General features: G+C 68.8%; 57 protein-coding genes (1 of these 57 cut by a window edge). 18 read left to right on the plus strand and 39 right to left on the minus strand.

Translation table 11 applies throughout. The annotated features are described in order from the left end of the window. Positions 1-142 carry the 3' portion of a phytoene desaturase family protein gene (locus U0R18_RS06790; protein WP_526367171.1) on the plus strand. It extends 1292 nt beyond the left edge of the window, so the window shows 142 of its 1434 coding nt (coding positions 1293-1434); its start codon lies off the left edge, out of view; its stop codon occupies positions 140-142. 31 nt (positions 143-173) lie between these two features. On the opposite strand, the gene ilvC is transcribed toward U0R18_RS06790, so the two are convergent. From ilvC to U0R18_RS06805, 3 genes are all read right to left on the minus strand, one after another. After that, on the minus strand, positions 174-1202 hold the full coding sequence (ilvC, locus tag U0R18_RS06795) for a ketol-acid reductoisomerase (RefSeq protein ID WP_526367493.1): 1029 nt from the start codon (positions 1200-1202) through the stop codon (positions 174-176). 87 nt (positions 1203-1289) lie between these two features. Then, a complete protein-coding gene (gene ilvN, locus U0R18_RS06800; RefSeq protein WP_526367173.1) occupies positions 1290-1796 on the minus strand; it encodes an acetolactate synthase small subunit in 507 nt (168 codons plus the stop codon). A 2-nt stretch (positions 1797-1798) separates the two neighbouring features. Continuing rightward, positions 1799-3637 carry an acetolactate synthase large subunit gene (locus U0R18_RS06805; RefSeq protein ID WP_526367175.1) on the minus strand — a complete coding sequence of 613 codons (1839 nt, stop codon included), beginning with the start codon at positions 3635-3637 and terminating at the stop codon, positions 1799-1801. Positions 3638-3858: 221 nt separating this feature from the next. On the opposite strand from U0R18_RS06805, the gene U0R18_RS06810 reads away from it, so the two are divergent. Continuing rightward, entirely contained in the window at positions 3859-4257 is a 399-nt protein-coding gene (locus tag U0R18_RS06810; protein ID WP_526367177.1) for a PH domain-containing protein, read from the plus strand. Positions 4258-4334: 77 nt separating this feature from the next. Here the strand turns inward: U0R18_RS06810 and U0R18_RS06815 are convergent, their stop codons facing one another. Continuing rightward, on the minus strand, positions 4335-5195 hold the full coding sequence (locus U0R18_RS06815) for a DoxX family protein (protein WP_526367179.1): 861 nt from the start codon (positions 5193-5195) through the stop codon (positions 4335-4337). Positions 5196-5283: 88 nt separating this feature from the next. Between U0R18_RS06815 and U0R18_RS06820 the strand changes: the two genes are divergently transcribed. Beyond that, positions 5284-6417 (plus strand): PQQ-dependent sugar dehydrogenase, encoded by a 1134-nt coding sequence (locus tag U0R18_RS06820; protein WP_526367181.1) that lies wholly within the window; start codon positions 5284-5286, stop codon positions 6415-6417. On the opposite strand, the gene gatB is transcribed toward U0R18_RS06820, so the two are convergent. From gatB to gatC, 4 genes are read right to left on the minus strand one after another with little or no spacing between them, the layout of a single operon-like run. Beyond that, a complete protein-coding gene (gene gatB / locus U0R18_RS06825) occupies positions 6414-7919 on the minus strand; it encodes an Asp-tRNA(Asn)/Glu-tRNA(Gln) amidotransferase subunit GatB (RefSeq protein WP_526367183.1) in 1506 nt (501 codons plus the stop codon). The two genes, U0R18_RS06820 and gatB, sit on opposite strands and share 4 nt — an antisense overlap. Before the next feature lie 25 nt (positions 7920-7944). Beyond that, a complete protein-coding gene (locus U0R18_RS06830) occupies positions 7945-8976 on the minus strand; it encodes a 6-phosphofructokinase (RefSeq protein WP_526367185.1) in 1032 nt (343 codons plus the stop codon). A gap of 17 nt (positions 8977-8993) precedes the next feature. Then, on the minus strand, positions 8994-10487 hold the full coding sequence (gatA, locus tag U0R18_RS06835; RefSeq protein WP_526367187.1) for an Asp-tRNA(Asn)/Glu-tRNA(Gln) amidotransferase subunit GatA: 1494 nt from the start codon (positions 10485-10487) through the stop codon (positions 8994-8996). Beyond that, entirely contained in the window at positions 10484-10783 is a 300-nt protein-coding gene (gene gatC / locus U0R18_RS06840; protein WP_526367189.1) for an Asp-tRNA(Asn)/Glu-tRNA(Gln) amidotransferase subunit GatC, read from the minus strand. Before gatC ends, gatA begins: the two co-directional genes overlap by 4 nt. 156 nt (positions 10784-10939) lie before the next feature. Here gatC and U0R18_RS06845 point away from each other — a divergent pair, with 156 nt between their 5' ends. Further along, positions 10940-11599, plus strand: coding sequence for an ACT domain-containing protein (locus U0R18_RS06845; protein ID WP_526367191.1), 660 nt, complete (start codon positions 10940-10942; stop codon positions 11597-11599). Between the two features lie 213 nt (positions 11600-11812). Here U0R18_RS06845 and ligA read toward each other — a convergent pair whose 3' ends face one another. Continuing rightward, a complete protein-coding gene (gene ligA / locus U0R18_RS06850) occupies positions 11813-13894 on the minus strand; it encodes an NAD-dependent DNA ligase LigA (RefSeq protein ID WP_526367495.1) in 2082 nt (693 codons plus the stop codon). Between the two features lie 51 nt (positions 13895-13945). Between ligA and U0R18_RS06855 the strand changes: the two genes are divergently transcribed. After that, a complete protein-coding gene (locus U0R18_RS06855) occupies positions 13946-14350 on the plus strand; it encodes an MmcQ/YjbR family DNA-binding protein (protein ID WP_526367193.1) in 405 nt (134 codons plus the stop codon). On the opposite strand, the gene U0R18_RS06860 is transcribed toward U0R18_RS06855, so the two are convergent. After that, positions 14347-15351 (minus strand): uroporphyrinogen decarboxylase/cobalamine-independent methonine synthase family protein, encoded by a 1005-nt coding sequence (locus U0R18_RS06860; protein WP_526367195.1) that lies wholly within the window; start codon positions 15349-15351, stop codon positions 14347-14349. The genes U0R18_RS06855 and U0R18_RS06860 overlap by 4 nt on opposite strands. A gap of 76 nt (positions 15352-15427) precedes the next feature. On the opposite strand from U0R18_RS06860, the gene U0R18_RS06865 reads away from it, so the two are divergent. Next, positions 15428-15838 carry a DUF6632 domain-containing protein gene (locus tag U0R18_RS06865; protein ID WP_526367197.1) on the plus strand — a complete coding sequence of 137 codons (411 nt, stop codon included), beginning with the start codon at positions 15428-15430 and terminating at the stop codon, positions 15836-15838. Here U0R18_RS06865 and U0R18_RS06870 read toward each other — a convergent pair. Continuing rightward, complete coding sequence (locus tag U0R18_RS06870; RefSeq protein ID WP_526367199.1) at positions 15819-16577, minus strand: DeoR/GlpR family DNA-binding transcription regulator; 759 nt, start codon at positions 16575-16577, stop codon at positions 15819-15821. The two genes, U0R18_RS06865 and U0R18_RS06870, sit on opposite strands and share 20 nt — an antisense overlap. Before the next feature lie 20 nt (positions 16578-16597). Then, positions 16598-18544 (minus strand): PTS mannitol transporter subunit IICBA, encoded by a 1947-nt coding sequence (locus tag U0R18_RS06875; protein ID WP_526367201.1) that lies wholly within the window; start codon positions 18542-18544, stop codon positions 16598-16600. Positions 18545-18759: 215 nt separating this feature from the next. Between U0R18_RS06875 and U0R18_RS06880 the strand changes: the two genes are divergently transcribed. Next, a complete protein-coding gene (locus U0R18_RS06880) occupies positions 18760-19818 on the plus strand; it encodes a zinc-dependent dehydrogenase (RefSeq protein WP_526367203.1) in 1059 nt (352 codons plus the stop codon). Positions 19819-19903: 85 nt separating this feature from the next. Here U0R18_RS06880 and mnmA read toward each other — a convergent pair whose 3' ends face one another. The 6 genes from mnmA to U0R18_RS06910 form a co-directional block, all read right to left on the minus strand. Beyond that, on the minus strand, positions 19904-20971 hold the full coding sequence (gene mnmA, locus U0R18_RS06885) for a tRNA 2-thiouridine(34) synthase MnmA (RefSeq protein WP_526367205.1): 1068 nt from the start codon (positions 20969-20971) through the stop codon (positions 19904-19906). Continuing rightward, positions 20971-22164, minus strand: a complete 1194-nt coding sequence (locus U0R18_RS06890) for a cysteine desulfurase family protein (RefSeq protein WP_526367207.1) — start codon at positions 22162-22164, stop codon at positions 20971-20973. The genes mnmA and U0R18_RS06890 overlap by 1 nt, the downstream gene beginning before the upstream one ends. A gap of 46 nt (positions 22165-22210) precedes the next feature. Then, the gene (locus tag U0R18_RS06895; protein ID WP_526367209.1) at positions 22211-23044 is read right to left on the minus strand and encodes a lysophospholipid acyltransferase family protein; all 834 of its coding nucleotides are present in this window, start codon (positions 23042-23044) and stop codon (positions 22211-22213) included. Continuing rightward, entirely contained in the window at positions 23041-23877 is an 837-nt protein-coding gene (locus U0R18_RS06900; RefSeq protein ID WP_526367211.1) for a GNAT family N-acyltransferase, read from the minus strand. The genes U0R18_RS06895 and U0R18_RS06900 overlap by 4 nt, the downstream gene beginning before the upstream one ends. Positions 23878-24035: 158 nt before the next feature. Next, positions 24036-24992, minus strand: coding sequence for an electron transfer flavoprotein subunit alpha/FixB family protein (locus U0R18_RS06905; protein WP_526367213.1), 957 nt, complete (start codon positions 24990-24992; stop codon positions 24036-24038). 38 nt (positions 24993-25030) lie between these two features. Further along, on the minus strand, positions 25031-25825 hold the full coding sequence (locus tag U0R18_RS06910; protein WP_526367215.1) for an electron transfer flavoprotein subunit beta/FixA family protein: 795 nt from the start codon (positions 25823-25825) through the stop codon (positions 25031-25033). Positions 25826-26008: 183 nt separating this feature from the next. On the opposite strand from U0R18_RS06910, the gene U0R18_RS06915 reads away from it, so the two are divergent. From U0R18_RS06915 to U0R18_RS06925, 3 genes are all read left to right on the plus strand, one after another. Beyond that, entirely contained in the window at positions 26009-26830 is an 822-nt protein-coding gene (locus U0R18_RS06915) for a class I SAM-dependent methyltransferase (RefSeq protein WP_526367217.1), read from the plus strand. Then, complete coding sequence (locus tag U0R18_RS06920; RefSeq protein WP_526367219.1) at positions 26827-28347, plus strand: 1,4-alpha-glucan branching protein domain-containing protein; 1521 nt, start codon at positions 26827-26829, stop codon at positions 28345-28347. Before U0R18_RS06915 ends, U0R18_RS06920 begins: the two co-directional genes overlap by 4 nt. A gap of 97 nt (positions 28348-28444) precedes the next feature. Further along, entirely contained in the window at positions 28445-29692 is a 1248-nt protein-coding gene (locus tag U0R18_RS06925) for a glycosyltransferase family 4 protein (protein ID WP_526367221.1), read from the plus strand. Here the strand turns inward: U0R18_RS06925 and U0R18_RS06930 are convergent. Further along, on the minus strand, positions 29689-30426 hold the full coding sequence (locus U0R18_RS06930; protein ID WP_526367223.1) for an acyltransferase: 738 nt from the start codon (positions 30424-30426) through the stop codon (positions 29689-29691). The genes U0R18_RS06925 and U0R18_RS06930 overlap by 4 nt on opposite strands. Before the next feature lie 120 nt (positions 30427-30546). Between U0R18_RS06930 and U0R18_RS06935 the strand changes: the two genes are divergently transcribed. Beyond that, complete coding sequence (locus tag U0R18_RS06935) at positions 30547-31824, plus strand: BamB-related PQQ repeat family beta-propellar protein (RefSeq protein ID WP_526367497.1); 1278 nt, start codon at positions 30547-30549, stop codon at positions 31822-31824. A gap of 1 nt (position 31825) precedes the next feature. Here the strand turns inward: U0R18_RS06935 and U0R18_RS06940 are convergent, their stop codons facing one another. The 8 genes from U0R18_RS06940 to U0R18_RS06975 form a co-directional block, all read right to left on the minus strand. Next, positions 31826-32953 (minus strand): GGDEF domain-containing protein, encoded by a 1128-nt coding sequence (locus U0R18_RS06940; RefSeq protein ID WP_526367225.1) that lies wholly within the window; start codon positions 32951-32953, stop codon positions 31826-31828. 146 nt (positions 32954-33099) lie between these two features. Next, a complete protein-coding gene (locus U0R18_RS06945) occupies positions 33100-34299 on the minus strand; it encodes a THUMP-like domain-containing protein (protein WP_526367499.1) in 1200 nt (399 codons plus the stop codon). Beyond that, entirely contained in the window at positions 34289-35260 is a 972-nt protein-coding gene (locus tag U0R18_RS06950) for a class I SAM-dependent methyltransferase (protein ID WP_526367227.1), read from the minus strand. Before U0R18_RS06950 ends, U0R18_RS06945 begins: the two co-directional genes overlap by 11 nt. Positions 35261-35271: 11 nt before the next feature. Then, positions 35272-36027 (minus strand): enoyl-CoA hydratase, encoded by a 756-nt coding sequence (locus U0R18_RS06955; protein ID WP_526367229.1) that lies wholly within the window; start codon positions 36025-36027, stop codon positions 35272-35274. Next, positions 36024-36839: an NUDIX hydrolase gene (locus U0R18_RS06960; protein ID WP_526367231.1), complete on the minus strand. Its 816-nt coding sequence runs from the start codon at positions 36837-36839 to the stop codon at positions 36024-36026. The genes U0R18_RS06955 and U0R18_RS06960 overlap by 4 nt, the downstream gene beginning before the upstream one ends. Beyond that, positions 36836-37669 carry an ABC transporter ATP-binding protein gene (locus U0R18_RS06965; protein WP_526367233.1) on the minus strand — a complete coding sequence of 278 codons (834 nt, stop codon included), beginning with the start codon at positions 37667-37669 and terminating at the stop codon, positions 36836-36838. Before U0R18_RS06965 ends, U0R18_RS06960 begins: the two co-directional genes overlap by 4 nt. Beyond that, positions 37636-38313 (minus strand): membrane protein YczE, encoded by a 678-nt coding sequence (yczE, locus tag U0R18_RS06970; RefSeq protein ID WP_526367235.1) that lies wholly within the window; start codon positions 38311-38313, stop codon positions 37636-37638. Before yczE ends, U0R18_RS06965 begins: the two co-directional genes overlap by 34 nt. Further along, positions 38310-38465: a hypothetical protein gene (locus U0R18_RS06975; RefSeq protein ID WP_526367237.1), complete on the minus strand. Its 156-nt coding sequence runs from the start codon at positions 38463-38465 to the stop codon at positions 38310-38312. Before U0R18_RS06975 ends, yczE begins: the two co-directional genes overlap by 4 nt. A 63-nt stretch (positions 38466-38528) precedes the next feature. On the opposite strand from U0R18_RS06975, the gene yczR reads away from it, so the two are divergent. Beyond that, positions 38529-40061 carry a MocR-like transcription factor YczR gene (gene yczR / locus U0R18_RS06980; RefSeq protein WP_526367239.1) on the plus strand — a complete coding sequence of 511 codons (1533 nt, stop codon included), beginning with the start codon at positions 38529-38531 and terminating at the stop codon, positions 40059-40061. Here the strand turns inward: yczR and serB are convergent, their stop codons facing one another. Together serB and ctaD are read right to left on the minus strand one after the other, a co-directional pair. Then, positions 40062-41303, minus strand: a complete 1242-nt coding sequence (gene serB, locus U0R18_RS06985) for a phosphoserine phosphatase SerB (protein WP_526367241.1) — start codon at positions 41301-41303, stop codon at positions 40062-40064. A 2-nt stretch (positions 41304-41305) separates the two neighbouring features. Further along, positions 41306-43021: an aa3-type cytochrome oxidase subunit I gene (gene ctaD, locus U0R18_RS06990; RefSeq protein ID WP_526367243.1), complete on the minus strand. Its 1716-nt coding sequence runs from the start codon at positions 43019-43021 to the stop codon at positions 41306-41308. A gap of 155 nt (positions 43022-43176) precedes the next feature. Here ctaD and U0R18_RS06995 point away from each other — a divergent pair, with 155 nt between their 5' ends. After that, the gene (locus tag U0R18_RS06995; RefSeq protein WP_526367245.1) at positions 43177-44247 is read left to right on the plus strand and encodes an ABC transporter substrate-binding protein; all 1071 of its coding nucleotides are present in this window, start codon (positions 43177-43179) and stop codon (positions 44245-44247) included. Positions 44248-44372: 125 nt separating this feature from the next. Further along, positions 44373-45419 carry an NAD(P)-dependent alcohol dehydrogenase gene (locus U0R18_RS07000; protein ID WP_526367247.1) on the plus strand — a complete coding sequence of 349 codons (1047 nt, stop codon included), beginning with the start codon at positions 44373-44375 and terminating at the stop codon, positions 45417-45419. A 70-nt stretch (positions 45420-45489) separates the two neighbouring features. On the opposite strand, the gene U0R18_RS07005 is transcribed toward U0R18_RS07000, so the two are convergent. The 3 genes from U0R18_RS07005 to U0R18_RS07015 all read right to left on the minus strand — a co-directional run bounded on the left by U0R18_RS07005 (position 45490) and on the right by U0R18_RS07015 (position 47815). Further along, complete coding sequence (locus U0R18_RS07005) at positions 45490-45822, minus strand: DUF3349 domain-containing protein (RefSeq protein ID WP_526367249.1); 333 nt, start codon at positions 45820-45822, stop codon at positions 45490-45492. A gap of 145 nt (positions 45823-45967) precedes the next feature. Next, positions 45968-46942 (minus strand): class 1b ribonucleoside-diphosphate reductase subunit beta, encoded by a 975-nt coding sequence (nrdF, locus tag U0R18_RS07010; protein WP_526367251.1) that lies wholly within the window; start codon positions 46940-46942, stop codon positions 45968-45970. A gap of 111 nt (positions 46943-47053) precedes the next feature. Beyond that, positions 47054-47815: a TetR/AcrR family transcriptional regulator gene (locus tag U0R18_RS07015; RefSeq protein ID WP_526367501.1), complete on the minus strand. Its 762-nt coding sequence runs from the start codon at positions 47813-47815 to the stop codon at positions 47054-47056. A gap of 126 nt (positions 47816-47941) precedes the next feature. On the opposite strand from U0R18_RS07015, the gene U0R18_RS07020 reads away from it, so the two are divergent. The 3 genes from U0R18_RS07020 to U0R18_RS07030 are packed head-to-tail and all read left to right on the plus strand — an operon-like array spanning position 47942 to position 52084. Then, positions 47942-49120, plus strand: a complete 1179-nt coding sequence (locus tag U0R18_RS07020; protein WP_526367253.1) for an NAD(P)/FAD-dependent oxidoreductase — start codon at positions 47942-47944, stop codon at positions 49118-49120. Between the two features lie 13 nt (positions 49121-49133). Continuing rightward, positions 49134-49691, plus strand: coding sequence for a hypothetical protein (locus tag U0R18_RS07025; protein ID WP_526367255.1), 558 nt, complete (start codon positions 49134-49136; stop codon positions 49689-49691). 26 nt (positions 49692-49717) lie between these two features. Further along, the gene (locus U0R18_RS07030; RefSeq protein ID WP_526367257.1) at positions 49718-52084 is read left to right on the plus strand and encodes a hypothetical protein; all 2367 of its coding nucleotides are present in this window, start codon (positions 49718-49720) and stop codon (positions 52082-52084) included. A gap of 62 nt (positions 52085-52146) precedes the next feature. Here U0R18_RS07030 and U0R18_RS07035 read toward each other — a convergent pair whose 3' ends face one another. Then, positions 52147-53301, minus strand: a complete 1155-nt coding sequence (locus U0R18_RS07035) for a patatin-like phospholipase family protein (protein ID WP_526367259.1) — start codon at positions 53299-53301, stop codon at positions 52147-52149. Positions 53302-53405: 104 nt separating this feature from the next. Between U0R18_RS07035 and U0R18_RS07040 the strand changes: the two genes are divergently transcribed. Continuing rightward, positions 53406-53822 (plus strand): VOC family protein, encoded by a 417-nt coding sequence (locus U0R18_RS07040; protein WP_526367261.1) that lies wholly within the window; start codon positions 53406-53408, stop codon positions 53820-53822. Here the strand turns inward: U0R18_RS07040 and U0R18_RS07045 are convergent, their stop codons facing one another. The 6 genes from U0R18_RS07045 to U0R18_RS07070 are packed head-to-tail and all read right to left on the minus strand — an operon-like array spanning position 53823 to position 57587. Beyond that, the gene (locus tag U0R18_RS07045) at positions 53823-54152 is read right to left on the minus strand and encodes a cupin domain-containing protein (RefSeq protein WP_526367263.1); all 330 of its coding nucleotides are present in this window, start codon (positions 54150-54152) and stop codon (positions 53823-53825) included. Positions 54153-54165: 13 nt separating this feature from the next. Further along, positions 54166-54846 (minus strand): helix-turn-helix transcriptional regulator, encoded by a 681-nt coding sequence (locus U0R18_RS07050; RefSeq protein ID WP_526367503.1) that lies wholly within the window; start codon positions 54844-54846, stop codon positions 54166-54168. A gap of 18 nt (positions 54847-54864) precedes the next feature. Further along, complete coding sequence (locus U0R18_RS07055) at positions 54865-55638, minus strand: methyltransferase domain-containing protein (RefSeq protein ID WP_526367505.1); 774 nt, start codon at positions 55636-55638, stop codon at positions 54865-54867. Positions 55639-55654: 16 nt separating this feature from the next. Beyond that, complete coding sequence (locus U0R18_RS07060; RefSeq protein WP_526367265.1) at positions 55655-56485, minus strand: ABC transporter permease; 831 nt, start codon at positions 56483-56485, stop codon at positions 55655-55657. Beyond that, complete coding sequence (locus U0R18_RS07065; protein ID WP_526367267.1) at positions 56452-57120, minus strand: ABC transporter ATP-binding protein; 669 nt, start codon at positions 57118-57120, stop codon at positions 56452-56454. Before U0R18_RS07065 ends, U0R18_RS07060 begins: the two co-directional genes overlap by 34 nt. After that, positions 57117-57587, minus strand: coding sequence for an MTB12 C-terminal domain-containing protein (locus U0R18_RS07070; RefSeq protein WP_526367269.1), 471 nt, complete (start codon positions 57585-57587; stop codon positions 57117-57119). Before U0R18_RS07070 ends, U0R18_RS07065 begins: the two co-directional genes overlap by 4 nt. Positions 57588-57671 lie beyond the last annotated feature (84 nt).

The raw sequence follows: 57671 nt of genomic DNA on the forward strand, positions 1-57671 counted from the left end.
CACGCCGATCCCGCAGGCGTACCTGTGCTCGTCGGCGACCCCACCCGGCACCGGTGTGCACGGCATGGCCGGCTACTACGCCGCGCGCACGGTCCTGAAGCGCGAATTCGGGATCAAGACGCTGCCGCGGCTGGCCCCCTGAGGGAACCAGCCGCGGCCAGAACGGTTGCAAGCTAGGCGGTTTCGGTGATCGGCCGGTCCACCCAGCTCATCAGGTCGCGCAGCTTCTTGCCGGTGACCTCGATCGGGTGCTCGGCGTTCTGCTTGCGCAGCCCTTCGAGTTCCTTGTTGCCGCCCTCGACGTTGGCCACCAGGCGCTTGACGAATGTGCCGTCCTGGATGTCCTTGAGGATGGCGCGCATCCGCTCCTTGGTGTCGGCGTCGATGACGCGGGGGCCGCTGAGATAGCCACCGAACTCCGCGGTGTCGGACACCGAGTAGTTCATCCGCGCGATGCCGCCCTCGTACATCAGGTCGACGATCAGCTTGAGCTCGTGCAGCACCTCGAAGTAGGCCATCTCCGGCGCGTAGCCCGCCTCGACCATGACCTCGAAGCCGGTCTTGACCAATTCCTCGGTGCCACCGCACAACACGGCCTGCTCACCGAACAGGTCGGTCTCGGTCTCTTCCTTGAAGTCGGTCTTGATGACGCCCGCGCGCGTGCCGCCGATGCCCTTGGCGTACGACAGCGCCAGCGCCTGCCCCTCACCCTTGGGGTCCTGGTCCACGGCGATCAGACAGGGCACACCCTTACCGTCGACGAACTGGCGGCGGACCAGATGGCCGGGGCCTTTCGGGGCGACCATGCCGACGGTGACATTGGCCGGCGGCTTGATCAGGCCGAAGTGGATGTTCAGGCCGTGGCCGAAGAACAGCGCATTGCCGTCCTCGAGGTGCGGCTCGATGTCGTTCTTGAAGATCTCGGCCTGGGCGGTGTCCGGCGCCAGCAGCATGATCACGTCGGCCCACTTGGCAACTTCTTCGGGGGTGTCGACGGTCAGGCCCTGCTCCTCGACCTTCTCGCGGGACTTGGAGCCTTCGCGCAGACCGACTTTCACGTCGACGCCGGAGTCGCGCAGCGACAGCGCGTGCGCGTGCCCCTGGCTGCCGTAGCCGATGACCCCGACCTTGCGACCGGCGATGATCGACAGGTCTGCGTCGTCGTCGTAGAACATCTCAACTGCCACTTGCCTTTTCCTTATCTCTTTCGATTGGCGCCGACCGTGGGGGTCTTGGACGGAAATCGCCGTCACAGATGCGTAGCCCACACAGTCGGCATCTTGGTGTCGTTATCTTGTGGTCCCGATGCCCCGCGGCCCGCGTGCCAGCGACACGACCCCCGACTGCACGATCTCACGAATACCGTAGGGCTCGAGGACGCGCAGCAGCGCCCCGATCTTCTCCTGGGTCCCGGTCGCCTCGATGGTCAGCGACTCGGTGGAGACGTCGACGACCTTGGCGCGGAACAGGTTCACCGCCTCGATCACCTGACTGCGGGTGCCCGCATCAGCGCGCACCTTGATCAGTGCGAGCTCGCGGGAGACCGAGTTCTCCTCGTCCTGCTCGACGATCTTGATCACATTGATCAGCTTGTTCAGCTGCTTGGTGATCTGTTCGAGCGGGAAGTCCTCGACCGACACGACGATCGTCATGCGCGACATGTTCTTGGCCTCGGTGGCACCGACCGCGAGCGACTCGATGTTGAACCCGCGCCGCGAGAACAGCGCCGCGACGCGCGCCAGGACGCCCGGCTTGTCCTCGACCAGAACCGACAGGGTGTGTGTGGTGACCGTCATCTCTAGACCTGATCTTCGTTGTCGAACAGCGGGCGGATGTCGCGCGCCGCCATGATCTCGTCGTTGCTGGTGCCCGCCGCGACCATCGGCCACACCTGGGCGTCGGCACCGACGATGAAGTCGATGACCACCGGGCGGTCATTGATCTCCCGCGCCTGCCGGATGACGTCCTCGACGTCCTCCTCACGCTCGCACCGCAGCCCGGCGCAACCCATGGCCTCGGCCAGCATGACGAAATCCGGGATGCGCTGGCTGTGGGTGGCCAGATCGGTTTGGCTGTACCGCTTTTCGTAGAACAGCGTCTGCCACTGCCGAACCATGCCCAGGTTTCCGTTGTTGATCAGCGCCACCTTGATCGGCACACCCTCGATGGCACAGGTGGCCAGCTCCTGGTTGGTCATCTGGAAGCAGCCGTCGCCGTCGATGGCCCACACCTCGGCCTCCGGGCGGGCCATCTTGGCGCCCATGGCCGCCGGGATGGCGTAGCCCATCGTGCCCAGCCCACCGGAGTTCAGCCACGTACGCGGCTTCTCGTACTTGATGAACTGCGCGGCCCACATCTGGTGCTGCCCAACCCCGGCGACGTAGATCGCGTCGGGGCCGGCGATCTCGCCGAGCTTCTCGATGACCAGTTCCGGGGACAGGCTGCCGTCGCTCTGCGGCCCATAGCTCAGCGGATAGGTCGCACGGACGCTCGACAGGTACTCCCACCAGCTGTCCAGCTTCAGGTTGCCGGGCACGTCGTCGCGACGCAGCGCCGCGATCAGATCGACGATCACGGCCTTGACGTCACCGACGATCGGAACGTCGGCGTTGCGGTTCTTGCCGATCTCCGCGGGGTCGATGTCGGCGTGAATCACCTTGGCATCCGGTGCGAATGAGGACAGCTGGCCCGTGACGCGGTCGTCGAACCGGGTGCCCAGCGCGATCAGCAGATCACTGCGCTGCAGCGCGGCCACGGCCGCGACGGTGCCGTGCATACCGGGCATGCCCAGGTGCTGCGGATGGCTGTCGGGGAAGGCTCCGCGCGCCATCAGCGTCGTGACCACCGGGATGCCGGTCAGCTCGGCCAGGTCCAGCAGCTCCTCGGTCGCCTCGCCGCGGATCACGCCGCCGCCGACATAGAGCACCGGTTTGCGGGCAGCCTTGATCAGTTTCGCGGCTTCCTTGATCTGGCGGCTGTGCGGCTTGGTGTTCGGCTTGTAGCCGGGCAGATCCATCTCCGGCGGCCAGCTGAACGTGCACGTGCCCTGCAGCACGTCCTTGGGAATGTCCACGAGGACCGCGCCGGGCCGACCCGAGGCGGCGATGTGGAATGCCTCGGCGATCACCTGCGGGATCTCGTCACCGTTGCGAACCAGGAAGTTGTGCTTGGTGATCGGCATGGTGATGCCCGAGATGTCGGCCTCCTGGAAGGCGTCCGTGCCGATCAGGCTGCGGCCCACCTGGCCGGTGATGGCGACGACGGGGATCGAGTCCATCTGCGCATCGGCCAGCGGGGTCACCAGGTTGGTGGCGCCCGGCCCGGAGGTGGCCATCATGACGCCGACGCGGCCGGTGGCGTGCGCGTAGCCGCTGGCGGCGTGGCCGGCGCCCTGCTCGTGGCGCACCAGGACGTGGCGCAGTTTGGTCGAGTCGAACAGGGGATCGTAGACGGGCAGGACGGCGCCGCCGGGGATGCCGAAGATGGTGTCGACGCCCATCTCCTCGAGGGAGCGGACCACCGACTGGGCCCCGGTCATCTGCTGCGGGGGCACCCGGTTGGAGGCCTGGCGGGGAACACCGTTGGTCGGTTTGGGTGCGGTGGTCGGTTCCGGTGGCCGCGTGGTCGGTGCGCTCACGGTCTGTTCCTTCGGGTTCTTGGTCTGGGATTCATCGCTGTGGGCAACAAAAAACCCCCGTCAGCTTGGGCTGCACGAGGGTTGCGCGTCGGGGTGCTGGTAGCTGGAAGCTCGCCAGGTCACGCACCAACGCGCCGGCAAAGTACTACGAGCATGCTCCGCATGACCGTCGACGGTAGTCTCCGCACAGGTCAAAGGTCAAATTGCGGGTGGCTCCTATGATGCAGGGCGTGTCCGCCGATATCGAAACCGACCGAGTGGTGATCAGCATTTCGCCGATGGCGCACTTCGCCGTCGGGTTCTTCGCGTTGAGTCTGCTGGTGTTCCTGGTGATCTCACCGTGGGCCGCGCTGCTGCTGTTGATCCCGTTGGCGATGTCGGTCTTCATCTTCCGTTCGCGTACGGTCGCCGACCGCGACTCCGTCACCGCCCGAACCCTGCTGGGCAGTACGACGATGCGCTGGGAGGACATCGAAGGTCTGCGATTCGACAAGTCGTCGTGGGCACGGGCGCATCTGAAGAGCGGCGGCGGCGACGTGCCGCTGCCCGCGGTGACGTTCTCGACGCTGCCGCTGCTGACCGAGGCCAGCGGCGGACGGGTGCCCAACCCGTACGGCTGAGCCCAAACCTGGTTCTGTTCTGCGGTGGCTGCGACGAACACCGAGTAGCGCTCGCAGTGGACGCTGGACAGATCGAATTAGCTCAGCGGATTTCCACCGTTGAGCAGCACCCACACCGCGATACCGCCGCCGATGCCCAGCAGCAGCGCCAGGAATGAGCCGATGAACGGCCGGCGCGCCCAGCCCCGGCCGGCGTCGAATCCGTAGCGGCCCGGACCGACCAGGATGATCGCGATCGCAACGACGATCAGCGTCAGCTCGAACTCATGGCCGTTCGGTAGGAAGAACGCGAACTCGTGCGGGTTCGACTGCGTCGCGATCCCGGCGATCAGCCCGTTGATCAGGTACGCCAGCGCCGCTGCGGCCGCCAGCGGGGTGAACAGCCCCAGCACCAGCAGCACACCCGCGGCGATCTCCGTGCCGGCCGCCACGTAGGTCAGGATGTTCGCGTGCTGGTAGCCCAGGTCGGCCAGCCCGTCGCCGAAGCCGCCCAGCCCGGCGCCACCCCACCAGCCGAACACCTTCTGCAGGCCGTGCACGATCAGCAGCGCGCCGAAACCCACCCGCAACAGCAGCAGGCCCAGATCCTGGGTGCCCCGGCGGTCGGTGGTCCGGGACCGGCCGTCGTCGGGTTCGATCTCCTCCGGCCCGACGGACGGCGACCGCGCGGACTGCGGCTGCACGTACGGCAGCGGCTCGGGATCGTTCAGCACGCCCAGGCCCGAGGCACTGTCGGATGCGTAGGGGTTGGCCGCGTAGGGGTTGACGGGCTCCGGCGTGCTCGCGCTGTACGCGTCTCCCGGCGGCGTGGCGTAGTTGGGAATCTTCGTGGTCTCGAAGTCGCCACCGTACGTGGCCGACGGCAGATCGTCCTCCGGGTCGACCAGGCTGGCCGAGGCCGGCCGCTGCCAGCTGGGATCATTCGAAGCGCTCGTCACGACAGCCAGGGTAGGACGAAAATCCTGGGAATCGGGGATTTGAGCGGCCCTTTTGCCGGGCAATAATCGCAATCCGTAACCTGGCTGCATGCTGATGTCCCCGCCCGTCCGCGGCGTGCTGGCCGCGCTGACCGCCGGGCTGGTTGTCACGCTGTCCGGATCGCTGACGGGTTGCGCCCGGTTCGACGACGCACAGTCCCAACCGTTCACCACCGAACCGGAGCGCGGCGCCCCGGCGACCTCCACTCCGCCGCCACCCCCACCGTTGCCCGCGAACCCGTTCCCCAAGGCGTGCCCGGCGCCCGGCGTCATGCAGGGCTGCCTGGAGAGCACCAGCGGACTGATCATGGGCGAGGACGGCAAGACCGCCCTGGTCGCCGAGCGCACCACCGGAGCCGTCAAGGAGGTGTCGGTCAACGCCGAGCCGAAGACCCGGCTGGTCATCCCCGTCGACGGGTCCGGCGACGGCGGGCTGCTGGACATCGTGAAGTCACCGACCTACCAGCAGGACCGGTTGATGTACGCCTACATCAGCACACCCACCGACAACCGGGTGGTCCGCATCGCCGACGACGACGTGCCCAAGGAAATCCTGACCGGCATCCCGAAGGGCGCCTCGGGCAACGCCGGCTCGCTGATCTTCACCAGCCCGACCACCCTGATGGTCCAGACCGGCGACGCCGGCAATCCGGGTGCGGCCGCCGACCCGGGGTCACTGGCGGGCAAACTGCTGCGGATCGAGCAGCCCACCACCGTCGGCCAGGCGCCGTTGACCACCGCGCTGACCGGTCTGGGCGGGGGCGGTTCGATGTGCATCGATCCGGGCGACGGCTCGCTGTACGTCACCGACCGCAGCCCGACCGGCGACCGCCTGCAGCGGATCACCAAGGACTCCAAGACGTCGACGGTGTGGACGTGGCCGGACAAGCCCGGTGTGGCGGGGTGCGCAGCCGTCGAGGGCAGCGTGCTGGTGAATCTGGTCAACACCAAGCAGACCGTCGCGGTGAAACTGGCGCCGGACACCGGCGCGGTCACCGGTGAGCCGGAGGTGGTCCGCCAGGACCAGCACGGCCACGCGTGGGCGCTGGCGCTGTCCCCCGACGGAAACGTCTGGGGCGGAACGGTCAACCGCACCGCCGGCGATCCCGACAAGCTCGACGACGTGGTGTTCCCGTTGTTCCCGCAGGGCGGATTCCCGCGCAGCGATGCCGATCTGAGCTAGGCGCCGCAGGCCGCCAGTACCAGCTCACGGACGCGTGCCGCGTCGGCCTGACCGTTGGTGGCCTTCATCACCGCGCCGACGATGGCGCCGGCAGCCTGCACCTTGCCGCCCCGGATCTTCTCGGCCACATCGGGATTGGCGGCCAGCGCCTCGTCCACCGCTGACTGGATCAGCGAGTCGTCGCGCACGACGACCAGCCCGCGGGCGTTCATCACAGCCTCCGGCTCACCCTCACCGGCCAGCACGCCCTCGATCACCTGGCGGGCCAGCTTGTTCGAAAGTTTGCCGTCGTCAACGAGTTTCACCACGGCGGCCACCTGGGCGGGAGTGATGGGCAATTCGGAAACCGGACGCCCAATTTCATTGGCCTTCTGCACCAGGAAGTTCCCCCACCAGGCACGGGCGGCCTCACTCGAGGCGCCCTCGGCCACGGTGGCGGCCACCAGCTCCACCGCCCCGGCATTCACCAGGTCGCGCATCACCTCGTCCGACACTCCCCAGTCGGCCTGAATTCGCTCGAGCGCCAGCCACGGTAGCTCCGGGATGGTGCCGCGCAGCTGCTCGACGAGCTCCCGTGACGGCGCCACCGGTTCCAGATCGGGCTCCGGGAAGTACCGGTAGTCCTCGGCGGTCTCCTTGGCGCGGCCGGGTGAGGTGTATCCGTCCTCGTGGAAATGCCGGGTCTCCTGGGTGATGGACCCCCCGGCCTGCAGCAGCGCCGCCTGGCGGCGCATCTCGTAGCGCACCGCCACCTCGACGCTCTTGAGCGAGTTGACGTTCTTGGTCTCGGTCCTGGTGCCGAATTCCGTTGCGCCCTTGGGCATCAGGGACACATTGGAGTCACAGCGCATCGAGCCCTGATCCATCCGGACATCGGAGACATCCAGGCCGCGCAACACTTCCCGCAACGCGGTGACGTAGGCGCGCGCGATCTGCGGCGCGTTCTCGCCGGTCCCGACGATCGGCTTGGTGACGATCTCGATCAGGGGCACACCGGCCCGGTTGTAGTCCAACAGCGACTCGGTGGCGCCGGCGATCCGGCCGGTGTCGCTGCCGATGTGCAGCGACTTGCCGGTGTCCTCCTCCATGTGGGCGCGCTCGATCTCCACCCGCCAGGTGCTGCCGTCCTCGAGCGGGACGTCGAGGTAACCGTTGATCGCGATCGGCTCGTCATACTGGCTGATCTGGTAGTTCTTCGGCATATCCGGGTAGAAGTAGTTCTTCCGGGCGAACCGGCACCAGTCGACGATCTCGCAGTTCAGCGCCAGGCCGATCCGGATCGCCGACTCCACCGCGGCGGCGTTGACCACCGGCAGCGCGCCCGGCATGCCGAGACAGACGGGGCACACCTGGGTGTTGGGTTCGGCGCCGAAGGTGGTGGCGCAGCCGCAGAACATCTTGGTGGCGGTGGACAACTCGACGTGCACCTCGAGCCCGAGGACGGGGTCGTAGGCGGCGATGACGTCGTCGTAGTCGAGCAGATCGGCCGTTGCAGCGGTCATGCCGCTCATCCTAGTGGGGGCGATTTCAGCCGAAGAACTCTGCGGCGTCGTCGTAACGCCACTGCGGAACCAGTTTGAGGTGCGCGACCGCATCGGCCAGCGGGACCCGCCCGATGGTCTCGCCGCGCAGGCTGACCATCATGCCGAACTCACCGGCGTGCGCGGCGTCGGCGGCGTTGACGCCGAACCGAGTGGCCAGCACCCGGTCGTAGGCCGTCGGGGTGCCGCCGCGCTGAACATGCCCCAGGACGGTCACCCGGACGTCCTTCTTGGTCCGCTGCTCCACCTCGAGGGCCAGCTGCTGCGCGACGCCGGTGAACCGTTCGTGACCGAATTCGTCGGTGCCGCCCTCACGTAGCTGCATGGAGCCCTCGGCGGGTTTGGCACCCTCGGCCACGACACAGATGAAACTCGAATTGCCATGCTGGAAGCGCCTTTTCACCAGCCGGCACACCTCTTCGACGTCGAAGGGCTGCTCGGGGATCAGGGTCATGTGCGCTCCGGCGGCCAGCCCGGAGTTCAGCGCGATCCAGCCCGCGTGCCGGCCCATGACCTCGACGAGCATCACCCGCTCGTGCGATTCGGCGGTGCTGTGCAGGCGGTCGATGGCCTCGGTGGCGATCATCACCGCGGTGTCGTGGCCGAACGTGACGTCGGTCTGGTCGATGTCGTTGTCGATCGTCTTGGGCACCCCGACGACCGGGACGCCCTCGTCGGAGAGCCACTTGCCCGCGGTCAGCGTGCCTTCCCCGCCGATCGGGATCAGGCAGTCGATGCCGTTGTCGTCCAGGTTCTGTTTGATCCGTTCGAGGCCGGCACGCAACGTGTCCGGGTTGACCCGCGCGGTGCCCAGCATCGTGCCGCCCTTGGCCAGCAACCGGTCGTTGCGGTCGTCGTTGACCAACTGCACGCGGCGGTTCTCCAGCAGTCCGCGCCAGCCGTCCTCGAACCCGACCACGGTCGAGCCGTACCGCATATCGCAGGTCCGAACCACGGCCCGGATGACGGCGTTGAGGCCCGGACAGTCGCCGCCGCCGGTGAGAACTCCGATCCGCATGGGGCCATCCAACCGCATCAGATCGCGGTGGGTAGCGGTCCTCGCGCAGTTTCGTAGGCCGCACCCACGCGGTAGACGCGGTCGTCGGCCAGGGCGGGCGCCATGATCTGCAGACCGACCGGCAGGTTGTCGTCCGGTGCGAGTCCCGACGGCACCGAGATGCCGCAGTGCCCGGCCAGGTTGAGCGGCAGGGTGCACAGGTCGAACAGGTACATCGCCAGCGGATCGTCGACCTTCTCCCCCAGCCGGAACGCGGTGGTCGGGGTGGCCGGGCTGACAAGGACGTCCACGGACTCGTAGGCCTTGTCCAGGTCGTCGGCGATCAGCGTGCGCACCTTCTGGGCCTGGTTGTAGTACGCGTCGTAATAGCCGGCCGACAGCGCATAGGTGCCGATCATGATGCGGCGCTTGACTTCTGGGCCGAATCCGGCGGCGCGGGTCAGCGCCATGACCTCCTCGGCGCTGTGCGTGCCGTCGTCGCCGACGCGAAGTCCGTAGCGCATGGCATCGAACCGCGCCAGGTTGCTCGACACCTCCGACGGCAGGATCAGGTAGTAGGCGGCCATCGAGTGGTCGATGTGCGGGCAGTCCACCTCGGTGACCGTCGCGCCGAGCGCGCGCAACTGTTCCACGGCGGCATTGAAAGATTCCAGTACACCGGGCTGATAGCCCTCGCCGCGGTGCAGCTGGGCCACCACACCGACCTTCACGCCGCGCAGGTCCCCGGCCGCACCGGCGCGCGCGGCCGCGACGACATCCGGGACGGGCACATCGACGGAGGTGGCGTCGCGGGGATCGTGGCCCGCAATGACCTCGTGCAGCAGCGCGGTGTCCAGCACGGTGCGCGCGCACGGACCACCCTGGTCCAGTGACGAGGCGCAGGCGACCAGCCCGTAGCGGCTCACCGTTCCGTAGGTCGGCTTGACGCCGACCGTGGCGGTCAGCGCGGCGGGCTGGCGGATCGAGCCGCCGGTGTCGGAGCCGATCGCCAGGGGCGCCTGGAACGCGGCCAGCGCGGCGGCACTGCCGCCGCCGGAGCCGCCCGGCACCCGCTCGGTGTCCCACGGATTGCGGGTCGGGCCGTATGCCGAGTTCTCGGTCGAGCTGCCCATGGCGAACTCGTCCATGTTCGTCTTGCCCAGGATGGGGATGCCGGCGCGGCGGATGCGCGTGGTCACCGTCGCGTCGTACGGCGAGGTCCAGCCCTCGAGGATCTTCGAGCCGCATGTGGTGGGCATGTCGGTGGCGGTGAAGACGTCCTTGAGCGCCAGTGGCACCCCCGCCAGCGCGGACGGCAGCTCGTCACCCGCGGCGACCTTGGCGTCGACGGCGGCGGCGGCCGCCAGCGCCTGGTCGGCGGACACGTGCAGGAACGCGTGATAGTCGCCGTCGGTCGCCTCGATCTGGTCGAGACAGGCCCGGGTGACCTCGGTCGAGGACACCTCTCTGGCGGCGATCTTGGCGGCCAGCTCGGCAGCGGTGAACCGGACGAGCTCGGAAGCGGTGCTCACTGGTTCTCCCCCAGGATCTGCGGGACGGCGAAGCGGCCCTGTTCGGCGCGCGGCGCCTCGGCCAGCGCCTCGCCCTGCGTCAGGCCCGGGACCACAGTGTCGGGGCGGGTCACGTTGACCTGATCGAGCGGATTGTCGGTGGCCGTCACACCGGTGACGTCGACGGACTGGATTCGGCTGACGTGCTCCAGGATCGCGTCGAGCTGACCGGAGAAGCTGTCGAGCTCCTCGTCGGTCAGCGCCAGACGCGCCAGGCGGGCCAGATGGGCCACGTCGTCTCGGGAGATTTGCGACACGCGTAGGAGCCTAGCGAGTTGAGAATTCTCCTCGCCGAGCACTCAGTGACGTACACATTCGGGCCGCAAGTCCGTACGTGGATGTGCGCTCGCCACCGGCGTGGGCCGCCACTACCGGAAATGCCGACAGCTGGACCCTGTGCCAGAGTGTTGGCCGTGCCCTCGTATCTCTTGCGTGTCCAACTGGACGACCGGCCCGGCAGCCTCGGCTCCCTGGCCGTGGCGCTCGGTTCGGTGGGTGCCGACATCCTGTCCCTCGACGTCGTCGAGCGCGCCCCCGGATACGCGATCGACGACCTGGTGGTCGAGCTGCCGCCGGGAGCGATGCCCGACATGCTGATCACGGCGGCCGAGAACATCTCCGGCGTGTACGTCGACTCGATCCGGCCGCACACCGGTCTGCTCGAGGCGCACCGCGAACTCGAGCTCATCGACCATGTCGCCGGTGCTGCGGGCCGCGCCGCCAGGCTGCAGGTTCTGGTCGACGAGGCGCCAAGGGTACTGCGGGTCGGCTGGTGCACCGTGGTCGAGCTGACCGGGGCCGGGCTGCGGCGCGTCGCCGGCAGTTCGGGCGCACCCGAGACCCACGCCGAGACGGCCCCCTGGATGCCGATCGACCACGCCCAGGCACTCGACGGCACCGCCGAGTGGAATCCGCAAGTCTGGCGAGACATGGACACCACGCTGGCAGCCGCGCCGCTCGGCAATCCGCATACGGCCATGGTGCTCGGACGGCCCGGCGGCCCCGATTTCCGGCCGTCGGAAGTGGCCCGGCTGGGTTACCTGGCCGGGATCGTGGCCACGATCGTGCGCTGAACCTAGTACGCCCGGAGTAGCCTTGAAGAGCCAGAAATCCCCACAGACCCGGAGGTAAGCATGGTCGAGAAGGTACAGGTGCGGTGTTCGAGTTGCGGGGCGTACTTCACCGGCAACCACGGTGACTCGCAGTGCTCCAAGTGCGCCAGTAAGTAGAGCTACTGACACGCTGACATCCGCTGGAACGGACGACCGTTCCAGCGGATTCGGCTTTTACGGGGTGTTGTCGGCGCCGGGGCCGTCCTGCAGCAGGCGGGCGAAACCGTCCTCGTCGAGCACCGGCACTCCTAGCTCGATCGCCTTGTCGTACTTGGAGCCCGGTGCGTCGCCGGCCACCACGTAGTCGGTCTTCTTCGACACCGACCCGGCGGCCTTGCCCCCGCGGGTGATGATCGCCTCCTTGGCCCCGTCCCGGGAGAATCCCGTCAGCGAGCCCGTGACGACGATGGTCAGCCCCTCCAGAGTCCGCGCGACGGAAGCGTCGCGCTCGTCGGCCATCCGGACACCGGCCGCGCGCCACTTGTCGACGATCGCACGATGCCAGTCCACGGTGAACCACTCCGTGACCGCAGCCGCGATGGTGGGACCGACCCCCTCGACCGCCGCCAACTGGTCCTCGGACGCGGCTTCGATGGCGTCGAGGCTGCCGAACTCGGTGGCCAGCGCACGCGCAGCCGTCGGCCCAACGTGGCGGATGGACAACGCCACCAGCACCCGCCACAGCGGCTGCTCCTTGGCCTTGTCGAGGTTGGCCAGCAAGCGTTTTCCGTTCGCCGACAACTCGCCGGCCTTGGTGGTGAACAACTCCGTGCGCAGCAGGTCGTCGGCGCTCAGCGTGAACAGTTCGCCCTCGTCGGCGATCACGCCGGCCTGCAGCAGCGCGACGGCGGCCTCGTAGCCCAACCCCTCGATGTCGAAGGCGCCGCGGCCCGACATGTGGAACACCCGTTCCCGCAACTGCGCCGGACACGACCGCGAGTTCGGGCAGCGAATGTCGGCGTCGCCCTCCTTGGCCGGGGCCAGTGGGCTGCCGCACTCGGGACATGTTGTGGGCATGACGAATTCGCGTTCGGTTCCGTCGCGCAGATCGACCACGGGGCCGAGCACCTCGGGGATGACGTCGCCGGCCTTGCGGATCACCACGGTGTCGCCGATCAGGACGCCCTTGCGCTTGACCTCCGAGGCATTGTGCAGCGTCGCCAGCCCGACCGTCGAGCCGGCCACTTTCACCGGTTCCATGTAGGCGAAGGGCGTGACGCGCCCGGTGCGCCCGACATTCACGCGGATGTCGAGCAGCCGGGTCTGCGCCTCCTCCGGGGGGTACTTGTAGGCGATCGCCCAGCGCGGGGCGCGGGACGTTGCGCCCAGACGGCGCTGCAGCGGGAACTCGTCGACCTTGACCACCACACCGTCGATCTCGTGCGCGACGTCGTGCCGGTGCTCCCCCCAGTAGGCGATGCGCTCCTCGACCGCGGCGAGGCCCTGCACCCGCGCCGTGTGTTCGGACACCGGCAAGCCCCACGCCTTCAGTGCCAGGTAGGCGTCGTGCAGGCTGGCCGGGCCGAATCCCTCGGCGTGGCCCAGGCCGTGGCAGATCATGTGCAGGTTGCGCCGGGCCGTGATGGCGGGGTTCTTCTGTCGCAGCGAGCCCGCGGCGCTGTTGCGCGGGTTGGCGAACGGCGGCTTACCCTCCTCGACGAGGCTGGCGTTGAGCGCTTCGAAGTCGGCGATCCGGAAGAACACCTCGCCGCGCACTTCGAGCAGTGCGGGCACCGGGTATTCGTCGGTGCCGGTGAGCCGTTCCGGGATATCGGTGATGGTCCGGGCGTTGAGCGTGACGTCCTCGCCGGTGCGGCCGTCGCCGCGGGTGGCCGCCCGCTCCAGGCGGCCGTCGCGGTACACCAGTGCCAGCGCCACCCCGTCGATCTTGAGTTCGCACAGGAAGTGTTCGTCGGTACCGATCTCCGCGGCCACCCGGGCGGTCCAGGCCGCCAGCTCGTCGGCGTTGAAGACGTTGTCCAGGGACAACATCCGGTCCAGATGCTCGGCCGGCGCGAACTCGGTGGCGAACCCCGCCCCGCCCACCAACTGGGTCGGCGAGTCCGGGGTGCGCAGCTCGGGGTGCTCATCCTCGAGCGTCTGCAGCCGCCGCAGCATGCCGTCGAAGTCGGCGTCGGTGATGGTCGGGGCGTCGCGCACGTAGTAGCGGAACTGGTGGTCGCGGACCTCGTCGGCGAGCTCCTGCCACTGCCGTCGCAGGTCGGACTCCGCAGCTGGGGTTTCCGAGGCGGCCAGTTCTGAGCTCACTCTGGCAGGTTAGCGAAGCGGTCCGACTAACCTGGACCCATGCCGCATCCGATCATGTTCGGAGACGACGACATGGGCCTCGCGGAGCTGCGCCGGATCGCCCTGGCGCTGCCCGAGGCCGTCGAGAAGATCTCCCACGGTCGCCCGACCTTCAGCGCCCCGAAGATGTTCGCCGTCTACGGCGGATCGTCCAAGGTCGGGCAGGCCAATGGTGAGATGGTGCGCTATCCGTATTCGGTCCTGTTGAAGATCGACGAGTCCGAACGGCGCGCGCTGGAACAGGATCGGCGGTTCTTCTTTCCGATGTATCTGGGTCCGTTCGGCTGGCTGGGTCTGAACTTCGAAGCAGCACAAGTGAATTGGGACGAGGTGGGCGAGCTCGTCGATGCCTCGTATCGGCTGCAGGCGCCCAAGCGGCTGATCAGGGAGCTGGATTCCCGCTAGAGCGCTTCCGGATCCTGGGCGAAGCCGTCGGCCGTCTTCTGGCACAGCCCGATGGCTGTCTTCGCCCAGGCTGCGGCGGCACCGGCCAGTCCGCAGGCGGGCGTGACGCCGACGCGGTCGCGCAACACCGCGCGAGCAAAGCCGAGCCGATCGGTGACCGCCGCCGCGGCCCTGGCCACCTCCTCGACGGCGGGTGGTTTGACCGGCGCCGTCGTGGGCACCACCCCGAGCAGCACCGTGCGGCCCGACTCCACGAACTCGCCGATGCCGTCCAGATCTGTCGGCGCCAGCACCGATACGTCGACCGAGACCGCCTGGATACTGCTGCGCTGCAACACCTTCCACGGCAGATCGGTGGCGCAGCAGTGCACGACGGCCGGCCCGGCGCCGGCGCAGCGGTCCAGCAGTTCGATCGCGACGCTCTCGTCCACCGGATGCACGGGGGTCATGCTGGTGACGCCGGTGAGCCGGCCGGCCAGCGCGACCGGCAGTGACGGTTCGTCGTATTGCACGACGACGGCGGACCCGAGCCGGCGGGCCACCTCCGCGGCGTGCAGCGTCATCCCCTCGGTCAGCGAGTCGGTCAGGTCGCGCAGCGCGCCGGCGTCGGTGATGGCCCGGTGACCGTTGCCGAGCTCGAGCTGCGCGGCCAGCGTCACCGGACCCGGCGCCTGCACCTTGACCACCCGGTCGGACGAGCCGGGTCCGGCGGTCTCCCAGGCCTCTTCGAGCGCGTCGATGTCCTCGCGCAGCAGACTGGCCGCCCGTCGCGACACCGCCCCCGGCCGGGCGGCGATGCGGTAGCCACGCGGCACGGTGTCGACGGCGATGTCGACCAGCAGGGCGCCGGCCCGGCCGATCATGTCCGCGCCCACGCCGCGGCCGGGCAGCTCCACCAGGTGCGGCATCCGGTGCAGTTCTCCGATGACGATCTCGGCGGCCTCGCGGGCCGACGTGCCGGGCCAGGAGCCGATACCGGTGGCACCGGCGAATGTACTCATGGGTGAACCGTATTGGATGTCATGCTCGTATCCACGGGGGCATGACGACATCGAACCTTCGACCTGGAGCGCGACAATGACAACCTCGACGAGCTATCGGCTCCTGCAGATCGCCCTCGCCGTGTTCGGCACGGTGATGATCCTGCTGTATCCGCTGGCCGTGGTGTGGCCGTCGGGGTGGGCCTGGCACCATGGATCGCCTTATCAATCCGACTATTTCATGATGATCGTCGGCCTCTATGTGACGCTCGGACTCTTCCTGTGGAACGCGGCGCGACAACCGGAGGCGCACATCAGCCTGATCTGGTTCGCCGCGGTTTCGAGCGCGGTGCACGCCGTGGTCATGGCGGTGGAATCGTTCCACGGTGCGCACCACATGGGACACCTCTGGGGCGACGTGCCGGCACTGCTCATCGCGGCCGTGGTGCTACCAGCGCTGATGTGGTCGTCCGGCGTCGCGCGCGGTGTCACACCCGCAGCACGGTAGGTCCCAGCACCTCGTACCGGCGGGCGTCGGCAGCGGGCAACTCGGTGCCGGTGACGATCGCCTCGAAATCGGACACCTGCGCGAACCGGCAGAAGCTCGCCTCCCCGAACTTGGAGTGGGCGGCCGCCAGAATCGGACGCCGCGCCACCCGGACCGCCGTGGCCTTGACGGCCGCGACGGCGGGATCGGGTGTGGTGAGCCCGTGTTCGAGCGAGATCCCGTTGGTGCCCAGGAAAGCGACGTCGATCACCAGGCCGGCGAGCATGTCCACCGCCCAGTGGTCCACGGTGGCCAGCGTGCGGCCGCGCATTCGCCCGCCGAGCAGCAGGACGGTGACGGACGTGCTGTGCGCCAGCGCCTCGGCGACCAGCAGCGACGAGGTCACCACGGTCAGCTCCCGTTCGGCGATCCGTTCGGCGATCAGCCGCGGTGTGAATCCCTCGTCCAGGTAGACCGTCTCGGCGCCGTGCAGCAGATCCGTTGCCGCCGAGGCGATCCGGTGCTTCTGCGCCAGGTCGACCTGACTGCGGTATTCGACACCGGACTCGAACGCCGCGGTCTCCAACGGCACCGCTCCGCCGTGGACCCGCTTGAGCAGCCGCCGGCCCGCCAGCGCCTTCAGGTCGCGACGGATGGTCTCGCTGGCGACGTCGAGTTCGTCGGCCAGCGCGTTGACCTCCACCCGGCCCCGGGTGCGGGCGAACTCGACGATCCGGTTCTGCCGGGTGTCTGAATCCACTTGCGTCACACTACTTGTCGCTACTTGTCGGAGACGACGAGGATCTCCTTGATCTCTTCCGGAGTCCGGGCGGCCCGCAGCCGCGCGACCTCGTCGGGCTTGATGAACACCTGGGCGATCTGGTTCAGCAGCGCCAGGTGGTCATTGCCGGCACCGGCGATCCCGACGACGAACTCGGCGGGCTTGCCGTTCCAGTCGATCGGCGCGGGGAACCGGACGAACGAGATGCCGGTGCGCCGGATCGACCCCTTGGCCTCGTTGGTGCCGTGCGGGATCGCCAGGCCGTTGCCCATGTACGTCGACACCGAGCGCTCCCGGTCGTGCATGGCGTCGACGTAGGTCGGGTCGACCGCACCGGCGGCGACCAGCAGCGCACCGGCCTCGGCGATGGCCTCGTCGCGGGTGGTGGCCGTCCCGGTCAGTCGGATCGAATCCAGGGCCAGCACTTCGCCGGCCGGCGCGGCCTCGTCCTCCACCGCGGCGGGCGCCTGCGCACCCGCGTTGGTGCGGCCCAACAGCTCGACGACCTCGTCGTAGCGCGGACTGTTCATGAAGTCGTCGACCGACACGTGCGTCGCCGACGGGGTCCGCTGCTGGGCCCGCGCGGTCAGGTCCCGGTGGGTGACGACGAGGTCGTAACTGTCGGTGAGATTGGCGATCGACTGGTTGGTGACCTTGACGTCGCCGAAGCCGGCCTGCTGGATCTTCTTGCGCAACACCGACGCCCCCATCGCCGAGGAACCCATTCCGGCGTCGCACGCGAACACGATATTTTTCACCGGACCGTGCTGGGCGCCCACCAGGGCCGAGGCGACGCTGGACTTCTTGCCCTTGAGCGCTTCCATGTCGGCGGTGGCCGCGTGCAGGTCGCCGTCGTCGTCGGCCCGGTCGGTCTTCAGCAGCAGGGATGCCACCAGGAACGACACCCCGGCAGCGCCGAGCACCGACAGGGTGACACCCAGGAAGCTGCCGGATGCGGTCTGTGCGTAGACGGCGATGATCGATCCGGGGGCGGCCGGCGCGCGCAATCCCGACCCGAACAGCACGTTGATGAAGACGCCGGTCATGCCGCCGAGGATGGTGGCCGCGATCAGCTTCGGCTTCATCAGCACGTACGGGAAGTAGATCTCGTGGATGCCGCCGAAGAACTGGATGATCGCCGCGCCGGGCGCCGACGCCCGGGCGATTCCCTTCCCGAAAACCATGTACGCCAACAACAATCCGAGGCCCGGCCCCGGGTTGGCCTCGAGCAGGAACAGGATCGACTTGCCGGTCTCGAGCGCCTGGGTGGTGCCCAGCGGCGTCAGCACACCGTGGTTGATGGCGTTGTTGAGGAACAGCACCTTGGCCGGCTCGATGAACAGCGAGGTCAGCGGTAGCAGGTCGTGGTCCACCAGGAAGTCGACGGCGTTGCCGGCGGCGTGGGTGAAGCCCGACACGATGGGCCCGATCCCGAAGAACCCGAACACCGCGAGGATCAGCCCGAGGATGCCGGCCGAGAAGTTGTCCACCAGCATTTCGAAGCCGGGCCGGATCTTGCCGTCCCACACCGCGTCCAGTTTCTTCATCAGCCAGCCGCCGAGCGGGCCCATGATCATCGCGCCCATGAACATCGGCACATCGGCGCCGGCGACCACACCCATGGTGGCGATCGCGCCGACGACCGCGCCGCGGGTGTCGTAGACCATCTTGCCGCCGGTGTAACCGATGAGGATCGGCAGCAGGTAGGTGATCATCGGGCCGACGATGCCGCCGCTCTCGAACGAGCCCCAGCCGCCGATCTTGGCGACCCAGCCGTCGGGATCCTGCAGTCCGTGGAACAGGCCCGGCAGCCAGCCGGTCTTGATGAACAGGGCGGTGATCAGGCCCCAGGCGATGAACGCACCGATGTTGGGCATGACCATGTTCGACAACGCCGTGCCCAGCTTCTGGACCCGCACCCGGGCGCCGACCCGGGGCTCTTGCACAACTGCGACCTCGGACAACTCGATCAACCTCCGTACTAGTCCATCCCGAACCCGGGCGACGACCGGTGATGCCGGTCACATGTGGACAAGTACAACCCATAAACGGGCATCAGCGCAAGCATTCGGGCAAAAATGGGCAGTCCATTTGGTGGATTTATGCCCGATTCGCCGTTAGAGTGCTGGGCAACACACCGGGACATACGAGAGGATCCGCAATGAAGGCCCTGCGCTTCTACGCACCGGAGGACATCCGCCTCGAGGACGTTCCCGAACCGACCTGTGCTCCCGACGAGGTCAAGATGCGCGTCCGGAACTGCTCGACCTGTGGCACCGACGTCAAGATCTTCTACAACGGCCATCAGAACCTCAGCCCCCCGCGAACCATCGGCCATGAGATCGCCGGCGAGATCGTCGAGGTGGGCGCCGACGTCAACACCACCTACGGCAGCGACTGGAAGGCCGGCGACCGCGTCCAGGTGATCGCCGCGGTGCCCTGCGGGGACTGCTACGAATGCCGTAAGGGCTGGATGGCGGTGTGCCAGAACCAGACCTCGATGGGCTACCAATACGACGGCGGCTTCGCCGAGTACATGATCGTGCCCCGACAGGTTCTCAAAGTCGATGGGCTGAACCGCATTCCGGACAATGTCGGGTTCGACGAGGCGTCGGCGGCCGAACCGTTCGCGTGCGCCATCAACGCCCAGGAGTTGCTCGGCATCGAGGAGGGCGACACCGTGGTGGTGTTCGGCGCCGGCCCGATCGGCTGCATGCACATCCGGATCGCGCGCGGCGTGCACAAGTGCGGCCCGGTCTATCTCGTCGACGTCAACGCCGAACGGCTGCAGATGTCGGCCGACGCGGTGTCCCCCGACGAGATCATCGACGGATCCCAGGTCGATGTGGTGGAGCGGGTCATGGAGCTCACCGGCGGCCGCGGCGCCGACGTCGTGATCACCGCGACGGCCGCCAATGTTGCTCAGGAGCAGGCGATTTCGATGGCCGCGCGCAATGGCCGCATCTCGTTCTTCGGCGGCCTGCCCAAGACCGACCCCACCATCACGTGCGACTCGAACCTGGTGCACTACCGGCAGTTGCACATCCACGGCGCCAACGGTTCGGCGCCCGAGCACAACAAGCGTGCGCTGCAGTACATCTCGACCGGCCAGGTTCCGGTCAAGGATCTGATCACGCGGCACATCCCGCTGACCGACGTGCTCGACGCCTTCACGATCGTCAAGAAGGGTGAGGCCATCAAGGTCACCGTGGAGCCGTAGGTCCCCACCCGCGCCGAGAGTGATGTTGTTGTACACATCGGCCGAGTGACCCGGTCAAGAGTGTGACTCTCGGTGCCCCTCGCCGTCAGGCGATGGTGGCGCTGGCCAGCACCTCGTCACCGGCCCCGGCGTCGGGGCGGTAGAGCACCAGGGTCTGTCCCGGCGCCACCCCGCGCAGCGCTGACCGCAACCGCACTCTCAGCGATCCGTCGGCCAATTCCGCTGTCGCAGGCACGATCTCACCGTGCGCGCGCACCTGGACCTCGCACTCCACCGGCGCCGCGAACGGCTGGCCCGCGGTGAACACGGGCCGCTGACCGGCCAGCTCCCAGACGTCGAGATCCTCGACGTAGCCGACCCGCACGGTGCCGGTGCCGGCATCGATGTCGGTGACGTAGCGCGGCCGGCCGTCCGGCCCGGGACCCGCGATACCGAGGCCCTTGCGCTGCCCGATGGTGAATTCGTGAACGCCGTTGTGCTCGGCGAGCACCGCTCCCCCGGCGTCCACCACGGCACCCCGGCGCACGCCGATCCGCGCGCCCAGGAAGGCCTGGGTGTCACCGGAGGGGATGAAGCAGATGTCGTGGCTGTCCGGCTTGGTGGCCACGGCCAGTCCGCGCTGCGACGCCTCGGCGCGGATCTGCGCCTTCGGGGTGTCTCCGATCGGAAACACCGCGTGCCGCAACTGTTCTGCGGTCAGCACGGCCAATACGTAGGACTGGTCCTTGTCGCGGTCGACCGCCCGGCGCAGCCGGCCGTCGGACAGCCGGGCGTAGTGCCCGGTGGCCACCGCGTCGAATCCCAGGGCCAGCGCGCGGGCCGACAACGCCGAGAACTTGATCTTCTCGTTGCAGCGCACGCACGGGTTGGGGGTCTCGCCCCGGGCATAGGAGTCGACGAAGTCGTCGATCACGTCTTCCTTGAAGCGGTCCGCGAAATCCCAGACGTAGAACGGGATCCCGAGAACGTCTGCGACGCGGCGGGCGTCGCCGGCGTCCTCCTTGGAGCAGCAGCCGCGCGACCCGGTGCGCAAGGCCCCCGGTGCCGACGACAACGCCATGTGCACACCGGTGACGTCGTGACCGGCGTCGACCATGCGGGCCGCGGCCACCGAGGAATCCACTCCGCCGCTCATCGCGGCAAGCACCCGCATCAGGCTCTCCCGGCACTCGCCAGGGCCGCCTGCCGGGCCCGCTCGACGGCGCCGGGCAGCACCTCGACGGCGGCGTCGATGTCGGCCTCAACGGTGGTGTGGCCCAGGGACAATCGCAGCGAACCCCGGGCGGTCGCCGGATCCGCACCCATGGCCAGCAGGACGTGCGAGGGCTGCGCCACGCCGGCCGTGCAGGCCGAACCGGTGGAACATTCGATCCCGTTGGCGTCCAACAACATCAGCAGCGAGTCGCCCTCGCAGCCACGGAAGGTGAAGTGGGCGTTGCCCGGCAGCCGGTTCTGCCGCGCCCCGTTGACGACGACGTCCTCGATCTCGGCGAGCACACCGTCGATCAACTGATCCCGCAGGCCGCGCAACCGCGCCGCGCTGTCCGCCAGGCCGTCGACGGCGATCCGGGCCGCGGTGGCCATGGCGACCGCGCCGGCGACATCCGGTGTGCCCGAACGCACGTCACGCTCCTGGCCGCCACCGTGGATGAGTGGCACACACGCGACATCGCGGCGCAGGAGCAGCGCACCCACGCCCGTCGGACCACCGAACTTGTGCGCGGCCACGCTCATCGCCGCACACCCGCTGGCCGCGAAATCGACGGGGATCTGCCCGACGGCCTGGACGGCGTCGGTGTGCAGCGGGACGTCGAACTCGGCGGCCACGGCGGTCAATTCGCCGACCGGCATGATCGTGCCGACCTCGTTGTTGGCCCACATGACAGATACCAGCGCGACCTCTTCGCCGTGCTCCTCGAGCGTTGCGCGCAGCGCCCCCGCCGTCACCGAACCGTCGGACTCGGTGGGCAGGAACGTGACGACGGCACCTTCGTGTTCGGCGAGCCAGCCCAGCGCGTCCAGGACGGCGTGGTGTTCGACGGCGGTGGTGATGATGCGGCGCCGGCGTGGCTGCGCATCGCTGCGCGCCCAGTAGATGCCCTTGACCGCCAGGTTGTCGCTCTCGGTCCCACCGCCGGTGAAGATCACCTCCGATGGCCGCGCACCCAGGGCCGCCGCGATGGACTCCCGCGACTCCTCCATCCGACGGCGCGCGGTGCGACCCGCGGTGTGCAGTGACGACGCGTTGCCGACGGTGCCGAGGACAGCGGCCATCGCCTCGATGGCAGCAGGCAACATCGGGGTGGTGGCGGCGTGGTCGAGATACACCGGACGGGCGGGACTCATGGCCTGTCCAGGGTACCCGCAGAAGCCGGGCCGGCCGACCGGCCGGTCAGGCCACCAGCGCGTGCCCGGGCGTGCGATCGGCCGGTTGCGCATCGCGGACGGCGACCTGGCAGCGCTGGGCCAGTTCGCGGCGATCGGCACTGGGCAACTGCAGCGAATCGACATGGACGTGCACGACGGTCCGCCGGGCCGTCACCATCCGGCAGATCGACGACCACAGGGTGTCGTCGCCGATGTAGGCGGGCACGGTCGATGCGCTGCCGTCCCGGTGGTGGTAGGTCAGACACAGCGGCTGCACGGGCCTGGCGGCGTCGATGGCGGCCTGGAACATCGCCGGCCGGAAGGGGCCGTAGCCCAGTCCGCACCACGTGGTGCCCTCGGGGAAGGCCACCACGGTGTGGCCGGCACGCAGCCGGGCCGCCACGGCATCGACCACCGCCGGCAGCCGACGCAGGCTGCCGCGCTCGATCGGGATCACCTTCATCAGCCGGGCCAGGACACCGAAGGCGGGCCAGCTGATCAGTTCCGCCTTGGCCACGAACGATCCGGGCAGCACCGCGCCGATCGCGAAGATGTCCACCCACGAGATGTGCCCGCTGACCACCAGCACCCCACGCAGGTTGCGAATCGGGCCGCCCGACACCGTGATTCGCACACCCAGACAGCGCAGCACCAGCCGGCAATAGCCGCGCTGGATGTGTGAGCGACCGGGCAACGGCACCACCAGCAGGGGCAGCGCCGACAGCAGCGGCAACACTCCCAGCACCCGCAGCACCACCCGGAACGTGACGGCTGCCCGCGCACCGGCCGGCGCCGCACCGGCGCGCAGGCAGCCCTCGTCGCACGAGGCGCTGGGCAGCCAGGGATTGGCGGTCGTCACGACACCAGCTCCGTCGCGGCCGACACCGACCGCAATCGCGTGAGATACCGGGTGTCGGCGTTCCGTTTGTCCAGGAGCGCCGGGAAATCCGCCACGCCGAAGTCCGGGTCGTGGGCCGGTTCGCCGCACACCTGGGCGCCCAGCCGCAGGTAGCCGCGCATGAGAGCCGGAACCTCGGGTCGGGCCGGCGGTTCGATGGCGTCCAGGCCGCGGCCGTCGAGCAGCACCGGCCGGTAGGGGTAGACGGTGCGCTCCGGCGGCGCGCAGTGGCGGCGGCCCACGAAGTCGCGCACCCCACGTACCTGTGTGCCCGCGGGCGTGAGGCCGGTCGGGTCGTGGGTGGGTACCGATACGCAGCCGGTGACGTATTCGTAGCCGCTGTGATCGAGGTAGGCCAGGATGCCGGCCCACATCAGCAGGACCACCGCGCCGTTGCGGTGCTCGGCACGCACCACCGCCCGGCCCATCTCGACCAGCGACGGCCGCAGCGAATCCCAGCCGCTGACCTCGAATTCGGTTGCGGTGTAAAGACTTCCAGCGGCAATCGCACCCGGGGGCGGCAACATCCGGTAGCAGCCCACCAGTTCTCCGCTGTTGTCCTCGCGGACCAGCAGGTGATCGCAGTGCTCGTCGAACCGGTCGGCGTCGCGCCCGTCGGGTGAGGCGGGCAGCGCGAATCCCGGTTCGGTGCTGAAGACGTCGTGACGCAGCCGCTGGGCCGCGGCGATCAATTCCGGATCTCTCGACAGCAGCAGGGTGTAGCGGGGCGCACCGCTGGAATCAACGGGCCGGTCGGCGGGGTCGGCGGCTATGAGTACGGAAGCAGTGCTCATGACCTGCAGGTTCGACCAGCCAATCGGCGTGACGGCAATCGGCGCGTGACGTGTTCGTGAGCGTCAGGTGAATACGAGTTCACCCGCCGAGCAGACGCAAAGGTCCCCATTTCCCGAGGGAAATGGGGACCTTTGCGTCTGCTCGCGGCGGAAAGCGGTCAGCCCTTGCGAGCCTTGACGGCCTCCGTCAGCTGCGGGGTCACGTTGAACAGGTCGCCGACGATGCCGTAGTCGGCGATCTCGAAGATCGGCGCTTCCTCGTCCTTGTTGACGGCGATGATCGTCTTCGACGTCTGCATGCCGGCCCGGTGCTGGATGGCGCCCGAGATGCCCAGGGCGATGTACAGCTGCGGGGAGACGGTCTTGCCGGTCTGGCCCACCTGGAACTGGCCCGGGTAGTAGCCGGAGTCGACCGCGGCACGCGACGCGCCCACGGCACCGCCCAGGGCGTCGGCGAGCTCCTCGACCACCGAGAACTTCTCGGCGCTGCCCACACCACGACCACCGGAGACGACGACGGAGGCTTCCGTCAGCTCCGGACGGTCACCGGCGACGACGGGCTCCCGCGCGGTGATCTTGGTGGCGTTCTCCGCGGCGGCGGGCACCTCGACGGTGACCTGCTCGCCGGCGGCGGCGGCCGGGGCCGCCTCGATGGCACCCGGGCGCACGGTGATCACCGGGGTGTCGCCGTTGGCCTGGGCCTCGACGGTGAACGCGCCACCGAAGATGGAATGAACACCCACCGGGCCCTCGCGGACCTCGATGACATCGACCAGCAGACCCGAACCGATGCGGGCGGCCAGCCGGCCGGCGATCTCCTTGCCGTCGGCGTTGGCGGCAATCAGCACGCCGGCTGGGGCGACGGACTCGGCCAGCGCGGCCAGCACGTCCACGTAGGGGGTCACCAGGACGTTGTCGACGTCGGCCGACTCGGCGACGTAGATCTTGGCCGCACCGGCAGCCGCGAGATCCGCGGCCAGGCCGGCGGCGGTGCCGGGGGCACCCACCACGACGGCGGACGGCTCACCGAGAGCCCGGGCCGCGGTGATCAACTCGGAGGTGACCTTCTTCAGGGCACCGTCCGCATGCTCGACGAGCACAAGTACTTCAGCCATTGTTGTTCAGCCTCTTAATCTTTGGGGTTCAGGGGATATCAGATGAGTTTCTGACCGACCAGGTACTCGGCGATCTTGCTGCCGCCGTCGCCTTCGTCGGTGATCTTCTCGCCCGCGGTCTTCGGCGGCTTCGGGGTGGCCGACAGCACGGTGGAACCGGCGTTCTCGCGGCCGACCTCATCCGCCTCGACACCGATCTCGCCGAGGCTGAGCACGGCGACTTCCTTCTTCTTGGCGGCCATGATGCCCTTGAAGGACGGGAAGCGCGGCTCGTTGATCTTCTCGTTGACGCTCACGATGGCCGGCAGCGATGCCTCCAGGGTGAACACGCCGTCGTCGGTCTCGCGTTCGGCGGTCACCTTGCCGCCCTCGACGGTCAGCTTGCGCACGTGGGTCAGCTGCGGCAGGCCCAGGTACTCGGCGATGATGGCCGGCACCGCGCCGCCCACGCCGTCGGTGGCCTCGTTGCCGGCGATGACCAGCTCGGTGCCCTCGATGGTGCCCAGCGCGCGAGCCAGTGCCCAGGCGGTCTGGATGACGTCGGAGCCGTGCATGCCGTCGTCCTTGAGGTGGACGGCCTTGTCGGCGCCCATCGACAGGGCCTTGCGGATTGCCTCGGTGGCGCGCTCCGGGCCGGCGGTCAGCACGGTGACCGTGCCGCCCGCGTCACCCTCACGCTCCTTGATCAGCAGCGCTTCCTCAACGGCGCGCTCGTTGATCTCGTCCAGCACCGCGTCGGCGGCCTCACGGTCCAGCGTGAAGTCACCGTCGGTCAGCTTGCGCTCCGACCAGGTGTCTGGGACCTGTTTGATCAGGACCACGATGTTCGTCATGACTCTGTTTCGTCCTCCTCGACGGGCCCCGCGCGGCGCGAACCGACACAGGGTGCTTGGCCATTTTGGGATCCCCCGGCAATGTTACTAGTCAGTAACTTATGGGGGTTCGCTCGTACACCATAACCGGTCGTCCTGCATGTTCAGCCCGCCCATACCTGGCACGCGTTAGCCTGCCTTCCAATGAGCGCATTCGTTACCGACGGACCGACCGACGAGAAACCCGCTTCCGGGGGTTCCCCCAAGCGGGTTGACACGCTGCCCCTGACCGGTGAGCGCACGGTTCCTGGCCTGGACATCGAGAACTACTGGTTCCGCCGGCACGAGGTGGTCTACCAGCGCCTGGCGGACCGTTGCACGGGCCGTGACGTGCTGGAAGCGGGATTCGGCGAGGGCTACGGGGCCGATCTGCTGGCCGGGGTGGCCCGGCGCGTGACGGGCGTGGACTACGACGACTCGGCCGTCGCGCACGTGCGGGCCCGGTATCCGCGCGTGGAGGTGCTCCAGGGGAATCTGACGGACCTGCCGCTGCCCGACGCGTCGGTGGACGTCGTGGTGAACTTCCAGGTCATCGAGCACCTGTGGGATCAGTCACAGTTCGTGGCCGAATGCCGGCGGGTGCTCCGGCCCGGCGGCCTGCTCCTGATGTCGACGCCGAACCGGATCACGTTCACCCCTGGCAGCGACACCCCGGTCAACCCATTCCACACCCGCGAACTCAACGCCGCCGAGCTCACCGAGCTCCTGGCCGACGGGGGCTTCGAGATGGAACGCGTCCAGGGCGTTTTTCACGGCCCCGCGTTGCGCGCCATGGACGCCCGGCACGGCGGATCGATCATCGACGCGCAGATCGCGCGGGCGCTGGCCGACGCACCCTGGCCGGACGATCTGCTGGCCGACGTCACCGCCGTCCGCACCGAGGACTTCGAACTGCTGGAGAGCGGACGCAACAACTGCAATATTGATGACAGCCTGGACCTCGTGGCGATCGCGGTGCGCCCGTGACCGAACCCACTCCCGGACTCTTCAGTCTGGTCCTGCATACCCACCTGCCATGGCTGGCCCACCACGGCCGGTGGCCGGTCGGCGAGGAATGGCTCTACCAGTCCTGGTCGGCGGCCTACCTGCCGCTGATGCGGGTGCTGCGCACGCTGGCCGCCGAGGATCGCACCGGCCTGGTGACCCTGGGCATGACGCCGGTGGTGACGGCCCAGCTCGACGATCCCTACTGCCTCGACGGCATGCACCACTGGCTGGCCAACTGGGGTCTGCGCGCCCAGGAGGCCACCACTCTTCCGTCGGAAGCGTTGCGCACCTTCGGAATTCGCGAACGGGTCGAGGCCGACCGGGCCCTGGCCGACTTCGAGACGCTGTGGCGACACGGCGCCAGTCCCCTACTGCGCCAACTCATCTCGGCCGGCACGGTCGAATTGCTCGGCGGCCCATTGGCACATCCGTTCCAGCCGTTGCTGAATCCGCGACTGCGCGAGTTCGCGCTGCGCGAGGGCCTGGCCGATGCCCAGCAGCGCTTCGCGCACACCCCGGTGGGCATCTGGGCGCCCGAGTGCGCCTACGCCCCGGGCATGGAGCACGGTTACGCCGATGCGGGTGTCGGGCACTTCATGGTCGACGGGCCGTCGCTGCACGGCGATACCGCACTGGGCCGGCCCGTCGGTGACACCGGCGTCCTGGCGTTCGGCCGCGACCTCCAGGTCAGTTACCGGGTCTGGTCGCCGAAGTCCGGTTATCCCGGGCACGCCGCCTACCGGGATTTTCATACCTACGACCACGCCACCGGACTCAAGCCGGCGCGCGTCACCGGTCGCAACGTGCCGTCGGAGGAGAAGGCGCCCTACGATCCGCAGCGCGCCGACGCCGCGGTCGACGCGCATGTCGCCGATTTCGTCGAGGTGGTCCGGCGCCGGCTGCGCACGGAGTCCGAGCGCATCGGTCGCCCCGCGCACGTGATCGCCGCTTTCGACACCGAGTTGTTCGGGCACTGGTGGTACGAGGGTCCGCTCTGGCTCGAACGAGTCCTGCGGGCCCTGCCCGCCGCGGGCATCGAGGTGGGCACCCTGTCGGACGCGGCCGCCCGCGGGTTTGTCGGCGGCCCCGTCGAATTGCCGCCCAGCTCTTGGGGTTCCGGCAAGGATTGGCAGGTCTGGTCCGGTGAGCAGGTGGCCGATCTGGTCCAGCTGAACGTTGAGGTGGTCGACACCGCGCTGGCATGCGTGGACAAGGGGCTCGCGCAGGCCGGCGGAGCTCCGGCCCGAGATTTCGTGGCCGATCAGATCCTGCGGGAGACGCTGCTGACGGTGTCCAGCGACTGGCCATTCATGGTCAGCAAGGACTCCGCCGCCGACTACGCGCGCTATCGCGCCCACCTGCATGCGCACGCCACCCGGGAGATCGCCGACGCGCACGCGGCGGGCCGGCACGACACCGCCGCCCGGTTGGCCGAGGGCTGGAACCGCGCCGACGGGTTGTTCGGCGCCCTGGACGCCCGGCGGCTGCCCCGATGAAACGACCCCCCATACTCCGCGAGCGTGCGTGTTCGTACGCAACACGCCGCGCACATCTGTACAAATGCGGACGCTCGCGCCAACAGGGGACGGCCCGATGAAGATCCTGATGGTGTCGTGGGAGTACCCGCCGGTGGTGATCGGCGGGCTGGGGCGGCACGTGCACCACCTGGCCACCGAACTGGTCGCCGACGGACATGAAGTGGTGGTGCTGTCCCGCCGGCCCACCGACACCGACCCGAGCACCCACCCGACCGTCGACGAGGTCAGCGAGGGCGTGCGCGTCGTCGCCGCGGCCCAGGATCCGCATGAGTTCACCTTCGGCGACGACATGATGGCCTGGACGATGGCCATGGGGCACGCGATGACGCGCGCCGGCCTGTCGATCAGGGACTGGCGGCCCGACGTGGTGCACGCCCACGACTGGCTGGTGGCCCACCCCGCGATCGCGCTGGCCGAATTCTTCGATGTGCCATTGGTTTCCACCATCCACGCCACCGAGGCCGGCCGACACTCCGGCTGGGTCTCGGGCGCGGTCAGCCGGCAAGTGCACGCACTCGAGTCCTGGCTGGTGCACGAGTCGGACTCGCTGATCACCTGCTCGGCCTCGATGCGCGAGGAGATCACCGCACTGTTCGGCCCGGGACTGTCCGAGACCACCGTGATCCCCAACGGGATCGACACCGACGGTTGGCCGTTCGCCATGCGCCGCTCCCACGCCGAACCCACCGAACCGACCGAACCCGCCGAACTGCTGTACTTCGGCCGGCTCGAGTACGAGAAGGGCGTGCACGACGCGATCGCCGCGCTGCCCCGGATCCGGCGCACCCATCCCGGCACCACCCTGACCGTCGCCGGCGACGGCACCCAGCTGGATTTCCTGGTCGAACAGGCCCGTCGCCACAAGGTGCTCAAGGCCGTGAATTTCATTGGCCGGGTTGATCATTCGCAGTTGCTGGAACACCTGCACCGCTGCGATGCCGCGGTGCTGCCGTCGCACTACGAGCCGTTCGGAATCGTGGCGCTCGAGGCCGCGGCCACCGGCGCCCCGCTGGTCACCTCGACCGTCGGGGGCCTCGGCGAGGCCGTCATCGACGGTGTCACCGGGACGTCGTTCCCGCCGCGCAACCTGGCCGCACTGGCCACCGCGGTGCGCACCGTGCTCGACGACCCGGCCGCCGCGCAGACCCGCGCGCTGGCCGCCCGCGACCGGCTCACGTCCGACTTCTCCTGGATGACGGTGGCCGATCACACCGCGCAGGTGTACCTGGCCGCCAAACGTGCCGAGCGCCAACCACAGCCGCGCCGCCTGATCGTGGAACGGCCGCTGCCGGACTACGGTTAGCGGGCGGCCTTCTTGCGTTCGATGTCGGCCAGCGCCGCGGCCAGCTCGGCGCGCTGGGCGGCGGTGGTCTCCCAATCCAGCTTGCGGTTGCGCACCACCTTGGCCGGTGCGCCGACCGCGATCGAATAGTCCGGGATCTCCCCCTTGACCACGGCGTGGGCGCCGAGCACGCAGCCGCGCCCGATGGTGGTGCCGCGCAGGATGGTCACCTTGGCCGCGATCCAGGTGTCGGGGCCGATGCGCACCGGACTCTTGACGATGCCCTGATCCTTGATGGGCAGTTCGATGCTGTCCATCCTGTGGTCGAAGTCGCAGACGTAGCACCAGTCGGCCATCAGCGCGGACTCGCCGAGCTCGATGTCGAGGTAGGTGTTGATGACGTTGTCGCGGCCCAGCACCACCTTGTCGCCGATCCGCAGGGAACCCTCGTGGCAGCGGATGGTGTTCTTGTCGCCGATGTGCACCCAGCGACCGATCTCCATCTGGGACAGCTCGGGGGTGGCTTGAATTTCTACGCCCTTGCCCAGGAAGACCATGCCGCGCGTGATGATGTGCGGATTGGCCAGCTTGAACTTCAGCAGCCGGTAATACCGGACCAGGTACCACGGTGTGTAGGCCTTGTTGGCCAGCACCCATTTGAGCGAGTCAACGGTCAGGAATTTCGCCTGACGTGGGTCTTTGAGTCGCGATCCGCGCCAGCGTTTGTGCAGCGGCGCACCCCACATGGTCGTCATGGCCGGAAAGCCTACGCGAGGCTCGGAGGGCGACGGGATACCCACGGGATACCCTCAAGGTGCCGGAATCACCGGCACGACCAGGAGGGAACGGCACTGGTGCTTCGGCGACTCGTCGCGCTGGCGTCCTCGGCCCTGGTTGTCTCCGTTCTCAGCGGCTGCCACGGCACCGATTCGTGGGTGGATGCCGCCCCGGCCGGCGGTTGGCCCGCGCAGTACGCCGACGCCGCCAACCGCAGCTACACCGGCACCGCCGGCGCGCACGAGCTGACGCTGGACTGGACCCGCTCGGTCAAGGGCGATCTGGGCGCGGCTGTGGCCCTGGGGTCCGACGGCTACCTGGCGGCCAACGCGCAGACGGCGGGCGGCTGCTCACTGATGGTGTGGGAGAACGGCAATCACGGCCGGCAACGGTGGTGCACGCGGTTGATCCAGGGCGGCGGCTTCGCGGGCGCGCTGTTCGACGGTTTCGACAACCTCTACGTCGGTCAGCCCGGCCTGATCATGTCCTATCCGCCGACGCAGTGGATCAGGTGGCGTGCCCAGGTGATCGGCATGCCGATGACGCCACGCCTGCTGGGCGACAACCACCTGCTGGTGGTGACCCATCTGGGTCAGGTGCTGGTGTTCGACGCCCATCGCGGGGTGGTGGCCGGCAATCCGATCGATCTGGTGGGCGGCATCGACCCGACGGACTCGACCCGCGGCCTGGCCGACTGCGCGCGCAGCGGGCCGGAGTGCCCGATCGCCGCGGCGCCCGCGTTCTTCGCCGGCACCGGCACCATCGTCGTCCCGGTCTGGCAGCCCGGTGAGCCGCACGCGACGCTGACCGCGCTGCACTACCAGAACGGCCGGGCGCCGATGCTCGGTCGCTCCTGGACCGCCGACGCCGTGGCCGGTGGTGTCATCGCGGCGCCGGTGTTCTCCCCCGACGGCGCCACGGTGTACGTCAACGGGCGCAACCGGGCGCTGTGGGCGCTCAACGCCGCCGACGGCAGCGTGAAATGGTCTGTGCCGCTTGACTTCCTGGCACAGACGCCGCCGACCGTCGGACCCGGCGGGCTGATTCTGGCCGGCGGCGGTCCCGACACCGAACTGGTGGCGGTCAAGGACGCCGGCGATCACGCCGAGGAGGTCTGGCGGCGCGGCGACGTCCATCCGCTGACCACCGCTGCCCAGGCCGGCCGCGACATCGCCTACACGGTGATCGACGAGACCCAGGGCGACGAGCGGCGCATGTCGCTGCTCGTGTTCACGCCCGAGAACGGGCAGACCGTCAACACGTATCCGCTGCCGGACGCAACGGGGTTCCCCGTCGGGATCTCGGTCGGGCAGGACCGCCGGGTGGTGGTGGCCACCAGCGACGGTCAGGTCTACGGATTCGCCGCGGCCGGCTGACTCACCAGGGTTCGTCGTCGGGTCCGAGGTCCCATTCGTCGACGCGGGGGGCCGCGGACTCGATGCTGCGCGCCTGGTTGCCGCCGGCCCGGCGGGCCGCGGTCATCTCGGCGTGCGCCAGTGCGATCAGGGCGTCGAGCGTCTCCTCGGGCGGAAGCTCGGCCAGCGCCCGCAGCGGGGTGCACACCACGCCCATGCTCGCCGTCAGCCGGGGCGGTGTGGTGGCGATGGCCCCGCGCACCCGCTCGACCAGCGGTGAGGCGTCCGCGGTGGCGAAGGTGTCCGAGATCAGGAACTCCGAGTCGCCGCTGCGCGCGACAACCGCGTCACCCCGCGTGGTTTCACGCAGTGTCTGGGCAACCGCGACACAGGCACGATCCCCGGCCTCGGGCCCCTTGGTGTCGGCCAGCAGCAGGTAGTTGTCGAGGTCGATCAGCACGATCGTGAGGTAACGATCATCGAGCCGGCCGCGGACCGAGAACAGCTCCCCGGTCCGCCGGTAGAAGGACCGCCGGTTCAGCAAGCCGGTCAGGGGGTCGATGTCGCTGTTGGGTTCGTCGACGTCGAGCAGGCGCATCAGCATGTGACCGGTGAACGGGACCAGGACGTAGGCCAGCCACACGGACACCGCCGCGCACACCGCCAGTACGGGGTCGCCGTGCATGGCCACCCGCACCGCCAGCGTGATGGTGATGGCACAGGCCAGTATCGCGTTCAGGGTCAGGAAGCGGGCGCTGTGGAAGAAGGCGATGTAGATCGCCAGTGCGGCGAACGCGGTACAGCCCAGCAGACCGGCAACCGGCAGCGACTGGATCAGGCACGACACGGCGATGCAGATGGCCGAGGTGGTCACGTAGAACAGCGAGCGCTGTTTGGAGGGCCATCGGCCGCGCAGCCACATCCCCGCCTGGATCAGGGTGACGACCGAGATCACCAGCGCGAGGACGGTGCCGGTGCGACCGTGCGGACCGGCCGGGCTGGCCAGCATGACGACCGGGATCAGACCGAACCCGAAGGTCACCAGTCCCATCAACCGGCAGGTGTGGGTCTGCACCGAGCGGGCGGTCAGCAGCGCCGTCAACCAGTAGTAATGGTCGGACCGACGCCACCAGGACAGGGCTCCCCCCATCACGGACTCCCCCAACACCCTGTCATCCACCACCCCTGCCCACAGCTAACGCAAATCGGTTACCAATATCATGCACGCACAAGCGTTTTCGCAAGAATACGGATAGACCAGATCGGCCGCAGAATATTAGCGGCAAACAACAATCATTAGCCGTCAGATGTTTGCCGCGCTGCGCGGCAAACAAACGCCACCGGCCGGGAGGCCGCGCCCGCGCCGATGCGCATGAGCACCACCGACAGTGCCCGGGTCCCCCTCAACCGCAGTCGGCGGCGCAACCCGTCCGGGTCGACATCCACCCCGCGCACCAGGATCTCGCACGAACCGCAATCGTTGGCCGCGAGTGCCCGGCGTAGCCGATTCTCCGAGTAGGACAGTTCCTCGAGCACCTCGAAGCCACGCACGCCGGCCGGAAGTCGGTCACCGGACAGGTAGGCGATGTGCGGATCGAGCTGCCACAGTCCGTGTCGCGTGGCGTACTGGCGCACCAGGCCCGCCCGCACCACCGCGCCGTCGGGATCGACGATCCAGCGACCGGCCGGCGCCACGCCGGATTCGGCCGGATCCGCATCGGTGATCTGCTCGGCCCGGTCGAGCACCACCGCACGGCGGGTGACTCCCGGCTCGGCCAGCCCGGGCGACCAGAGGCAGGCCTCGCGCACCGAGCCCGCCAACGACACCAGTTCGACCTCGCCCTGATATCCCAGGGCCGGCAGCGCATCGAAATCGATTCCCGGAGCGCACTTCACCACCAGATCGCGGCCGCGATAGACCTCGGACAACCGGTCCAGGGCGGGAACGTAGTCGCGCGGATCGAATCGCCGGCGCCCGTCGGAGCGGCGGGCCGGATCCGCCACGACGACAGTGTCGCGGGTGACCGGCGCCAGGGCGTCGGCACGGCAGAGCAGCGGCGCCGGCACCCCGCCCCGGGACAGATTGTGCCGCGCCATCGCCAGCCGGACCGGATCCAGATCGCTGCCCACCAGCATCGAGGCGGTGCCCCGCAGCGCGGCCAACTCGCCGCCGATCGAACAGGTGACGTCGTGCACGGCGCGACCGGCCAGCCGGGTGGCCCGGTGCGCGGCCACCGGGGCCGCGGTGGATTGCTGCAGCGAATCATCGGTGAACAGCCAGTCCGCGGTGCCGGGGAGTTTCACATCGGCGCGACGGCGCAGCAGGGTGGTTTCGATGAGGATTGCCGCGCGGTCACCGAACCGGGCGCGGACGGCGGCGACGTCGGCCACCGTGGCGCGGCCCCTCGGCAGCCTGGTCTCGACCTCGGCGAGCGCGGCGCCCCCCGGTCCGGAACCCAGGTAGGCGACGTCGCCGAGGGTGAACTCAAGCGCCAGGCTTTACCCCGGTGATCATCACGTTGTAGAACCAGCCCTTGGGTACGACGCGGCGCCAGACGTTCGCGTCGACCCAGCTCAGCGTGGTCCAACTGCCGAAGGCGAACTTCGCCCAGCCCCAGCCCAGCTTGCCGGGCGGAACGGTGGATTCGAAGGTCCGCACCGGCCAGCCCAGCATCGCCGCGGTGAACTCCTCGCTGGCGGTGGCGACCTCGACGGCACCGGCCGACCGGGCCATCCGCTCGAGGTCGGCCGGATCGAAGGTGTGCAGATCGACGATCCACTCCAGGGCGGCGGCCCGGGAGTTCTCGTCGAGTTCGGACTGCGGCCGGCGCCAGCTGCCCAGCCCGGGCAGTTTCATCGCAGCGACGGTGGACTTCCACGTCAGGTCCGCCAGCCGGCGGGCATACGCGTTGCCCACCGTGGTCGGCTCACCGGCGAAGATGAATCGCCCACCCGGCTCGAGCACCCGGATGACCTCGCGCAGCGACAGCTCGACGTCGGGAATGTGATGCAGCACCGCATGCCCGACAACGAGGTCGAAGGTGTTGTCCTCGTAGGGGATTCCCTCGGCGTCGGCCACCCGGCCGTCGATGTCCAGCCCGAGGTTCTGGCCGTTGCGGGTCGCGACCTTGACCATCCCGGGCGACAGGTCGGTGACCGACCCGCGCCGAGCCACTCCGGACTGGATGAGGTTCAGCAGGAAGAAGCCGGTGCCGCAACCCAGCTCGAGCGCCCGGTCGTACGGCAGATCACGCTGGACCTCGGCGGGCACGATCTCGTCGAAGCGGCCGCGCGCGTAGTCGATGCAGCGCTGGTCGTACGAGATCGACCACTTGTCGTCGTAGCTCTCGGCCTCCCAGTCGTGGTACAGGACCTGGGCGAGCTTGGTGTCATGCCGCGCGGCCTCGACCTGCTCCGCGGTGGCGTGCGGATTCGGGGATGGGTCTGTGGTCGTCATGGTAGGACAGCCTAACGTGCCGAGGCCGGGCCCTGGTTCGCGGCGAAGACCTCGACGTATCGGCGACGTTCCTCGGCGATCTGCTTGGGCTTGGCGGTCAGTAACCCGTCGATCACCGCCTTGGCGGCGGCCAGGGCCTCCGGCGGGGCGTCGACGAATCGCCGGGCCCACGCCACGGCCGCGTCGTAGACACCGTCCGGGGCCACCAGTTCATCCAGCAGGCCGAGGGCCAAGGCTTCCTTGGCGTCGACGAACCGGCCGCTGTAGACCAGTTCCTTGGCCCGGCTGGCGCCGACCACCCGGACCAGCCGGGCCATCCCCCCGCCGCCGGGGATCAGCCCGGCCAGGATCTCGGTGGCGCCCACCCGCACGTTGTCACCGGACACCCGCCAGTCGGCCGACAGTGCCAGGGTCAGTCCGCCGCCCAGCGCGTAGCCCGTCACGGCCGCCACCGTCGGCTTGGGGATCGAAGTGACGGCTTCGAAAGCCCGGTGGCGCACCCGGGCGCCCACAGCGGCCTCCTTGGCCGACAGCGTCCGCAACTCCGGGACGTCGTCGCCGGCACAGAAGATCTCGTGACCGCCGTACAGGATCACCGCGGCGACCTCGCTGCGGCCGGCCACCTCCTCGGCCGCCGAGGTCAGCTCGCGGTAGACCTGCCGGGTCAGTGCGTTGGTCGGTGGCCGGTTCAACAGGATGGTGCCCACGCCCGGGACAGCCGGGTCGGTGTGTACGGAGACGAACTCGCGGCCGGGCCGCCGGGTCACGGTGCGCGTCCCGCGCGGGCCGCGTTGTAGCGGGCGCTGTCGAAGAACTCGATCTCCCAGTTACCGCCGGCCACGGTCAGGGTGGGCTGCACCGCGGCGATCTGCCGATCCACCGACAACACCTCGGCCACCGTGCGCCCGGTCAGCGAATCCAGCTGCGTCCAGGTCGGCGGGAGCAGGAAGATGCGCTGGGCGCTGAATTCGTCGAGCGCGGCCTCGGGCAGCGCCCAGGCCACCCGGTCCGATTCGGTGTTCTCGCCGTCGGCACGCTGGCCCTCCGGCAGGGCGCCGACGAAGAAGAAGGTGTCGTAGCGCCGGGTGCGCTCCTCCTCCGGGGTCACCCAGTTGGCCCACGGCCGCAGCAGGTCGGCCCGCAGCACCAGGCCCTCGGTCCGCAGGAAATCGCCGAACGACAACGAATTGTCGGCCAGTGCGGCGCGGGCGGTGGCGTAGACGCTGGCGTCGCTGACGATGCCGGCGGTGCCGTCGGCGGCGCCCGGACCGGCGAACAGCACCCCGGACTCCTCGAAGGTCTCCCGGGCCGCCGCGCAGACCAGCGCGAGCGCCAGATCCTCGGCGACCCCGAGCCGTTCGGCGAACCACGACGGCGCCGGGCCGTACCAGTCGATGTCGGCGCTGCGGTCGCGGTCGTCGACACCACCGCCGGGGAATACCACCACGCCGCCGACGAACTCCATGGCGCGGTGCCGGCGCATCAGGAACACCTCGATGCCGCGGGTGGTGTCGCGCACCAGCATCACGGTGGCGGCCGGCCGGGCCGGCAATGGCTCGGGAGGGGTGTCGGTGGTCATGCTCGCCTCCTGTGTGCCGCGCGGCTGCGTACCCGTCGTGCGAAGTACCGGCCGTCGAGCACGTCGACGGCGATCGACTGCCCGAATGCCGCTGACAGATTCTCGCCGGTCAGCACATCGTCGAGCAGGCCGGCGGCCACGACGGTGCCCTCGGAGAGCATCAGGCAGTGGCTGAAGCCCGGCGGGATCTCCTCGACGTGGTGGGTCACCAGCACCAGCGCCGGGGCGTCGGGGTCGGCGGCCAGGTCGGAGAGCCGGGCCACCAGTTCCTCGCGGCCGCCGAGGTCCAGGCCGGCCGCCGGTTCGTCGAGCAGCAGCAGTTCCGGATCGGTCATCAGCGCGCGGGCGATCAGGACGCGCTTGCGCTCGCCTTCGGACAGGGTGCCGAAGGTCCGCTGGGCCAGGTGCTCGGCGCCCAGGCTCTCGAGGGTGTCGACCGCCCGCTCGTAGTCGATGTCCTCGTAGCGTTCACGCCACCGGCCCAGCACGGAATAGCCGGCCGATACCACCAGATCGCGAACCACCTCGTCGTCCGGAACCCGTTGCGCCAGAGCCGAACTGGATAGACCGACCCGCGCACGCAACTCGTTGGTGTCGGTCCGGCCGAGCCGCTCCCCGAGCACGAACGCGGTGCCCGAGGACGGATGCTCCGAGGCCGCGGCAATGCGCAGCAGCGACGTCTTGCCCGCGCCGTTGGGGCCGATGATGACCCACCGTTCGTCGAGTTCGACCTGCCAGGTGACCGGGCCGACCAGCGAGCGCCCGCCCCGGCGCAGCGACACCTTGTGGAAATCGATCAGCAGGTCGGGGTCGGTCTCGGCGTCGGCCACTCGACCATGGTAGACAGCTCATCCGCGGGCACCGGTCCCCGGTCTGACCAGCCGCTGACCGCCAACACGCGTGCCGGAGTGAGTCGCAGGATCAGCTGGACCAGCGGACCGATGGCCAGGGCGTAGACCACGGTGCCCACGCCGACGCTCCCGCCGAGCAGCCAGCCCGACACCAGCACCGTCACCTCGATTGTGGTGCGCACCAACCGAACTGACTTCCCGGTGCGGGCCACCAGGCCGGTCATCAGGCCGTCGCGCGGACCCGGACCCAGTCCGGCGCCGATGTAGAGAACCGTTGCGACGGCGTTGAGCGCCACGGCGCCCAGCATCATCGCGACCCGAGGCCCCAGGCCGGTCGGGGCCGGCAGGACGGCCAGGGCCGCGTCGACGGTGACCGCGATGACGACGACGTTGGCCAGCGTTCCGATCCCCGGCCGGTTGCGCAGCGGGATCCAGGCCAGCAGCACCGCCACTCCGGCCACCGCGCTCGCGGTCCCGATGGTCATGCCGGTGCGCAGCGAGAGCCCCTGGTGGAACACGTCCCACGGATCCAGGCCCAGCCCGGCGCGCACCATCAACGCCATCGAGAAGCCGTAGAGCATCAGGCCGACGAGCAGAGCGCTCCCGCGCGCGACGCCCCTCATGAGTGATCGGGGAACCGGGCCCGCAGGGCAGCCAGGTCCGCGTGCGCGCGCCGCAGGTCGGCGTCCAGGTCGGCGCATCGGGCGCCGGATCGGGGTTGCGGGGTTCTCAACCAGCCGGCCACCCGGGCCAGTGGCTTCCAGTTCGTGGACATGAGCCCATGGTGGCCCGCAAGTGGCTTGCCCATCAATAGCCAGTTGAGGCAAACTGGCATCCAATGACGCGAGAAATGGCCGATCGACGACTCGATGTGGACCTGTTGGCCCGGGAGCTGGGCAACTGGCGGACGGCCAACGGGAGCGGTCCGGTGTACCAGGGCTTGGCCGACGGTCTGCGGATGCTGATCGTCGACGGGCGCCTGCCGGTCGGGTCGCGGCTGCCCAGCGAACGCGCGCTGGCCGACGCACTGCGGGTCTCCCGCACCACCGTCACCACCGCGTACGCCCAGATGCGCGACGAGGGTTACCTGACCGCCCGGCGCGGTGCGCGCAGCACGACGGCCCTGCCCGAGACCATGGGGACGCCGCCCGCGCCGGATCGCACCACCCCGACGACGATCAACCTGGCCGCGGCGGCGATGTCCGCACCGGCCTCGGCGGTGCTCGACGCATTCGGCGCGGCGGCCACCGACATCGGCGCCTACCTGCACTCGGCCGGCCTGGAGTTGTACGGCGCCCCTCCGCTGCGGGCAGCGATCGCCGAAAGATATTCGGCCCGTGGTCTTTTCACCGAGCCCGACCAGATCATGGTCACCACCGGCGCCCTGAACGCCATCGGCCTGATCCTGTCCACATTCATCGAACCGGGCGATCGGGTTCTGGTGGAACAACCCACCTACCCCGGTGCGCTGGCCGCGATCGGCGCGGCCGGCGCCCGCGCAGTGCCGGTCTCCCTGGCTCCCGACGAGGGCTGGGACCTGGGTGCGCTGCACACCGCCATCCGCCAACTCGCCCCCGCGCTGGCCTACCTGATCCCCGACCAGCACAACCCGACCGGCCTGACCATGCCCGCCGAACAACGAAAGCAACTGGGCCACATCATCGTCGAGACCCGGACCCGAACCGTCATCGACGAGACCATGACCGACATCTGGCTCGACGAACCGCCGCCACCCCCGCTGGCCGCCGACGTCGCACGACCGGACCTGGCGCTCACCGTCGGGTCGATGTCCAAGTCCTTCTGGGGCGGGCTGCGCATCGGCTGGATCCGGGCCGAACAGGCCACGCTGGCCACCATCGCGGCTCGGCGTCCGTCGGTGGACCTGGGCACCGCGATCCTCGAACAACTGGCCGCGGCCAGGCTCATCGGGGCCGCCGACCAGGTGCTGCCCGAACGCCGGGAACTGATCCGGCACCGCCGCGAACTGCTGCGCGCACTGCTGGCCGAGCACCTGCCCGACTGGCGGCCGTGCAACACCCCGCTGAGCACCGGCGGGTTCGGCGAGCGGCGTACTTCCGCGAGCACGAAGCCCGCCGCATTGAGCACCGGCGGCCTGTCGATGTGGATGCGGCTGCCCGCACCGATGAGTTCGGCGCTGTCGGCGGCCGCCTCCCGGCTGGGCGTCGATATCCCGCCGGGTCCCCGATTCGGGGTCGACGGTACCCTCGAGCGCTACATCCGGGTGCCCTACGCGCTCCCGGATGACCAACTCGCAGAAGCGATTCCGCTACTGGCGCGGGCCTGGGCGCAGATCACCGGGGCCGGCCCGGCGCCGGTCGATTCACTGCCGGCCGCCGCGCCCGTGGTCTGATCAAGCCGGGGGGATGTCGACCCGGCGGGCGGTGCCGTCGACGGCGTCGGCCGCCTCGATCTCACCGCGGGTGACGCCCAGGAAGAACAACACCGTGTCCAGGTACGGATGGCTCAGCGACGCGTCGGCCACCTCCCGCAGCGCCGGCTTGGCGTTGAACGCGACCCCGAGGCCTGCCGCGGCCAGCATGTCGATGTCGTTGGCGCCGTCGCCGACCGCCACCGTCTGTTCCATCGGGACGCCGGCCTGTTCGGCGAACTCGCGCAGTGCCTTGGCCTTGCCGGGCCGGTCGATCACCGGACCGATCACCCGGCCGGTGAGAATGCCGTCGACGATCTCGAGCTGGTTGGCCGCCACGTAGTCCAGCATCAACTCGTGCGCCAGCGGGTCGATCACCTGCCGGAAGCCGCCCGAGACCACCCCGCAGTGAAAACCCAAGCGCCGCAAGGTGCGGATGGTGGTGCGCGCCCCCGCCGTCAGCTCCAACTGGTCGGCAACCTCGTCGACCACCCCGGCGGGCAGCCCCGCCAACGTGGCCACCCGCTCGCGCAGCGACTCCTCGAAGTCGAGTTCACCGCGCATGGCGGCCTCGGTGATGGCGGCGACCTTGGCCTCCGCACCCGCGCGCGCGGCCAGCATCTCGATCACCTCGCCCTGGATCAGGGTGGAGTCGACGTCGAACACGATCAGCCGCTTGGCGCGGCGTTCCAGGCTGTACTCCTCGATGGCGACGTCCACGCCCTCGTCGGCGGCCACCCGGGCCAGCGCAGTCTGCAGACGGTTCTCGGCGCCCGCGGGCACGGACACCCGAAGTTCGAGTCCGGTGACCGGATAGTCGGACACCCCGCGAATGGTGTCGATGTTGACGCCCAGCGCGGCGGCCTCGCGGGCCAGCACCCCGAACGCCGTCGCGGTGATGGGCCGGCCCAGCACGACGATGGTGTGCGTGGACGGCTCCCGGATGACCCGGATGTCGTCGCTGCGCTCGATGCTGACGTCGAGCCCGAGTTCGTGAACGGCCTCCTGGATCTCCCGGTACAACGGTGATCCCTCGGCCGTGTCGGAATCCCCCGAGCCGCCGGACACCAGCACACCGAGCACCAACCGCCCCCGGATGACCACCTGTTCGACGTTGAGCAGATCAACACCGTGGCGCGAGAGCACCTCGAACAGCGCCGAGGTCACACCGGGACGGTCGACACCGGTGACGGTGATCAGCACCGGCACCTGCGACGTCGACACGCCTAGGCGTGGGTGTGCGTGTTGGTGTGGTCCCGGCCCACGTGGGCCTCGGCGCGCATGCGCTCCACCATGTGCGGGTAGTGCAGCTCGAACGCCGGCCGCTCGGAGCGGATCCGCGGCAGCTCGGTGAAGTTGTGCCGCGGCGGCGGGCAACTGGTGGCCCACTCCAGCGAGTTGCCGTAGCCCCACGGATCGTCGACGGTCACGACCTCGCCGTAACGCCAGCTCTTGAACACGTTCCAGAGGAACGGCAGCGTCGAGATCCCGAGGGTGAATGCGCCGATGGTGGAGACCACGTTCAGCGTGGTGAACCCGTCGGAGGGCAGGTAGTCCGCATACCGGCGCGGCATACCCTCGTTGCCCAGCCAGTGCTGCACCAGGAACGTGGTGTGGAACCCGATGAACGTCAGCCAGAAGTGGAACTTGCCGAGACGCTCGTCGAGCATGCGGCCCGTCATCTTCGGGAACCAGAAGTAGATGCCCGCATAGGTCGCGAACACGATGGTGCCGAAGAGCACGTAATGGAAGTGCGCGACGACGAAGTAGGTGTCGGACACGTGGAAGTCCAGCGGCGGGCTGGCCAGCAGCACGCCGGACAGGCCACCGAGGAGGAAGGTCACCAGGAAGCCGACGGAGAACAGCATCGGCGTCTCGAAGGTCAACTGGCCCTTCCACATCGTGCCGATCCAGTTGAAGAACTTGATGCCGGTGGGCACCGCGATCAGGAACGTCATGAACGAGAAGAACGGCAGCAGCACCGCGCCCGTCGCGTACATGTGGTGCGCCCACACGGCCACCGACAGCGCCGCGATGGACAGCGTCGCGTACACCAGCGTGGTGTAGCCGAAGATCGGCTTGCGGGAGAACACCGGGAAGATCTCGGAGACCACGCCGAAGAACGGCAGCGCCAGGATGTACACCTCGGGGTGGCCGAAGAACCAGAACAGGTGCTGGAACAGCATCACCCCGCCGTTGGCCGGGTCGTAGACGTGCGCCCCGAGGTGTCGGTCGGCGGCCAGGCCGAACAGCGCGGCGGTCAGGATCGGGAAGGCCAGCAGCACCAGGATCGAGGTCACCAGGATGTTCCAGGTGAAGATCGGCATCCGGAACATGGTCATGCCCGGGGCGCGCATGCAGACGACGGTGGTGATCATGTTGACCGCGCCCAGGATGGTGCCCAGACCGCCGACGGCCAGGCCCAGGATCCACAGGTCCCCGCCCGCGCCCGGCGAGTGGATGGCGTTGCTCAGCGGGGTGTAGGCGGTCCAGCCGAAGTCGGCGGCACCACCGGGGGTGATGAACCCGGACAGCGCGATCAGCGCGCCGAACAGGAACAGCCAGAACGACAGCGCGTTGAGCCGCGGGAAGGCCACGTCGGGGGCGCCGATCTGCAGCGGCATCACCAGGTTGGCGAAGCCGAACACGATGGGCGTCGCGTAGAACAGCAGCATCGCGGTGCCGTGCATGGTGAACAGCTGGTTGAACTGCTCATTGGACAGGAACTGCAGGCCCGGGGCCGACAGCTCCACCCGCATGAGCAGCGCCATCAGGCCGCCGAGCAGGAAGAACGAGAAGCACACGACGCAATACATGATGCCGATCAGCTTGTGATCGGTGGTGGTGATCAGCTTGTAGACCAGGTTGCCCTTGGGTCCCATCCGCTCCCGGTAAGGACGGGTGGCCTCGAGTTCACCAATCGGGGGTGCTTCGGCGGTCAAGAGATCCTCCAAACATCGCGGACTTGAGCAGAATCCTAGCCGCCGATCGCCCGTGTGTCGGCGCGGGTCCGACAATACGTCGTAGATGTCTTCGCGACGGCCCCAATCCGCACGTCGGCGGGGTGCGCCGGGTCGTCTTTGTTACCGTCGGGGCCGTGCGTGCGGTCCCGATTTCAGCCGGTGTCCTGGCCGTCCTGTGGCTGGCCCCGACCGGCTGCAGTCAGCCGCAGGGCATGAGTCCCGTCACGCCGTCGACCAGCATCGTCACCAGCACCACCAAGATCGCTTCGGCCGGTGTGCTGGGAAATCAGCGCCGGCCCGACGAATCGTGTGCGGCCGAGCCGGTGCCCGCCGAGCCCGGCGAGGGTACGCGGCGGGTGGCCAGCGGCGCCGGTAGCGGAGATGTCGCCGAGGTTAACGTGCCCGTGGACCCGGCCCGGATCGTCGCACTGGACGCGGGCCAGCTCGATGCGCTGTGCGCGCTGGGACTGCAGTCCCGCGTCGTGGCTGCCGCGGTGCAGCCCTCGTACCTGGGGACCGTGCTGCACGGCGTGCCGGTGGTCGGTTCGCCCGGCAACCTCGATCCCGGTGGCATTGCGGCGGCCGAGCCGGACCTGATTCTGGGCGCCCAGGCCGACGGAGCAGCGACGTACGGGGCGCTGTCCGCGATCGCGCCCACGGTGTTCACCGGACCCGGCGGGGCGAAGTGGCAGGACACGCTGCGGGCCGTCGGTGCGGCCACCGGCCGGGGCACCGCGGCCCAGGATCTGATCACCGCATTCGACGACCAGGCCAAGCAGATCTCGGCGGCCGCTGATGCCGCGCACTATCAGGCCTCCATCGTGCAGCTGACGGAGAACACAGTGCGGGTCTACGGCGCCGACAACTTTCCGGCCTCGGTGCTGGCCACATTCGGGGTGGACCGGCCCGCGGCCCAACGCTTCACCGACCGGCCTTACCTCGAAATCGGTTCCACTGCAAAGGAATTGGGCGATGCTGACTTCTCTGCGGCCGACGCCGACATCATCTACCTGTCGTTCGATTCGGCGGCGGCCAAGGACCGGGCGGGCGCGGTACTCGACAGTGCGGCCTGGCGCAGGCTCTCGGCCAACCGGGACAACCGGGTGTTCGCGGTGAACAACGAGGTCTGGCAGACCGGCCAGGGTCTGGTGGCCGCCCGCGGCATTCTCGACGACCTGCGCTGGATCAACGCCCCGATCAACTGATCGGGCGGGAATCAATCCGGCGGGCAGCCGGTTGCGTGTGTTCAGCCACATTCACTGGCGTGTGTGGCAATTACTTCGATAAGCTATGCATATCTGATTCACCTGTAGGGACACGAGAAGAAGACATGACAACGACAATCCCCGCCTACGCCGCGACCTCCGCCACCGAACCCCTGACCCGGACCACCATCGAGCGCCGCGACGTCGGCCCGCACGATGTGGCCTTCGACATCAAGTTCGCCGGGATCTGCCACTCCGACATCCACACCGTCCGCAACGAATGGGGCCGGGCCGGTTTCCCGATCGTGCCGGGCCATGAGATCGCCGGCATCGTCACCGAGATCGGTTCTGAGGTAACGAAATACAAGGTCGGCGACCGCGTCGGTGTGGGCTGCTTCGTGGACTCCTGTCGCGGATGCGACAGCTGCCTGGCCGGCGAGCAGCAGTACTGCACCGGCGGCGGAATGGTCGGCACCTACAACGCCACGGGCCGGGACGGGCAGCGCACCCAGGGCGGCTACAGCACCGCGATCGTCGTCGACGAGAACTACGTGCTGCGCATCCCGGATACCATCCCCCTGGACCAGGCCGCTCCCCTGCTATGCGCCGGCATCACCACGTATTCGCCGCTGCGGCACTGGAACGCGGGCCCCGATTCGCAGGTCGCGGTCATCGGACTGGGCGGTCTGGGGCATATGGCGGTCAAGCTCGCGCACGCGATGGGGGCGCAGGTGACCGTCCTCAGCCAGTCGCTCAAGAAGATGGAGGACGGCCTGCGCCTGGGCGCCGACGAGTACTTCGCCACCTCCGACCCCAGTACCTTCAAAAAGCTCGCGGGCCGGTTCGACCTCATCCTCAACACGGTGTCGGCCAACCTGAATCTCGGCGACTACCTCGGCCTGTTGAAGACCGACGGCACCCTGGTCGAACTGGGCATGCCGGAGAACCCGATGAGCGTTCCGGCGGGCGCACTGATCTTCGGGCGGCGCAGCATCTCCGGCTCACTGATCGGCGGCATCCCGCAGACCCAGGAGATGCTCGACTTCTGCGCCGAACATGACGTCACCCCGGAAATCGAGGTCGTCGACGCCGCGTATGTCAACGAGGCCTACGAGCGCGTGCTCGCCAGCGACGTGCGGTACCGGTTCGTCATCGACACCGCGACCATCTAGTTCTTCCGCTCAGGAGCCACTTTCTTCCCCTCCCAATCGGGTTCTCGGGAAGAAGGTGGCCCCTCGGCGTCTACGCGTCCGGCGCTTCCGCCTCGAGACCCGCGAGCGGCCAGCCGGCGGCGGCGAGCTTGGCGGCGACGCGGTGGACGTTCTCCGGCCCCGCATCGTGGTGGGTGACGTCCTGGATGAAGGACTCGATCTCGTCGCCGGTGATCGATCCATCGGCCAACGCGGTCGAGTCCGTCGCGGTGATGTGGCGGACCACTTCCTTGATCTGATCCTCGGACAACGGCGTGTTGCGCAGCAGCGCCAGCAACGGGACGCGATCCTGGCCCGGCACGCCCTCGGGATAGCCGGCACGCAGCCAGTCGAGGACCCGGTGCAGCAACTCTTTGGTGGTCACCCGCTCATTGTCGCGACCGGCCGTCATGGCCGCCAGGGCGGGTGGGACAGTTCAGTCCTCGTTCACCCCACGTTCACCGGGCCCCGTTCGACGAATTGGCGCAAAGCACTTGGTGTTTCGCGCCAATTCGTACGTCTGGGCGGCTTTAGAAGTCCCAGTCCTCGTCCTCGGTGACGACGGCCTTGCCGATCACGTACGACGATCCCGATCCCGAGAAGAAGTCGTGATTCTCGTCGGCATTCGGTGACAGCGCCGACAGGATGGCCGGGTTGACGTCGGTCTCGTCACGCGGGAACAGCGCCTCGTAACCCAGGTTCATCAGCGCCTTGTTCGCGTTGTAGCGCAGGAACTTCTTGACGTCCTCGGACAGGCCAACGCTGTCGTACAGATCCTGGGTGTACTCCACCTCGTTGTCGTAGAGCTCGAAGAGCAACTCGTAGGTGTAATCCTTGAGCTCCTGTTGCTTGACGGTGTCCTCGAGCGCCAGGCCCTTCTGGTACTTGTAGCCGATGTAGTACCCGTGCACGGCCTCGTCGCGGATGATCAACCGGATCATGTCGGCGGTGTTGGTCAGCTTGGCCCGGCTGCTCCAGTACATCGGCAGGTAGAAGCCGGAGTAGAACAGGAAGCTCTCCAGCAGCGTGGAGGCCACCTTGCGCTTCAGCGGCTCGTCACCCTTGTAGTACTGCAGCACGATCTCGGCCTTGCGCTGCAGGTTGGGGTTCTCCTCCGACCAGCGGAACGCCTCGTCGATCTCGACCGTCGAACACAGGGTGGAGAAGATGTTGCTGTAGCTCTTGGCGTGCACCGACTCCATGAACGCGATGTTGGTGTAGACCGCTTCCTCGTGCGGGGTCAGCGCATCCGGGATCAGGCTGACCGCACCGACGGTGCCCTGGATGGTGTCGAGCATCGTCAGGCCGGTGAAGACCCGCATGGTCAGCTGCTTCTCGTTGTCGTTCAGGGTGTTCCAGGACGGGATGTCGTTGGACACCGGCACCTTCTCCGGCAGCCAGAAATTCCCGGTCAGCCGGTCCCACACCTCGGCGTCCTTCTCGTCCTGCAGACGATTCCAATTGATGGCCGAAACGCGATCGATGAGCTTCATTCCATCGGACATTCGAGGACCCCTCTTGACGGTGCGGGCAGCGATGAGCTGTGTGTCCGCAACACTACAACTGGGGTCCGACAACTCGCTGCAACACAACACGTTGTGTCGCCGGCGAATATTTCAGGAATCCGCGGCCTCACCGGGTTCGCGCAGGACGGCCTTGTGGATGGGCAGCTCGCGGTCGATCCGGATGCCCAGCAGTTCGGTGGTCCCGATGATCGCGCCGATCATGATGGTGGTCAGGTGATCGATGAACTTCTCCCGCGGCATCCGGCGCGGCGTGTCCGAATCGGGCCCCAGCCACCAGTCGGTCGCCGAGGCCGCGGTGCCGAACGACGCGTGCGCCGCCAGCTCCAGCGCCTGGCGGTCCAGCTCCATCTCCCGCAGTTCGTTGTTGAAGAGCTCGGCCATCGCCAGGGTGATCTCGCGACCCTGGTTGACCGCGCGCATGGTGGCCTCGGCCTGCTCGGGGAACCGGCCGGCGAGCACGAACCGCACCACGTTGGGGTGGTCGTCGACGAGGTAGACGTATTGCTCGATGCTCTTGCGGATGACGTCCTGCGACGAGTCGGTGGCCAGGTTGATCACCGGGTAGATCTCGGCCCACAGCATGTCCCGCAGGCGCTCACCGATGGCCTGGAACAGATCCGACTTGTCGGCGAAATGCCGGTAGATCTTGGGTTTTGCGGTGCCGGCCTCCTCGGCGATCTCGCGGACGCTGACCTCCGGGCCGTGCAGGTCGATCGCGCGGAACGCCGCGTCCACGATCTCGGCGCGCACCTTCTTGCGGTGCTCGCGCCACCGTTCACTGCGCGCGTCGACCTTGACCCCCGGGGGAACGGCCACGTCCCCGCTGGGCTTCGGTTTCGGTCTCGGCACCACGCGCACGATGTCCAACTTTACCGTTGCGACCGCGTCAATTGGCCCTGACCTGCCCACACGGCGGGGCGGACGGAAATTCACTAGCATCGCGGGCAAGTCGGGTTTCCTCGAGTTGGGGAGACGAATGTGTCGGAACGATTCGATCTGGCCGTGGTCGGTGGTGGGCCCGCCGGTTCGGCAGCGGCCTGGCGGGCCGCCCAGACCGGCGCGAATGTCGTCGTCCTCGACAAGGCCGACTTCCCCCGCGACAAACCCTGCGGCGATGGCCTGACCGCGCGCGCGGTGAGCTACCTGCAGCGGATGGGCCTGTCCGGCGAGCTCTCCCGGTTCCATCGCGTACGCGGGGTGCGGGTCTTCAGCCCCAGCGAGTGGGAACTGAGTTTCCCGCGCCGTCCGGGCATGCCCGACCACGGCTACGTCGCCCGACGCCCCGAGCTGGACACCTTGCTGCTCAAGCACGCCGCTTCCGCCGGGGCGCAGATCCGCCAAGGCACCGAGGTGGCCGGGCCGCTGCTGGACGGCACCGGCCGAGTCTGCGGCGTCGAGCTGCGCGACGGCGGCAGCGTGCGTGCCGACGCAGTGATCGCCGCCGACGGCGCCTACTCCCCGATCAAGCGCGGACTTCACCTGCAGTCCCAGCGAAATGGCTACTCCGCCATCGCGATTCGCGCTGAGATGCCGATCGAGCGGCCGGACTTCGACGAGTTGGAGATCCACCTGAAGCTGAGGTTCCAGGGCGATCAGCTGCCCGGCTACGGGTGGGTCTTCCCACTCGGCAACGGGCGGGTCAACATCGGCCTGGGGTACGTCAACAGCTACCGGGGCTGGCAGAAGATCAACGCCACGGACTTCCTGGGCGACTTCATGGCCACGTTGCCACGGGAGTGGGCGCTGCCCGGTGTGGCGGACCTCAAGCGGGCCGGCGAGGTTCGCGCCTGGCGACTGCCGATGGGCTTCACGGCCTGGCCGCCCTGGCGGCGCGGCGTCCTGTTCGCCGGTGACGCCCTGGGCGCCGGCCGGCCCACCTCCGGCGCGGGGATCTCCAAGGCACTGGAGTCCGGCCTGGCCGCCGGCGACTGTGCGATCGCGGCCCTGACCAACGGCGGGCCCGACGATTTCACCAACTATGCGCAGCGGATGGAGGAGGCCTGGGGCCGGGAGTACCGGCGTGGCAGGTACTTCCACAAACTTGCCGGATACCCGCGGGTGGCGCGGGCCGGGTTGGCCGCGCTCGACAGTGCGCCGTTCCGGGATCGCCTGCTGCGGATGCTCTACAAGAACGCCCAAGCGCCGGCGCACTCGTAATAGATTCCTCGTCGTGGTCGACGACGGACATCTCCTGGGTATCGAGGCCGCCGGTCGGCTGGCCGCCCTGGGCGTGGCCGACATCGCGCCGGGCCTGGCCGACAGTGAATTCGAGCGTATCGAAGCAACTTTCGGGGTCGAGTTCGCCGACGACCACCGCGCTTTCCTGGCTGCCGGGCTGCCGCTGGGCGACATGTGGCCGGACTGGCGTGACGGGCCCGAGAAGAAGCTGCGCGAGCGGCTGCGGTGGCCCGCCGAGGGTGTGCTCTTCGACGTCGAGTGGAGTGAATTCTGGTATCCCGCTTGGGGTCCGCGACCGGCGGCCATGAAACACGCCCTGCGGTCGGCGCGCTGGCAGCTGGACCGGGTACCGCAGATGGTGCCGGTCCATTCGCATCGATATCTGCCCGCCGGTCGCGGTACCTTCGGCCATCCGGTGCTGTCGATGTATCAGACGGACATCATCTGCTACGGCGCCGACCTCGCCCAATACATCGACCGCGAATTCGCGCACGCCGAGTCACGGGCCGCGACGCCCACCGTCGAATTCTGGTCGGACCTGGTCAGTTGACCCGGTAAGAGCTCTAGGCTGCTCCTGTGCGGAGCAGCCACAGCGGACTCACAGTTCTCCGGCCGATCCTGGCCGCACTCGCCGGCCTACTGATCGGATACCTGGCGGTGCTGGCCGCATGGCCATCGGTGCGCGAAGCCATGCCGACCTGGTTGCAGTGGTTGGGCCGGCCCAACTCTGCGGTGACCATCGCCGTGATCAGTGTCGTGCTGATCGCCCTGGCTGCGACGCTGGCGCAACCCGGCCACGACCGGCGCACCGGAGCCCCCGTGCTGATCGTGGTGGGCCTGGCGTTGACCAGCGCGATGCTCGGCGTCGCGTCCTACTGGCGATGCCAGGACGACACCCACCCGGACTTCTTCACCCCGTTGGTCTGGACCGCCGGACTGGTCAAAGGCGGCGACCCGGCGCGGTCGCTGGATTCCGGAGCGTGCCCCGATCCCCTGCCGGTAGCCCTCGACATCGCTCAATTATGCGCCTTGGCAGCGGTTTTCCTCTCCGTCATCGGCGTTGCCGTCGCACTGTTCCGGTCCCGGCTGGACCGGCTACGGGTGCACTTCGCGCGCTCGGTCACCGTCGTCGTCGATCTCGACGACGACGCGTCCTCGATGCTCGCGGCCATCGCCGACACGAGGCAGGGGCGCGGCACGCTGGTGGTCGTGGCGTCCGATGCCGACCTACCCTGCGTGCGTACCGCCCGCAACAAGGGGGCCCGGATCCTCACCGCCGATCTCTCCCGCCCGGAGAGCCTTGCCGCACTGCCCATCTGGCGAAAACTCGATCGGCTCTACCTGCTGGCGCCCGATCCGTCGACGAACGTGGCGCGGCTGCGCACCATCACCGCCGCCCTGCCGGGATCGGCCAGGCGGATTCCGCTGACCGTCCGCATCGACGACCCGTGGCAGGCCGCTGCCTGGCGCGACGAACATCTCGGCGGCACCGACACCCATTGGGCGCCCGACGCCGTGGGCCGATACGAGGTGACCGCGCGCCGTCTCCTGGACGAGATCACCGGCGAACGACGGGCACAACGGATCCTGGTGTGCGGCATGTCCCGGTTGGCCCTGGCCCTGTGCGCCGACATGTCCCAACGCATCCTGGAACAGGGCTACCACCCCCAGCCGGGTAGATCGCTACCTCGACTCACACTCGTCGGGCCCGATGCCGAGGAGTACCTCGCCGACCATGAGCATGCCCGCGAGCAGAGCGGTGGCCGGCCCGAAGAGGGCGGGATCGGAGCGGTGCGCGACCGGCCCACCGTCGCGGTACTGACGAGATACCTGACCGCCCATCCGAATACCGCGGTCATCCTGACCGACGACGCGGGACTGGACGGCACCACGGGAACCCGCCTGGCCGCACGCTTTCCGGCGACCCCGATCTACGCCTACGAGCCCGGCGCCGGCACCGGGACGGACCGGCCACCCGTGTTCGGGCAGCTGCGCACCTACCGGTTGAGCATGGATATGGCCGCCGGTCAGGCCCCGGATGCCTGGGAGCGGGCGGCCCGGCTGATCCACGACCGCTATGTCGCCGAGAACGGTGGGCAGACTGCGGCGGCGGTCCCGTGGGAACAACTCGACGAGTTCTACCGGGGCTCAAACCGCCGTCAGGTACGCAACGCACTGAGAATGGTCGAGGAGATCGGCGGTCACACCTGGAATACCTGGGGCTATCCGCCCGATGGGTTGTCGACTGCCCGGCTGCGCGGGATAGAACCACTGGATGCATTGCGCTGCTTGGGTTTCGACGAGAAGACCGCGGTGGCGATGGCGCGCGCCGAGCACGAGAACTGGTACAGCTACTACCGGACGGCCGGCTGGCGGTACGGCGAGGTCCGCAAGGATGCGGCGAAGATCCACGACAAACTCATCGATTTCGACGACCTGCAATCCGACCCGGCACTACTGCGGGCCGCTCTGGCCAGTCTGGTCGCCACCCTGACGAAGCTGCGCGAACTCGGCTACCGATCCCGTCCGGCCACCGATGCGCTCGGCTGGCAACAGTTCCGGCGCACCGGCGAGGTCGTCGCGGAGCGCCGCGACCAACCGTGGTCCTGGACCACCTCCTCGGGACACACCCTGCGTGCGGCCGCCGGCGACTGGTTCGTGGACGACGGCCTGGGTGACGAACACTCGGTGCGCGACGACATCTTCCGCGCCACGCACGAGCACGTCGGCGGCAACCGCTGGCGGCGCACCGGAACGGTCGAGGCCCGGCCGGCCCGCGCCGGCGAGGTGGTCGACACTTTGGAGGGGCCGGTAACCGCCGCTGAGGGTGACTGGGTGGTACGGGGCGATGCCGGCGAGTGCTGGCCGGTACCCGCGGACGCCTTCGCCGAGCGGTATGAATCCGTCGGTCCCGATCGACCGGCAGGTCCGGACACGGACTGACGTCGTCGATCTCACCTCACGAACGTCGCGGCTCGAGTGGCTCGAGAAGATGCGCGACACCGCTAGGTTTCCCCGATATCGAATGCCGCGGGCAGGTGCGAGGGATCCACCTGGGCCTTCGCGGCCGTCCGCCCGAGAGCGGCGAGCTGGCGAGCATTCGCCGGGTTGTCCATCTCGGTGAGTTCGACGCACTGCTCGTCGGTCAGTTCGATGCCGAGCGTCCGGGCCAGCCAGTCGGACTCCAGCAATACCTCGTAGCGCTGGTAGGTGATCATCGCCGGGCCGCCGAGCGAATCGGTTCGCAGATCCCCGATTTCGCTGTCGATCTGCCATGAGGTCGGGCTGTCGGCCATCCACTGCAGGATCGACTGCCCCAGCCAGTTGGCGTCCTCCATGATCGACAGGATCGACTGGGCGGCCAACTGCACGGCGGGCATTCCCATCACCTCGTCGGGCGGTATCTTCAGGCCCCGATGCCCGGTGCCCGCCGACACCAACAGCAGTCGATCCGCGCCGAACGGCCAATTCAGTTGGTAGCCGCTGCAGGTCGCCATCATCAGCATCTGCAGTGCGGGGTTGTTGTACGGGCTGACGCCGCCGTCGACGAACGCACCCGTGAGGCCCGGGCCCAGCGTGATGAGCTCGGGCTCGAAGTAGTGCGGCGCGGCGGTGCTGGCCCGAACCACGTCGCGCAGCAGCAACTCGCTGTTCCCGGGTGTGCCGGTGACCGGGTCGGGGCCGAAGTATCGGCCGCGGGGGTTGTTGTGCAGCAGCCACGGGCTGCCGGTGTCGAGCCGCTTGGTCATCACCACCAGCCCGGTGCGCAGCTTGTCGCTGCCCAGCGTCTCATTGCCGAAATTGGCCTGGAGTGCTTGCACCAGAGGTTCTTTCGGGAACTTCGCGCCGATCAGCCCGAACCGGAACGCACGGCTCTGGAAGACATCCGCACCGAGGGCCTGGTACATGACCGCGAGTTCGGCAACCGACAGGCCCAGCGCCAGGCCGGTGGCGATGATGGAACCGGTGGAGGTTCCGCCGATCAGGTCGAAGTAGTCGCACAGCCGGAAGTCGGGATCGCCACCCACCCGCTGACGCAGGATCGCTTCGATCTCGGCGAGATAGCCCAGCGTCAACGCACCACGGATGCCGCCGCCGTCGAGCGCGAGGATGCGTTTCGGCCCCGGCCCGAACAGATGCTCATCGCGTGTCTGGTGCACGTCTCCCCCGGCCCCGCCTCAAACCGATTGTGACCCCGCTACCGTACGACACCGATGTTGTGCTCGGCGCGGGTTCGTCCGCCCCGCGCGAGTAGGTTCGAAAGATGGAGCAGCGCTTGAGCCTGGTGACCCTGGGCGTCGACGACCTCGCCCGCGCCCGGCGGTTCTACGAGACCGGCCTCGGCTGGGCACCGGCGGCCGTCCATGAGGGCGTGACGTTCTACCAGCTACCCGGCATCGCGTTCGCGCTGTGGGACCGCGCCGAGATGGCCGCCGAGGTGCCGGTGCCCGCCGGTAACGGCTTCGGCGGTGTCACGATCGCCGTCAACCAGCGCAGCGAGGCCGACGTCGACGCCGCACTGGCCGCGGCCGCCGCCGCCGGCGGCACCGTGCTCAGGCCCGCCGAACACACCGACTGGGGCGGCTACTCGGGCTATTTCGCCGACCCCGACGGGCATGTCTGGGAAGTCGCGGTCAACCGCGCCTGGACGGTCAACCCCGACGGAACGCTCACAATCTGATCAGTGCGCGACCACCGTCAACAGCACCACCGAATCCTCCAGCGCCGCCAGGTTGTGCCGCTGCGCCGGGATCGCCAGGAAGTCACCTTCGGCACCCTCGACCGACTCCTCCGCCGTGCCCAACCGAACCCGGCCCCGCAGCACCAGAAGCGTTGCCTGGCCCGGGCTCTCATGGTCGTCGAGACCGTTGCCCGCGGCCAGCGAGATCAGGGTCTGGCGCAGCGTGTGCTCGTGGCCACCGTAGACGGTGTGTGCCGCGCGCCCCGAGTGCGCACTCCGGGCCGTCGAGAGTTGTTCTTCACCAAGGTCTTTCAGCGACAGTGCGTCCATATCAGCTCCTCCTTCAAGGGTTTTCGCGGGGTTCGTGGGGTTCGAGTTTCAATCCGACCTCGCACGAGCCACCCCGCGCATCCGGCGTGACGGTGACGAGGTAGTTCCGGCCGATGGCGGCCACGTTACGGTCGATGACCTCTTGAATGAGACCCTGCTGGATACCGCGCACCACTTCCGGTGCGGTCTCGGCGACCTTGGCCAACGGGCAGGTACACAGCTGCACCGTGACCGTCCCGAAGGACGACAACACCGAGCGCACCTGGAATCCGAGCTCTCCCAGGGCCGCGACCACCAGGTCGGCCGGCGTCTGCTGGTCGCGCGGCCGGGCCAGCCGGACCCGGTGTGCCAGATCCGCGCCGATCCGCCGGGCGCACTGCTCCCGCTCGTCGGCCGTACCGCCGAGGTGGGTGGCGAACAGGGCGACGATGTCGGCATAGTCCAGCCGCGGGACCGGCTCGTAGGTCAGTTTGGGCCGACCGGCTCCCGCCGGCCGCGCGCCCGCCCGTCGCACATCTCCCTGCGTCTCCAACGCTTGCAGGTGGAACCGCGCTGTCGTGACGTGGATCTGCAGGGCGTCGGCAACCAGGTGCGCGTCCACCGGATGGGCGCTGGCGCGCAGCAGCTCGAGGACCTTTTCCCGTTGCCGGCCGGCGGCCCTGTCCGAGGGCGCGCGGGAGTCGTGGGGCTGCACGGACACCTCCCGAGTGTGTCACGGGACGATGCCGACGACGGCGACGGCCGTCAGCGAGTTCCGGTACCGGGTGAAGGTGCGCCGCATTCCGATGACGCGGCGCCGCGCCGCGCCCCGCCGGATGAGGTTGCCGACGATGCGCAACGCACCCGCCGGCCCCTCGTCGGCGAGCACCCGGCGCGGGTCGAGCAGGGCCATCGGCGCTTGGTCGACGGTGTCGATCTCGAAGCCGGCCTCGGTGAGCAATTGCGTCCATTCGTGTGCGGTCAGCGGGCGCGCGTTGACCTTGATCGCCCGGGACATCTCCCGGCGGATGTCGTCCTTGGTGTCCTGCGCGATGCCGTCGGGGGTGAGGCCCAGTTCGTGGATGGCGTACCGGCCGCCGGGCCGCAGCACGCGAAACGCTTCGGCGACGATGGCGCGCTTGGCCTTGTCGCCCTGCATCGTCAGCATGGCCTCCCCGATCACCACGTCGGCGCTGCGGCTGGGCAGTCCGGTGTCGGAGGCATCGGCCACCACGACGGTGCCGCCCACGGGTGCGACGACCGCGCGCACGGATTCGGTTGCGGCGGCGGTGTCGTCGACGCCGACGTAGGAGCGCGGGCGCCGGGCGACGATGTCCGCCGCGGTGCGGCCGAGGCCCGGGCCCAGTTCGACAACGTCGGCGCCGGTCAGCCGGGCGGCGTCGAGCACCCTGCTCGTCAGCTCGAGGCCACCGGGCCGCAGCACCCGCTTGCCGAGCCGGGCCAGCAGCCAGTGGCCGGGCAGATCGGCGTCCGAACGGCCGGCCATGGGCACGGAATCGGTATCACTCAACGGATCGTCCTTTCGTCGGAGTCATGGATGCGGAGCCGGCCACGCCGACCCCGAACGCGACGGCGCACAGGGCGCACACGTACAGCAGCGCGATGTTCGGGGACCACGGCGGGATCAGCACGGTGTCCTGACCCGCTGCATACCCCCCGTTCAGCGCGGGCATGAACCGTTGCGCGGCAAGACCGCCGGGCAGATAGCCGGCGGCTGTCTCGACCACGTACGTCCACGCAACGATGACGGCACCAGCACCCAGTGGTGAGCGCACCAGCGCACCCACACCGATTCCGGCGCCGGCGGCGAAGAACCCCAGCACGGTGGTGGTCCACACCAGACGGAGCCCGACGGGGTCGGCCACCGACACCGTTCCGTACACCCGCGTCGAGACCACCGGCAGGGCGGCAAGGACGATGACCATCGTGACGGCCGCCAGTGCCGCGCCGAGCAGGCCGTAGAACAGCCACCGGCCCACCGGCACGGACCATCGCGACCGGATCGCGAGCCTGATGTATTCGGCTGTCCGGTAACGGTTCTCGCTGGACTGGCCGTCGGCTGCGGCGATGGCGACCAGCGTCAGCGTGATGGTGATGACCCAGTAGCCGGCGTTGGAGGTCGGCACCTGCAGCACCGAAAGCTGACCCGGGATGCGCGCGAACGCCTCGGCCACCGCCGCGATGCCGACGCTGATCGCCAGCGGTGTCAACACCGCCGCGGGCGCCAGCACCGTCCACAATCGGCCGGCCCCGGCGGTGCGGATCCATTCGGCGCGGGCACTACGCATGACGGCGGTGCTCACGCGCACTCCATCAGCGTGGACTCCAACCATTCCCGCGCGTCGGCGTCCGGCGGAACCAGGTCGGCCAGCGGGCCGTCGATACGCAACCGGCCACGTTGCAGGATCGCCACGCGTCCGGCGGTCAGGACGACCTCGGCCAGCAGGTGGGTGGCGATCACCACGGTGGCGCCGTCGGCGGCGAGTTCGCGCAGCAGGCCGCGGAACCACAGCACCCCCGGAACGTCGAGGCCGTTGAGCGGCTCGTCGAACAGCAGCACCCGGGGCCGGCACAGCAGCGTTCCGGCGATGGCGACGCGCTGCCGAAGTCCCAGCGACAGCGCACGGATCCGGGTGCGGCGCAGCGCAGCCAACTCGGCAATGCCCAGCACTTCCGGCACCCGAGCCGCGTCGAGGCCGGCCAGCGCGGCCAGCCACCGCAGATGTTGCTCGACGGTGTGGCGTGGGTTCATCGCACCGGGACCCAGGTGCGCGGCCGCGGCGCCGCAGACGGTGAGGCCGCCGGCGTCGGGAGGGATCAGCCCGGCGAGCAACGACAGCAGGGTGGTCTTGCCGGCGCCGTTGAGCCCGAGGAGTGCGGTGACGGTGCCGGCCGGGAAGGTGACCGTCACGTTCTCGACGGCCCGGTTGGCGTCGAAGGACTTTGTCAGATCACGGGTTTGGATCATTCGAAGTTGCAGGGAATCGGGAGGCCGATGGTCTTGACGCCGTTGCACAGCGATCTGCTCGCCAGTTTCCACCGCCCGTCGATCCGCCGCCATTCGGCGGTGACCTGGACTGTTGGCGCACCCTGGCGGCTGGCGTTGATCACCGCGGTGTGCCGGTCGGGTTCGTGGGTCTCGGGACCGGTGACCATGCTCGAGCCCCGCGGCGGCCGGAAGAAGCCGATGCGGTAGATCATCTTCGGCACGATGACCGCGCGGCTGCCGCCCTCGAGTTGGGCGGCCTTGACGGCATCGGGAGCATGGGTGGCGACGAGCAACCTGATCTGCGCGTCCAGTTCGGCCAGTGTCGGCACCTCGGAGGTGATGGCGAAGTCGTCGCCGATCTGCGGCTCGCCGTGCGGTTCGGGATCGGCATGTGCCGGCGGTGCACACATGACCAGCAGAACCAGAGCTGCGAGCACCCGCTTCATCGCCACCGCCTAATAAACAGGAAATATTTCCGGTTAATCTAGGACGCTGGTCCGCATAAGGCAAGCCTTACCTCTCAAACCACG

The organism is Mycobacterium sp., assembly GCF_046330795.1.
Taxonomy (GTDB): domain Bacteria; phylum Actinomycetota; class Actinomycetes; order Mycobacteriales; family Mycobacteriaceae; genus Mycobacterium.

Bases quoted from the DNA above. Each gene is read 5' to 3' on its own strand.
- U0R18_RS06820 (WP_526367181.1), top strand. From the start codon at position 5,284: ATGCTGATGTCCCCGCCCGTCCGCGGCGTGCTGGCCGCGCTGACCGCC.
- U0R18_RS07040 (WP_526367261.1), top strand. From the start codon at position 53,406: ATGGAGCAGCGCTTGAGCCTGGTGACCCTGGGCGTCGACGACCTCGCC.
- mnmA (WP_526367205.1), bottom strand. From the start codon at position 20,971: ATGCGGGTGCTTGCCGCGATGAGCGGCGGAGTGGATTCCTCGGTGGCC.
- U0R18_RS07060 (WP_526367265.1), bottom strand. From the start codon at position 56,485: ATGGTTGGAGTCCACGCTGATGGAGTGCGCGTGAGCACCGCCGTCATG.
- gatB (WP_526367183.1), bottom strand. From the start codon at position 7,919: ATGACCGCTGCAACGGCCGATCTGCTCGACTACGACGACGTCATCGCC.
- U0R18_RS06865 (WP_526367197.1), top strand. From the start codon at position 15,428: ATGACAACCTCGACGAGCTATCGGCTCCTGCAGATCGCCCTCGCCGTG.
- U0R18_RS07000 (WP_526367247.1), top strand. From the start codon at position 44,373: ATGACAACGACAATCCCCGCCTACGCCGCGACCTCCGCCACCGAACCC.
- yczE (WP_526367235.1), bottom strand. From the start codon at position 38,313: ATGAGGGGCGTCGCGCGCGGGAGCGCTCTGCTCGTCGGCCTGATGCTC.
- ilvN (WP_526367173.1), bottom strand. From the start codon at position 1,796: ATGACGGTCACCACACACACCCTGTCGGTTCTGGTCGAGGACAAGCCG.
- U0R18_RS07065 (WP_526367267.1), bottom strand. From the start codon at position 57,120: ATGATCCAAACCCGTGATCTGACAAAGTCCTTCGACGCCAACCGGGCC.
- U0R18_RS06855 (WP_526367193.1), top strand. From the start codon at position 13,946: ATGCCGCATCCGATCATGTTCGGAGACGACGACATGGGCCTCGCGGAG.
- U0R18_RS06905 (WP_526367213.1), bottom strand. From the start codon at position 24,992: ATGGCTGAAGTACTTGTGCTCGTCGAGCATGCGGACGGTGCCCTGAAG.
- U0R18_RS07055 (WP_526367505.1), bottom strand. From the start codon at position 55,638: ATGGCCGGCCGTTCGGACGCCGATCTGCCCGGCCACTGGCTGCTGGCC.
- U0R18_RS06975 (WP_526367237.1), bottom strand. From the start codon at position 38,465: ATGTCCACGAACTGGAAGCCACTGGCCCGGGTGGCCGGCTGGTTGAGA.
- U0R18_RS07070 (WP_526367269.1), bottom strand. From the start codon at position 57,587: ATGAAGCGGGTGCTCGCAGCTCTGGTTCTGCTGGTCATGTGTGCACCG.
- U0R18_RS06880 (WP_526367203.1), top strand. From the start codon at position 18,760: ATGAAGGCCCTGCGCTTCTACGCACCGGAGGACATCCGCCTCGAGGAC.
- U0R18_RS07045 (WP_526367263.1), bottom strand. From the start codon at position 54,152: ATGGACGCACTGTCGCTGAAAGACCTTGGTGAAGAACAACTCTCGACG.
- U0R18_RS06930 (WP_526367223.1), bottom strand. From the start codon at position 30,426: ATGACGACCATGTGGGGTGCGCCGCTGCACAAACGCTGGCGCGGATCG.
- U0R18_RS06960 (WP_526367231.1), bottom strand. From the start codon at position 36,839: ATGACCACCGACACCCCTCCCGAGCCATTGCCGGCCCGGCCGGCCGCC.
- U0R18_RS06915 (WP_526367217.1), top strand. From the start codon at position 26,009: ATGAGCGCATTCGTTACCGACGGACCGACCGACGAGAAACCCGCTTCC.
- U0R18_RS06950 (WP_526367227.1), bottom strand. From the start codon at position 35,260: ATGACGACCACAGACCCATCCCCGAATCCGCACGCCACCGCGGAGCAG.
- U0R18_RS06900 (WP_526367211.1), bottom strand. From the start codon at position 23,877: ATGAGCACTGCTTCCGTACTCATAGCCGCCGACCCCGCCGACCGGCCC.
- U0R18_RS06890 (WP_526367207.1), bottom strand. From the start codon at position 22,164: ATGAGTCCCGCCCGTCCGGTGTATCTCGACCACGCCGCCACCACCCCG.
- nrdF (WP_526367251.1), bottom strand. From the start codon at position 46,942: ATGTCCGATGGAATGAAGCTCATCGATCGCGTTTCGGCCATCAATTGG.
- U0R18_RS06925 (WP_526367221.1), top strand. From the start codon at position 28,445: ATGAAGATCCTGATGGTGTCGTGGGAGTACCCGCCGGTGGTGATCGGC.
- yczR (WP_526367239.1), top strand. From the start codon at position 38,529: ATGACGCGAGAAATGGCCGATCGACGACTCGATGTGGACCTGTTGGCC.
- U0R18_RS06860 (WP_526367195.1), bottom strand. From the start codon at position 15,351: ATGAGTACATTCGCCGGTGCCACCGGTATCGGCTCCTGGCCCGGCACG.
- U0R18_RS06940 (WP_526367225.1), bottom strand. From the start codon at position 32,953: ATGGGGGGAGCCCTGTCCTGGTGGCGTCGGTCCGACCATTACTACTGG.
- U0R18_RS06830 (WP_526367185.1), bottom strand. From the start codon at position 8,976: ATGCGGATCGGAGTTCTCACCGGCGGCGGCGACTGTCCGGGCCTCAAC.
- U0R18_RS06910 (WP_526367215.1), bottom strand. From the start codon at position 25,825: ATGACGAACATCGTGGTCCTGATCAAACAGGTCCCAGACACCTGGTCG.
- U0R18_RS06810 (WP_526367177.1), top strand. From the start codon at position 3,859: ATGCAGGGCGTGTCCGCCGATATCGAAACCGACCGAGTGGTGATCAGC.